The 57,671-nt window shown below is 72.3% G+C and carries 34 protein-coding genes and 1 pseudogene (2 of these 35 cut by a window edge); 13 read left to right on the top strand and 22 right to left on the bottom strand.

The genetic code is table 11. The features are described 5' to 3' along the window. Window positions 1–2,262, bottom strand: the 5' portion of a protein-coding gene (locus ACZ4YY_RS06665) for a DNRLRE domain-containing protein (protein ID WP_468284535.1). 942 nt of this gene lie to the left of the window's left edge; the window shows 2,262 of its 3,204 coding nt (coding positions 1–2,262); it begins with the start codon at window positions 2,260–2,262; its stop codon lies beyond the left edge, outside the window. Window positions 2,263–2,748: 486 nt separating this feature from the next. On the opposite strand from ACZ4YY_RS06665, the gene ACZ4YY_RS06660 reads away from it, so the two are divergent. After that, window positions 2,749–10,395 (top strand): ricin-type beta-trefoil lectin domain protein, encoded by a 7,647-nt coding sequence (locus ACZ4YY_RS06660; RefSeq protein WP_468284533.1) that lies wholly within the window; start codon window positions 2,749–2,751, stop codon window positions 10,393–10,395. Then, window positions 10,392–10,910, top strand: coding sequence for a HEAT repeat domain-containing protein (locus ACZ4YY_RS06655; RefSeq protein WP_468284531.1), 519 nt, complete (start codon window positions 10,392–10,394; stop codon window positions 10,908–10,910). The genes ACZ4YY_RS06660 and ACZ4YY_RS06655 overlap by 4 nt, the downstream gene beginning before the upstream one ends. Window positions 10,911–11,015: 105 nt before the next feature. Here ACZ4YY_RS06655 and ACZ4YY_RS06650 read toward each other — a convergent pair whose 3' ends face one another. After that, the gene (locus ACZ4YY_RS06650) at window positions 11,016–11,384 is read right to left on the bottom strand and encodes a hypothetical protein (RefSeq protein WP_468285303.1); all 369 of its coding nucleotides are present in this window, start codon (window positions 11,382–11,384) and stop codon (window positions 11,016–11,018) included. On the opposite strand from ACZ4YY_RS06650, the gene ACZ4YY_RS06645 reads away from it, so the two are divergent. Then, window positions 11,383–11,793: a hypothetical protein gene (locus tag ACZ4YY_RS06645; RefSeq protein WP_468284530.1), complete on the top strand. Its 411-nt coding sequence runs from the start codon at window positions 11,383–11,385 to the stop codon at window positions 11,791–11,793. The two genes, ACZ4YY_RS06650 and ACZ4YY_RS06645, sit on opposite strands and share 2 nt — an antisense overlap. On the opposite strand, the pseudogene ACZ4YY_RS06640 reads toward ACZ4YY_RS06645, so the two are convergent. Further along, a pseudogene (locus tag ACZ4YY_RS06640) lies at window positions 11,756–11,989 on the bottom strand (helix-turn-helix domain-containing protein); the annotation flags it as partial. The gene ACZ4YY_RS06645 and the pseudogene ACZ4YY_RS06640 overlap by 38 nt on opposite strands. A 177-nt stretch (window positions 11,990–12,166) precedes the next feature. Here ACZ4YY_RS06640 and ACZ4YY_RS06635 point away from each other — a divergent pair. Continuing rightward, window positions 12,167–14,392, top strand: coding sequence for an eCIS core domain-containing protein (locus ACZ4YY_RS06635; protein WP_468284528.1), 2,226 nt, complete (start codon window positions 12,167–12,169; stop codon window positions 14,390–14,392). Here ACZ4YY_RS06635 and ACZ4YY_RS06630 read toward each other — a convergent pair. The 9 genes from ACZ4YY_RS06630 to ACZ4YY_RS06590 form a co-directional block, all read right to left on the bottom strand. Next, on the bottom strand, window positions 14,375–16,282 hold the full coding sequence (locus tag ACZ4YY_RS06630; protein ID WP_468284526.1) for a protein kinase domain-containing protein: 1,908 nt from the start codon (window positions 16,280–16,282) through the stop codon (window positions 14,375–14,377). The genes ACZ4YY_RS06635 and ACZ4YY_RS06630 overlap by 18 nt on opposite strands. 133 nt (window positions 16,283–16,415) lie before the next feature. Further along, complete coding sequence (locus ACZ4YY_RS06625; RefSeq protein WP_468284524.1) at window positions 16,416–17,474, bottom strand: glycoside hydrolase family 5 protein; 1,059 nt, start codon at window positions 17,472–17,474, stop codon at window positions 16,416–16,418. A 448-nt stretch (window positions 17,475–17,922) separates the two neighbouring features. Next, on the bottom strand, window positions 17,923–19,029 hold the full coding sequence (locus ACZ4YY_RS06620) for a rod shape-determining protein (protein WP_468284523.1): 1,107 nt from the start codon (window positions 19,027–19,029) through the stop codon (window positions 17,923–17,925). A 163-nt stretch (window positions 19,030–19,192) separates the two neighbouring features. After that, a complete protein-coding gene (locus ACZ4YY_RS06615) occupies window positions 19,193–23,218 on the bottom strand; it encodes an SAV_2336 N-terminal domain-related protein (RefSeq protein WP_468284521.1) in 4,026 nt (1,341 codons plus the stop codon). After that, window positions 23,208–24,269 (bottom strand): AAA family ATPase, encoded by a 1,062-nt coding sequence (locus ACZ4YY_RS06610; RefSeq protein WP_468284519.1) that lies wholly within the window; start codon window positions 24,267–24,269, stop codon window positions 23,208–23,210. Before ACZ4YY_RS06610 ends, ACZ4YY_RS06615 begins: the two co-directional genes overlap by 11 nt. Window positions 24,270–24,350: 81 nt before the next feature. After that, window positions 24,351–26,069: a VMAP-C domain-containing protein gene (locus ACZ4YY_RS06605; protein ID WP_468284517.1), complete on the bottom strand. Its 1,719-nt coding sequence runs from the start codon at window positions 26,067–26,069 to the stop codon at window positions 24,351–24,353. Further along, window positions 26,066–26,410, bottom strand: coding sequence for a CU044_2847 family protein (locus ACZ4YY_RS06600; protein WP_468284515.1), 345 nt, complete (start codon window positions 26,408–26,410; stop codon window positions 26,066–26,068). The genes ACZ4YY_RS06605 and ACZ4YY_RS06600 overlap by 4 nt, the downstream gene beginning before the upstream one ends. Window positions 26,411–26,536: 126 nt before the next feature. Beyond that, the gene (locus ACZ4YY_RS06595) at window positions 26,537–27,880 is read right to left on the bottom strand and encodes a carboxyl transferase domain-containing protein (RefSeq protein ID WP_468284514.1); all 1,344 of its coding nucleotides are present in this window, start codon (window positions 27,878–27,880) and stop codon (window positions 26,537–26,539) included. After that, window positions 27,877–29,325: an acyl-CoA synthetase gene (locus ACZ4YY_RS06590; protein WP_468284512.1), complete on the bottom strand. Its 1,449-nt coding sequence runs from the start codon at window positions 29,323–29,325 to the stop codon at window positions 27,877–27,879. The genes ACZ4YY_RS06595 and ACZ4YY_RS06590 overlap by 4 nt, the downstream gene beginning before the upstream one ends. A 598-nt stretch (window positions 29,326–29,923) precedes the next feature. On the opposite strand from ACZ4YY_RS06590, the gene ACZ4YY_RS06585 reads away from it, so the two are divergent. Continuing rightward, on the top strand, window positions 29,924–30,796 hold the full coding sequence (locus ACZ4YY_RS06585) for an ATP-grasp domain-containing protein (protein ID WP_468284510.1): 873 nt from the start codon (window positions 29,924–29,926) through the stop codon (window positions 30,794–30,796). 35 nt (window positions 30,797–30,831) lie between these two features. Here ACZ4YY_RS06585 and ACZ4YY_RS06580 read toward each other — a convergent pair whose 3' ends face one another. Next, entirely contained in the window at window positions 30,832–31,434 is a 603-nt protein-coding gene (locus tag ACZ4YY_RS06580) for a hypothetical protein (protein WP_468284508.1), read from the bottom strand. A gap of 218 nt (window positions 31,435–31,652) precedes the next feature. Here ACZ4YY_RS06580 and ACZ4YY_RS06575 point away from each other — a divergent pair, with 218 nt between their 5' ends. Both ACZ4YY_RS06575 and ACZ4YY_RS06570 read left to right on the top strand, forming a co-directional pair. Further along, entirely contained in the window at window positions 31,653–32,426 is a 774-nt protein-coding gene (locus ACZ4YY_RS06575; RefSeq protein ID WP_468284507.1) for an IclR family transcriptional regulator, read from the top strand. After that, window positions 32,423–33,298 carry an SMP-30/gluconolactonase/LRE family protein gene (locus tag ACZ4YY_RS06570; RefSeq protein WP_468284505.1) on the top strand — a complete coding sequence of 292 codons (876 nt, stop codon included), beginning with the start codon at window positions 32,423–32,425 and terminating at the stop codon, window positions 33,296–33,298. The genes ACZ4YY_RS06575 and ACZ4YY_RS06570 overlap by 4 nt, the downstream gene beginning before the upstream one ends. A gap of 584 nt (window positions 33,299–33,882) precedes the next feature. On the opposite strand, the gene ACZ4YY_RS06565 is transcribed toward ACZ4YY_RS06570, so the two are convergent. From ACZ4YY_RS06565 to ACZ4YY_RS06540, 6 genes are all read right to left on the bottom strand, one after another. Beyond that, entirely contained in the window at window positions 33,883–35,292 is a 1,410-nt protein-coding gene (locus ACZ4YY_RS06565; RefSeq protein ID WP_468284503.1) for an FAD-dependent oxidoreductase, read from the bottom strand. Between the two features lie 31 nt (window positions 35,293–35,323). Continuing rightward, window positions 35,324–36,499, bottom strand: a complete 1,176-nt coding sequence (locus tag ACZ4YY_RS06560; protein WP_468284501.1) for an MAB_1171c family putative transporter — start codon at window positions 36,497–36,499, stop codon at window positions 35,324–35,326. Further along, entirely contained in the window at window positions 36,496–37,740 is a 1,245-nt protein-coding gene (locus tag ACZ4YY_RS06555; protein WP_468284499.1) for an MAB_1171c family putative transporter, read from the bottom strand. The genes ACZ4YY_RS06560 and ACZ4YY_RS06555 overlap by 4 nt, the downstream gene beginning before the upstream one ends. Further along, window positions 37,737–38,249, bottom strand: coding sequence for a toxin (locus ACZ4YY_RS06550; protein WP_468284497.1), 513 nt, complete (start codon window positions 38,247–38,249; stop codon window positions 37,737–37,739). Before ACZ4YY_RS06550 ends, ACZ4YY_RS06555 begins: the two co-directional genes overlap by 4 nt. A 414-nt stretch (window positions 38,250–38,663) precedes the next feature. Beyond that, entirely contained in the window at window positions 38,664–39,911 is a 1,248-nt protein-coding gene (locus ACZ4YY_RS06545; protein ID WP_468284496.1) for an MAB_1171c family putative transporter, read from the bottom strand. Then, window positions 39,908–40,522: a toxin-antitoxin system, toxin component family protein gene (locus ACZ4YY_RS06540; RefSeq protein ID WP_468284494.1), complete on the bottom strand. Its 615-nt coding sequence runs from the start codon at window positions 40,520–40,522 to the stop codon at window positions 39,908–39,910. The genes ACZ4YY_RS06545 and ACZ4YY_RS06540 overlap by 4 nt, the downstream gene beginning before the upstream one ends. Before the next feature lie 191 nt (window positions 40,523–40,713). On the opposite strand from ACZ4YY_RS06540, the gene ACZ4YY_RS06535 reads away from it, so the two are divergent. The 3 genes from ACZ4YY_RS06535 to ACZ4YY_RS06525 all read left to right on the top strand — a co-directional run bounded on the left by ACZ4YY_RS06535 (window position 40,714) and on the right by ACZ4YY_RS06525 (window position 43,836). Further along, entirely contained in the window at window positions 40,714–41,655 is a 942-nt protein-coding gene (locus ACZ4YY_RS06535) for an extracellular solute-binding protein (protein WP_468284492.1), read from the top strand. A 144-nt stretch (window positions 41,656–41,799) separates the two neighbouring features. Beyond that, window positions 41,800–43,320, top strand: a complete 1,521-nt coding sequence (gene arfA, locus ACZ4YY_RS06530; protein WP_468284490.1) for an arabinosylfuranosidase ArfA — start codon at window positions 41,800–41,802, stop codon at window positions 43,318–43,320. Between the two features lie 54 nt (window positions 43,321–43,374). Further along, a complete protein-coding gene (locus ACZ4YY_RS06525; protein ID WP_468284488.1) occupies window positions 43,375–43,836 on the top strand; it encodes an RrF2 family transcriptional regulator in 462 nt (153 codons plus the stop codon). Window positions 43,837–43,855: 19 nt separating this feature from the next. Here the strand turns inward: ACZ4YY_RS06525 and ACZ4YY_RS06520 are convergent, their stop codons facing one another. Then, window positions 43,856–44,533, bottom strand: coding sequence for a macro domain-containing protein (locus tag ACZ4YY_RS06520; protein ID WP_468284486.1), 678 nt, complete (start codon window positions 44,531–44,533; stop codon window positions 43,856–43,858). Window positions 44,534–44,654: 121 nt separating this feature from the next. Between ACZ4YY_RS06520 and ACZ4YY_RS06515 the strand changes: the two genes are divergently transcribed. Together ACZ4YY_RS06515 and ACZ4YY_RS06510 are read left to right on the top strand one after the other, a co-directional pair. Next, entirely contained in the window at window positions 44,655–46,274 is a 1,620-nt protein-coding gene (locus ACZ4YY_RS06515) for an ADP-ribosyltransferase domain-containing protein (RefSeq protein WP_468284485.1), read from the top strand. A 378-nt stretch (window positions 46,275–46,652) separates the two neighbouring features. Next, entirely contained in the window at window positions 46,653–47,303 is a 651-nt protein-coding gene (locus tag ACZ4YY_RS06510; RefSeq protein WP_468284483.1) for a DUF4360 domain-containing protein, read from the top strand. Between the two features lie 273 nt (window positions 47,304–47,576). Here ACZ4YY_RS06510 and ACZ4YY_RS06505 read toward each other — a convergent pair whose 3' ends face one another. Together ACZ4YY_RS06505 and ACZ4YY_RS06500 are read right to left on the bottom strand one after the other, a co-directional pair. Further along, on the bottom strand, window positions 47,577–47,981 hold the full coding sequence (locus tag ACZ4YY_RS06505) for a hypothetical protein (RefSeq protein ID WP_468284481.1): 405 nt from the start codon (window positions 47,979–47,981) through the stop codon (window positions 47,577–47,579). Window positions 47,982–48,001: 20 nt separating this feature from the next. Next, window positions 48,002–54,937: a polymorphic toxin-type HINT domain-containing protein gene (locus ACZ4YY_RS06500; protein WP_468284479.1), complete on the bottom strand. Its 6,936-nt coding sequence runs from the start codon at window positions 54,935–54,937 to the stop codon at window positions 48,002–48,004. Between the two features lie 296 nt (window positions 54,938–55,233). Between ACZ4YY_RS06500 and ACZ4YY_RS06495 the strand changes: the two genes are divergently transcribed. Next, a protein-coding gene (locus tag ACZ4YY_RS06495) for an FG-GAP repeat domain-containing protein (RefSeq protein WP_468284477.1) crosses the window boundary here: on the top strand, window positions 55,234–57,671 show its 5' portion. The gene runs 682 nt beyond the window's last position; 2,438 of the gene's 3,120 nt are visible here — the first part of the coding sequence; its start codon is at window positions 55,234–55,236; its stop codon lies beyond the right edge, outside the window.

Raw genomic sequence — 57,671 nt, 5'->3', positions numbered from 1 at the left:
GTAGTCGCCGCGGATGCTCGGGTTGCCGTTGGAGTCGTAGGCGTAGACGTTGATCGTGACGGGTCCGGCGTGCGGCGGGGTGACACCGGTGATGGTGACCTTGCCGTTGACCGGGGGCGGCGCGTCGACGTAGCCCTGGCCCTCGTAGCCGTACCGGAACTTCGACGCACCGGCGGCGGTGAAGGTGAAGTCACCGGGCTTGCCGAAGTTCACCTGCGCCCAGGTCTTGCCGTCCGAAGTGGCCTCGGTGAACACCGTGCTGGTGATGTCCGGCTGCGGCGGGGCGATCGGGTCGACGGTGATCTGGCACGGCTCGCTGCCGTTCGGGAAGAAGGACGAGGTGGAGCCCGCGGCCGGGTACGTGGAGTCCTCGGAGCGCACGTCCCACTTGTAGAGGGTGTTCGTGGTGATGCCGCTCAGCAGCGGGTCCGTCGCCTGGATGACCATCTGGCCGTATCCGGTGCTGTCCGCGGTGGCGACGTACTCCTTCTTGGTGGTGTCCGTCGACTTCCAGAAACGGAACCGCAGCTTGGGAACGGCGCCGTCCGGGTCGGAGCCCTTGGCCTTCAGCGTGATGGTCGTCCGGCCGATCAGCATGCTGTTCGTCGGACCGGCCACACAGGCACCACCCGGGGAGGAGGTACCGGATGTCGGCTGGTTCGGCGCGCGGTTGAACTCGCCTTCGATCCGGGCACCGGTCGCGGCGAACTTGCGCCAGGTCTGGGTGTCGGTCTCGGACGTGGCCCGCATGCCGAGGGTGATGCTCGACCAGCCCTTGTCCGCGGCCTCCTGGGCCGCCGACGTCACGGTGAACGACTCCCACGCGTCCGGGCAGGACGAGGACCAGCCGTGTGCGAAGGACTTCTTCTGCAGCACCCTCGACCAGCTCGGCTGCGCGTTCCACGTCGTACCCGAGGAGATGCCGCCCGTCAGCCAGAACTCCATCTGCCGCTCGGTGCAGGACCAGGAGTGGTTGTTCACGATCTTGAATGTGGCCCAGTCGAACTTGGCGCCCTCGTAGCTGGTGGAGAACCTCATCCGCCAGAAGGAGCGGGCCAGACCGCCGGTGTCGCTCTCGTAGCCCACGCGGGCGTCGGAGGTGCCGGAGGAGAAGTTCGTACCGTTCCAGAAGCTGGAGTTCGGGTACTTCTTGTACGCCACGGTCCAGGCGAGCCAGTCGCTGTTGAGCGGCGGGTCGATGAAGACCGGGAACTGCGTGTCCTTGTCGGTGAACAGGTCCGTGGCCGCGACGTCCAGGTTCAGCGTCGCGGAGCCGGTGCCGTCACCGTCGAGGACGACGGGGAGCTGGGCGGACTTCGCGCCGGGCTCGATGCCCGTCAGGCCCGACAGCTTCAGCACGTCGGCCGTGGTGGCCACGGAGGTGCGCTGCGGGCTGCCCGGGGGCAGTTCGGGGTCGCGGCCGGCCGAGTCCCAGGCGAACGGGGTCGGGATGCTGCCGGCCTCCTTGCCGTCCTTGCCGAGGACCTGGATCCGGTTGGCCTTCGTGTCCTGACGGAACACGGCCGTCTTCGAGCGCAGCCCGTACGAGACGGTCGCGAGGTCCTTGTTCCGGGCGGCCTGCTCGTCCTTGACGATGAGAAGCTGGCCGAAGCCGCCCTCGGCGCGCACGACCAGCAGCAGGTCGACACCCGGGAACACCTCGGGGTAGAGGGCGCGCGGGCCGTCGAGCACCGGCACGGGCAGGGTGCCCGGCCAGGTGTACGCGACGGTGTGGCCGTTCAGGTCGACCTCGGCGAGGACGGTCTCGCCGGCCAGCGGGGCGCGGACGAACGAACGGTCGGCGCGGTCCGCGGACCGGGTACCGTCGGCGAAACGCACCGGCACGACCGCGTTCACCGGACGGATGCTCAGCGAACCGGCACCCTTCGTCCGGCGCAGCGTGGTGTCGATCGGCGCCCACTTGCCCTGGGCGTTCTTCGCACGCTGCGGCTGGGCGTCGATCTGGGTGCGCATCTTGCCGTTCGGCAGTGCCCAGATGAGCTGGTTCTCGGTGGTCGCCGTGTCGACGAGCACCTTCTTCCCGGTCCGCCTGGCCTCGGCCGCGGCAGCGGCCTCGTCGTGCGGACCGGTCGACGCCTGACGGGCGTCGGTGGACGTGCCGCCCTTGGCGGTCGTGGGCCCGCTCGGCTGCCACCAGGGCAGGAGCGCGGCGATGAGTGCGGCCAGGACAAGGCCGAGAGTGAGGCTCAACCGTGCGCGCGTGCGCACGAATGGGCTGAGAAGACGATGCGGCGCTGGCACGGCGGTCTACTCCCGTAGGAACCAGAGGATTTCGGACAGCACAGACAGCCCCGTGGCTCAGACCACGGGGCATAGGTGCGCACACGATCACACGAAGGTCATGCGGCGTCCATTTTTGAAGGATTTATGAAGACGTTATGTGTCGCCGTGCCAGAATCTGACGCATCGTAAAGGCGTCGGCATTCAGGTGATTTGATGGAGTACTATGCTCCGTTTGCCCTCGACGCCTCATCCGCGGTAAAGGCCGGCAGTGCGGCAGTCTGCTTGCGATTGCACCGTGGTGAATCTCACATCGAGACCACTCTGTTCACTTTCAGCGATCTTGCGAGTGTGGCGAACATGACAGAGAGTGCGCACGCACGCGCCTGATCCAGACGCGTGCTCTTTGGTGTTTCCGCACCTCCGTTGTCTTGTTCGTCTGGGTGGGAGTCGACGCGTATGCGTGCTTCAGGTCCACTGTCATGGCTGGGGCGGCATCGCCTAGCCATGACAGAGTCACAACGACGGCGCCGTCGGCGAAGCCGCACGGCGATCGTCCTATTGCTGTCCTCGACGTTGACGGTGACCAGCCTGGGCTCGCAGGCCCTGGCGGTGCCCGGGCCCGGGATGTCCCGTGAGGAGACGACCTCTGAGGTCGACCTCCCCGACATTCCGCCGAGCACCACGCTCGCCGACAACGCGCAGGCTCCGAAGACGCTGAGCACGGCGCCGGAGAACCCGATCACGGCCTACGCACCGGTCGCCACGGACCCCTGGGCGGCGGATGCCGGCCAGGCGAACCCGTCGACGGCCACGCCGGGCACCACGGTCCAGGTCAAGAACACGACCACCCAGGCGCTCCTGCCGGTCGGTGTCGGTGTGCCCGTGGGTCAGGACCCGGCGACCATCGCCGGTGACTGGCAGGTCGCCGTCAAGGCGACGACCACGTCCGAGGACACCGGCGTGCCCGGCATGATCATGGAGATCGTGCCGCCGGTGACGGCGGACCCGACGGCGCAGGTGCTCGTCGACGTCGACACGACCGCCTTCGAGGACCGCTACGGTCAGCTTGCCGCCGAGCGCTTCGGCCTCGTCCTGCTGCCCAGCTGCGTCGTCGACTCCCCGGAGAGCGGCGACTGTGCTCCGGACACGGGCATCCAGACCATGTCGGTCCGGGCCGAGCCGGACGTCGAGGTCGAGCGGCTGCGCAGCACCGTCAAGGAGGTGCCGGCGGCCAAGACCAAGCTGAAGGCGACGTCCGGCAAGACCAAGAACGCCGCGACCCGCCAGATCCTCTCCGGCACGGTTCCGGTCGCGAACCTGCTGCCGAACGAGGACGCCCCGTCGACGGCCTCGGGCGCCTCCGTGCGCAAGGCCGCCTTCACGTCGAACGTGGGCGCCTCGGGCCGCCAGGTCGTCGGCGCGATGGACACCGGCTCCTCGGCGTCCGGTGACTTCACCGCCTCGCCGCTGCTGTCCTCCGGTTCCTGGGCGGCGGGTTCTTCGAACGGTGCCTTCACCTACTCGTACCAGGTGCAGGTCCCGGAGACCGCCGGCGGTCTGATGCCGAAGGTCGCGTTGTCGTACAACTCGCAGACGGTCGACGGCCGCACCTCGGCGTCGAACAACCAGGCCTCCTGGATCGGCGACGGCTGGGACTACAACCCGGGCTCGATCACCCGGTCGTACAACAACTGCCGCCAGGACTCCAAGCGGGCCGGGGCCAACAACACCGACCACAAGACCGCCGACCTGTGCTGGGGCTCGGAGAACGCCACCCTCTCACTGGGCGGCATGACCACCGAGCTGGTCTGGGACAAGGACAAGGGCCCGCTCGGCACCGACGGCAAGCCCGTCGGCCAGTGGTTCACCGCCAACGGTGACGGCTCGAAGATCGAGCGGCTCAAGGACCCGTCCAAGGACCCGCGTTCGGGCGTACTGAAGGACGCGGACGGCGAGTACTGGGTCGTCACGACCAAGGACGGCACCCGCTACCACTTCGGTCTGAACAAGCTCCCGGGCTGGTCGGACAACGGCGCCGCCACCGACGACCCGTACACCGACTCCGTCCTCTCGGTGCCGGTGTACGGCAACCACTCGGGCGAGCCCTGCTACGCGGGCGCGGGGACCACCAACTGGAAGAGCTCCTCCTGCCTCCAGGCCTGGCGGTGGAACCTCGACTACGTCGAGGACATCCACGGCAACGCCATGTCCCTCTTCTGGGAGCGCGAGGAGAACTACTACGCGAAGAACTTCTACTTCAAGGGCCCGGTCAAGTACCACCGCGGCGGCTACCTGTCGCACATCTACTACGGCCAGCGCAAGGAATCGATCTTCTCCGCGGCGGCCCCGGCCCGCGTCGGCTTCACCGTCGCCGAGCGCTGCTACCCCGAGGCCGGTCTGACCTGCTCGGAAGCGGAGTTCACGGACAAGGACCCGGGCAAGTACCGCATCTGGTACGACACCCCGGCCGACCTGAACTGCAAGGCCGTCACCTCGACGTACACCCGCAAGTGCTGGAACGCCGGCCCGACGTTCTGGACCCGCAAGCGCCTGGACAAGATCAGCACCTCGGCGCAGCGTCGTACCGACACCACCGCGCGCCAGGTCGTCGACGAGTACCAGCTCAAGCAGAGCTTCCCGGTCCTGAAGACCGGCGCCAACACCGCGCTCTGGCTGGAGTCGATCCAGCGCACCGGCTACGCCCGCAACGGTTCCACCGACGCCTCGGTGAAGCTGAACGCGGTGCGGTTCGAGTCGAACTCCGACGACATGCCCAACCGCGTCTACCGCGGCAGCGCCGCGACGGATCCGCGACCCGGCTTCTCGCGTCTGCGCATCGCGCGTGTCGTCAACGAGTACGGCGGCGAGACGGTCGTCACCTACAAGCGCCGCGAGACCGCGTGCCAGGACAGCACCGGCCTGCCGGGCAAGACCGAGACCGCCGCGCTGAAGTCCAACACCCGTCTCTGCTACCCGGTGTTCTGGCACCCGGACGCCGAGATCGAGGACATCGACTGGTTCAACAAGTACGTCGTCGACACGATCGAGGAGCTGCCGAACGTCGACGGCTCGTACTCGACGCTGACCGGGTACGACTACAAGAACGCCGGCTGGAAGCTGGCCGAGGCCGAGTTCACGAAGAAGTCCACCCGGACCTACTCGCAGTTCGCCGGCTTCGAGCAGACCACGGTCACCACGGGCGAGCGCAAGGCCACGGCCGACAGCGGTGAGGGCACCACGCCCGCCGAGGAGCTCCCCGGCGCCGACGCCCCGAAGACCAAGGCCGTCACCCGCTTCTACCGCGGCATGGGCGACACCGTCCCCATGAAGGACATCCACGGCAACACGATCACGTACAACGGCCAGCCCGTGTACGACCGTGAGGCCTTCGCCGGCCGCATCGCCGAGGAGCTGTCCTACTCCAACGCGACGGCCCTGGACACCAACTGGCTCACCCGCAGCATCACGATCCCGCAGGCGACGGAGCTCGCCAGCCGCGAACTCGGCGACGGGCTCACCCCGCTGAAGGCGTGGCGGGTCACGGAGCCCGAGGAGGTCGCGTACACGAAGTCCTCGGGAACGGGTGACGACACGCGGACGCTGCGGACGGTCAAGACCCACACGACCTACGAGTCGACGTACGGTCTGCCGACGCTGGTGGAGTCCCTTGGGGACGCCGATCCCACCAAGACCGGTGACGAGTCCTGCACCAAGCTGGAGTACCTGCACCGCACGGACAAAAACCTGATCGGTCTGTCCAAGCAGGTCCTGGTGTCCCCGACGACCTGCGCGAACGCTAACTGGACCAACCTGTCCACCCTCAGCGGGGCGCAGCGTACGGCCTACGACGGCCAGCCGTTCGACGCGAACCAGACGTCGCTCATCTCCACCACCCGCGCCCTGGCCACCGAGTCGTGGTCGCTGAACCGCACCGGCACCGCCTTCCAGACCAACGGCACCACCGGTTTCGACGAGATCGGCCGGGTGATCCGGCAGACCAACGCGGAGCAGCTGGCCAAGGTGCCTCCGAAGTCCTCCACGATCAGCTACGATCCCATCGGACCGGCCACGGGCCAGGTCTTCAAGATCACCACGACCAATGTGCTCGGCCACAGCCAGATCCAGGAGCTGGAGCCGGGCCGCGCCACCACGGTCAAGACCACGGACCCGAACGGGCACGTGAGCGAGGCGCTGTTCGATCCGCTGGGCCGTCTGGCCGAGGCCTGGGCCCCGGGCCGCACCCCGGGTTCGGGCGTCCCGGACTTCAGGGCCGAGTACGTCGTCCCGGCCGAGGAGCCGGACCCGAGCGACCCGAACGGCGGCAAGATCCGCAAGCCTCCGTACGTCACCACGTACACGCGTGGCTACGAGGACCGGGTCGAGAAGTCCGTCACGATCTACGACGGTCTAGGCCGCGAGCGGCAGTCGCAGGAGGAGGCGGACGGCGGCGGCCGTCTGATCACCGACACGCTGTACAACAACGCCGGTGAGATCTACCAGACCAACAACGCCTACCTGAACCAGGACGCCCCGACCGGCGAGCTGTTCACCCCGCTGGCGGACACCGCCGTCCCGAACATCACCCGGTACACGTACGACGGCCTCGGCCGCGTCCTCACCGAGATGCCGGTCCTCAAGGTCAAGCTCACGGGCACGACCGAGGCCATCTCGCAGGAGGTCCCGGAGAAGGCCGTCCGCTACGAGTACGGCTCGGACTGGTCGAAGGTCATCCAGCCGCAGGGCGACTCGACCTACCGCGTCTGGACCGACGCGCTGGGCCGCACCGTCCGGACGGACACGTTCAACCCCGCGGCGCCGGGCGGCTTCACGTCGACGCGCTACGAGTACGACACGCAGGGCCAGCCCGTGAAGGCGACCGCCTCGGCGGACCCGACGCACCCGTGGACCTGGACGTACGACAACCGCGGCAACCTGGAGACCACGACCGACCCGGACAAGGGCACGACCCGGATCGAGTACGACTCCTTCGACCGTCCGCTGACCACGACCAACGGCCGTGGCGTCAAGACCTGGAACGGCTACGACGAGCTGTCGCGGCCGATCCAGACGCGTGAGAACAGCTCCACCGGCAAAGTCCTGACCGACCTCACCTACGACACCGTTCCGGGCGGCAAGGGCATGCCCGCCACCGCCACCCGCTACACGGACACGCTGGCGTACACGCAGAAGGTCAACGGCTACACGAAGGACTACCAGCCGACCTCGACCACCCTGTCCCTGCCGCAGTCCATCGTCGACACGTGGGGCTTCGCCAAGGACTACACGTACGACTACGTGTACTCCGACAACGGCATGCTGAACGAGACCACCCTTCCCGCGGTGGGCAAGTTCGCCAGTGAGAAGCTGATCGTCCGCTACAACAAGGACGGCAAGCCGCTCTCGATCTCCGGAAAGGACTGGTACGGCTCCGAGACCGTCTACTCGCCCTACGGCGAGGTGCTCCGTTCCACCCTCGGCGCGATGCCGTACCGGGTGTGGACGCAGAACACGTACGACGAGAGCAGCGGTGAGCTCAAGGGACAGTCAGTCCACCGCGAGAAGGGCGGCCCCAACGACACGACCGCCGACAGGAGCCTCGTCGACGGCACCCTGGTCTCGGACCGGGCCTACACCTACGACCCGGCTGGCAACGTCACCTCGATCCAGGAGAAGTCCGTCGGGATCGACGAGCGGCAGTGCTTCATCTACGACCCGATGGGTCAGCTGAAGTCCGCCTGGACCAACAAGGAAGCGGCGACGCAGGGCTGCACCACGCCGAAGAACACCGACGGCACGCTCAACGCCGTCTCCGGCACCGACGGCTCCGGCTACTGGCAGGAGTACGAGTACGACCTGCTCGGCAACCGCACCAAGCTCACCGAGAAGGACCTCTCCGGCAACACCGCCAAGGACGCCGTCAGCACCTATGCCTACGGCAAGGCCGACGGCAGCCAGCCGCACACGCTGACCAAGGTGTCGAAGACCTACACGACCCCCGCGGGTCAGCAGGTCAAGGCCGAGGCCACGCGGCTGTACGAGCTGACCGGTGAGACCAAGTCGATCACCTCGGTCGAGAACGGTGACAAGCAGGAACTGAGCTGGACCTACGACGGTCAGGTGGACCGGATCACCGGCCAGGGCACCGGTGGCAAGAGCCCGTACGTGGGTCTCGGCCAGAAGTGCCTCGACCTGAAGTCGGGTCTCGCGTCGGCCGCCCAGCCGATCCAGCTGTACACCTGCAACGGCACGGTGGCGCAGAGCTGGCAGTTCGAGCCGGTTCCCGGCTCGTCGCAGACCCCGCAGACGGACCCGAACCTGGGCACCCTGAAGGTCTACGGCAACTGGTGCCTCCAGCCGGCCGCCAACACGGCGGGCTCCGCGGTCCAGCTGCAGAAGTGCAGCGGCAGCAGCGCCCAGCACCTGAAGCGCAACACCACCGGCCAGCTGATCCACCCGGCCTCCGGTGGCCTGTGCCTCGCGGTGCAGGGCGCGGCGAACGTGAACTCGACGCCGATCGTGCTCGCCACCTGTGACGCCGCGTCCACGGCCCAGCAGTGGCTGCCGCAGAACGACACCCGTCACATCTACGGCCCCGACGGCGGCCGCCTGCTGACCATCCAGGGCAAGCAGGCGACGCTGGACCTGGGCGAGGCGCAGGTCACCGTCCAGCAGGGCGGCGTCCTGGTCCGCACCGAGCGCACCTACTCGGCGCCCGACGGCGCGATCCTGCGTTACGCCAACGGCACGGGCTCCGAGACGCTCACCGCGCTCGCCACGGATCACCAGGGCAGCGTGTACGCGGAGGTCGCGCTTTACACCGGCATGCCGGTGCGGGTGCGCAAGCAGGACCCCTTCGGCAACCAGCGTGGTGCCGACAGGGCAGGGCAGAACATCCAGACCAACAAGGGGTTCCTGGGCCAGACGCGGAACGACGCCTCCGGCTTCCAGCCGCTGGGTGCCCGACTCTACGACCCGGTGGTCGGACGCTTCCTGTCCGTCGACCCGGAGCTCGACCTGAACGACCCCCTGCAGTTGAACGGGTACGCGTACGCGCAGAACAACCCGGTCACGTACTCCGACCCGAGCGGTCTCGCGATCACCCTGACCGCCTCGGAGCGGGGTGCGGCCCTCAAGGGTGCCGGGCTGTCCCCGGCGCAGGTCGCCCAGGCGCAGGCCATGATGGGCAAGTCGCTGTCCTCGGTGATCCTCTCCATCGCGTGGGCGACGCTGAAGGACTTCATCGGCATCAACGACGCCATGGCGTGCTTCGGCGGCGACATGTGGTCCTGCGGTGGCCTGATCCTCGACGCCATTCCCTGGGGCAAGATCGGAAAGATCCCGGCGGTCATCAAGGCGATCGACCGTACGATCTCCGCCATCCAGGCGTTCAAGGCGGCGAAGAAGGCCGCCGAGGTCGTCCTCAAGGCCGCCAAGGCCGCCGAGGCGGCAGCCTTGAAGGCCAAGAAGGCCGCCATCGAGAAGGCCAAGAAGGAGGCCGCGCAACGGGCCAAGAAGAAGGCCGCCGAAGCAGCCAAGAGAAAGGCCGACGCGGCAGCCGCAGCGAAGCGCAAGACGGGTAACAACAGCCACAAGCAGGCCCAGGCCAAGGCGGCGCCCAAGCCCTCCTCCATGCCACAGCGCAAGCCCAGCGCCGGCAACGGCAAGAGCTCCGGCGGCGGAGGCGGCGGCAAGTCCGGCGGTTCCTCCCGCAGCAACGGTGGCTCCAGCGGTAACGGCGGCTCCGGCAAGGCCGATGGTGGTGGTGACGACTCCGACGGGGAAACCTTCTACCGGACGATCAGCGAGGAGCACTACCAGACCCTGAAGGACGGTGGCGGTCTGTCGGGGACCGGCGAGACGTTCACCTCCCCGACGCAGGCGTTCTCGGAGGACTACGACGGTGTTCTCGTCAAGTTCACGGTGAAGCCGGGCACCACCGCGGCCCTCGCGGCGATCGGGGTGCGGGATGAGTCCGGGATGGTCCGGGCGGCGTACCCGAACATGCCCTCGATCAGGGGCGTGAAAAGATGGAACAGGAATCACGCCCATTTTAAGCAAGAGGGCGAGCAGATCAACATCGGCCTGGGCAGGGGTAAGGCGCTCAAGCTCTTCAACGAGAACATCACCGCATGGGAGGTGGTCAGGCGATGACCCCTGAGGAGCGCGATCTGGTCATGGGCCTGGTGCTCGTACCGGGTAAAGGCCGGACGCGCACGCTGGACGAGGTGCTCGCTCACTTCGGCGAGTCCGACGGTGGGGTCCTGGCGCTCCGGCTGCTCCGGGACGCCATGGAGCGCCGGGACGCCGACGACGTCGAGATGGCGTTGATCGTCAAGGCCGCCGCCGGCGCCTCGGGCGAGGAGTTCCTGGAGCCGTTGATCGAGCTGTCCCGTGCCGACTGGCACACTCGCCACGAGGATGTCGTGCGCATGCTGGGCAAGCTCCGCTCGCCCAGGGCGGTGCCGGCGCTGCGCGAGGCGGCTCACGGGGTTCCCGAGTACCTGGACTGGGACGAGAACCGGGCGCTCGCGGTGAAGGCGATCTGGGCTCTCGGCGCCATTACCGGCGCGGAGGCCCGGGAGGCCCTCGAGGGCTTGCGTGACGACGAGAACGAGATCATCCGTGAGAACGCGCTGAAGCAGCTCGCACGCCGCGGCGAGCTCTGACCGCGGAGCTGTAGCCCTTCATCAGGAACGCCCGGCCGAGGAAACTCGGCCGGGCGTTCCGCCGTTTCCGGAGGCTGTCGAGCGGCGGGGCATCACTCGCGCGCCTCACCACCCCCGCGCCTCCGCCTCCAGCCGCAGCGCCTCCTCCATCACCGCCCTCGCGATCGGCGCCGCGCTGCCGCCCCCCGAGAGGTCCGTGCGATTCGCCGCCGCGTCCTCCACGACCACGGCGACCGCGCGGCCGGTGGGGAACTGCAGTCGCCAGATCTTGCGGCCGGTGTAGGCGAGCGCGTTGCGGTTGGCGGCGAGACAGGTGGCGAAGAAGAGACGGCGAGCAGGATCTTGGCGAACTCGCCCGGCTGGAAGGAGGGTCCGCCGATCCGGATCCAGATCCTGGGAGCGTGTCGCCGCTGCCTGCGCACGGATCCTGGACCTCGACCCCGAGTGGATCGTCCCCGGCCACGGACCGCTCATGACCCCCGACGACCTGCGGGGCTACATGGCCTACCTCGACGACCTCGCGGCTGTGATCTTCGTGACGAACCATGTGTCGCCCTCCAGCGTGGCTTGGGACGTGACGGGATACGCCGGGCTCGCGCTGAGTGACCTGCTCGTCGACCGCTACCGGCAGGCTGGCCTCACCGACATCATCTACGCATCTCCCACGAAGCACGGCACGAACTGTTCAACGAGACCAACCGCACCGAAGTCGAGGGCGACCCACTGGCCTGGCTGGAGCGGGTACTCGCGCACATCGAAAACGAGCGGGTGCTGCCGTGAGCTTGACATTGCATCACAGGCTTCTTGCCCAGAGAGCGCAACCCTGTCGCGACAACTGAACGATCTGGCTGGAGCGCGAGAGACGGCCCGAGGTGGTCGATGATGCGGTCGGCTGCGGCCGACTTCGACACCCCGAACAGCGGGGCGAGTTGGCGCAGGGTGAGGCTGGTGCGCCAGTACGCGGCGACCAACAGGACCCGGTCCTCCAACGGCAGGCTCCAGGGCCGTCCCTTGCGGACCGGGTCCGAGCCTTCACGCGGCAACGCGATGATCACCTTGCTGAACTGACACGGACTCAGCCCGGAGAACGGGGCTGTCCCGGTCGGAGCCCTCGTGGAAAGTAGGGGGAACGCCGTGACACGAAGCGCTGAAGGGCTGCCCGTTCGGTCGGGTGGTGGTGCCCTCGGATACCTGGTCCCGGTGCCCGCTCATCGCGTAAGCAGGAAGGGTCGCGCTCCGACTGCGGAAGAGGACCTGTGCACACCCACGACCATGCCCGACAGCCCGACGCGGGGGCCGAACGGGCCAAGGCCCGCACGCCCGTCCGAGGCGGCACGCAGAGCAGCCGGTTGCTCGCCCTGCAGGGCACCGCCGGGAACGCGGCGGTCGTCCAACTGCTCCGCGAAGCCGGGCACCCCGAGGCGGAGCAGCCCCCGGTGCAGCGGTCCGCCGTGCACGAGGTCCTGCGCAGCGCCGGTCGGCCCCTCGACGACGCCACCCGCAGCGACATGGAGGCACGCCTCGGCGCGGACTTCTCCGACGTCCGGGTCCACGACGACAGCGCAGCGAGGGCCTCCGCGGCGGACGTGGGCGCCCGCGCCTACACCTCGGGCAGTCACATCGTCCTCGGCGACCACGGTACGGACCGGCACACCCTCGCCCATGAGCTGACCCATGTCATCCAGCAGCGCCAGGGGCCCGTCGCCGGTACCGACAACGGGGCGGGACTGCGGGTCTCCGACCCCTCGGACCGCTTCGAGCGGGAGGCGGAGGCCAACGCGGCACGGGTGCTCCAGGGCCCCGCGCCGCTCCAGCGACGGCCGGCGGACCGGGAGACGGAAGGGCCCGCCACCGCCCGGACGCCCACCGTCCAGCGGATGGAGAACGAGAACGCCGGCGGTGCGACGGAGGCCGGACAGGAGCCTCCCGTGGTGCTCGTCCAGCCCGGCTACGCCTCCGGGGACCAGTTCGCGATCGCCGCGATGCTGATGCACGACCCGACCCGGCACGTCTATCTCACCTTCGAGGGGACCAACCGCAGGCCGGCCGAGAGCATCGCCAAGTTCTACCGCGAGTCCGGCATCGCCGACGCGCGCATCCACCTGCTCTCCGTCGGCCAGGGGAACCCGAAGGCGGCGGTGCAGGCGCAGTACAAGCGGGACTTCCACAGCCTGGGCGCGGAGGGGCTGTCCAGCGGGGCGATCGGCAAGAAACTCCTCGCCGTGGGCGACGCGACGAAGTACGTCGGCGACGAGTTCAGCCCGGCCATGCGCGAGGAGGTCCGCACCGGCTGGGGGCTGAAGGCCGACGGAGAAGCCGGGCACGACAACGACGGGCAGGTCGAGGCCTGGCTGGCGGGAAAGGGGGTGACGGCGAAGGGCAGGAAGATCGCGGTCCTCTGGTCCCGGTTCAGCGGCAAGAAGGGCGAGGTCCACATCGAGCACGACTCCAGCTACGTCGGCATGGGCCAGATCATCGCCGGACTCAGCGGCGTGGACACGGTCCTGGTCGTGGGCGACGCCGCGCCGGCGCCGCAGGAGCAGACGGGCACGAAGTACGGGTCGATCGCGGACACGTACGGCGACCCGGAGCGGGTGCCGGCGTTCGGCGCCAAGGTGGTCGACCTCACCGAGTTCTGGAAGGACTCCTCGGTCCGGCAGTGGGGCGGCGACTCGCGTACCGGACAGTTCCTCCTCTTCGACTACCTGCACCGCGCCGGAACCACCCGCCACCTGGGCTTCCGCAGTGGCAACCTCGAGGCGATGGCCCTCATGGGGTTCACCGTCCGGTACATGGAGGAGCCCGACAGCGTCATCGGGGGCAGCCGCATGGAGGCCTGGCACGCGGTCGACGACACCGACCGGACCAAGGGCGGCGGCCTCGCGCCCGGCTACGAACGCCTCCGGGTCAGCGAGCCGCCGACCCGGTCGGGCAAGTACCAGAAGTCCCTGCCGCTCGACGAACAGAAGGACGCGCAGAAGCACGCCGCCTGGCACGGCGCGGACAAGGACGCGTACCGGAACCTGAAGAACACGGGCGGGGAGCCGGACGGAAGCTCGCTGCGCAAGGGCTTCGCCGACGAGGACCTGGAGAACATCGACGCCTACCTCGTCACCGGCAGGAGCGAGGAAGGGCTGGCGCCCGAGCTGATCGCCTCCGTGAAGAGCATCAACCACCGGTTCACCCAGGCGGAGGAGCGGCTCCTCCAGGCCGAGGACGAGGCGAAGAAGGCGCGGATCGCGCACGAGAAGGGGGCCGCGGACACCAAGAAGAAGGACAGCGTGAAGCAGTCCCTGCAACGGAAGGCGGAGGAGACGGCGGCGCGGGAGGAGACCGCCCGGACCGTGTTCCACCAGGTCAGGGCCGCCGTGGAGCAGGAGTTCGACGCGCTGTGCACGGAGCACGACAGGACCGACGTCCTGCGGGCGCGCAATCTCTTCGCCTCGAAGATCGCCCACCGGCTCTCACTGCACGTGGCGTAGGGCGGTCCACGTCTCCTTCCCCACGATGCCGTCCGCGTCGAGTCCCCGATCGTCCTGGAAGACGCGGACGGCGGACTCCGTGCCCGGGCCGAACGCGCCGTCCACGCCGCTGTCGCCGATGCCGTAGCCGCGTTTCGTGAGCATGCACTGCACCTGGAGGACGCGGTTGCCGCTGTCGCCGCGACGGGTGCGGCCGTTGCCGGAGTAGTGGGTGCAGTCCGAGACCCAGGGCGCGGTGGTGGGGGAGGGCGACACGGTGCCGGGAGCGGGGCCGGCCGTGGGGGTGCCGGCGCCGGCCGTGGGGGAGGCGACGGCGGCGGGCGGGCGGGACGGTCCGGCGTTCCCGGCGGTGCCCGTGTCCGCGGGGTTCCCGCCGTTCTCGGTGTCCGAGACCTCGCCGGCCGCGCCGTCCGGGTCGGTGGCGCTTCCGTCGGCGCCGCCCTCGACGGACGGGGCGCCGGGCGGCGGGGAGGCGGGGGCGCCACCGGGGACGGCGCCCGCGGTGGACGCGGTGCCCTCCCCGGCGGGTCGGGCGGAGGCGGGGGAGTCCTGGCGGGTGAGGACGACGGCGGCCGTGGCCGCCGTGCACACGGCGAGCGCCGCGGCCGCGGCCACAACCGGCTTCCTCCGGAGCCGGGCGCGGCGTAACCGCGCGGGCACCTCGGGACGGTGCGGCGGTTCCACCGTCCCTCCCGGGTGAGGCGCGGCGGCGGCCTCTTCCGGCACGCGCCCGACCCGCTCCGGGGCCTTGGACGGCTCCGGGCGGCGAGCCGCCTTCGACATGCGGGCGGGCCCCGACGCATGAGCGGGGGCCGACGCGTGGGTGGGGTCCGGTGCGGCGGCCGGGTCGGGGTGCGGGGTGCCGGTGGGCTCCGGGCCCGGACCCGTGCTCGGTGCGCGGGTCGGCCTCGGGGCGAGCGGGAGGTGGTACAGGGTCTCGTACGCCTGCTGCCGGGCCCGCACCCTGGTGCCCAGCGGCTCCGGCCAGTCGGGCGGGCCGGTGTGCGGCTCGGCCGCTTCGAGGAGGGCCTCGGGGGTGGGGCGTTGCGCGGGCTCCTTGGCCAGGCAGGCGGAGAGCAGGGCGCCGAGGTCGGGGTCCGCCGCGGCGATCGCGGCGATCACCTCCGCGTTGGGCTCCTCGAACGCCACCCGGTGCATCACGTCGACGCCCGTGCCGTCGCCGAACGGGGCCCGGCCCGTCGCCGCGTAGACCAGCGTCCCGGCCAGCGAGAACACGTCGGACGCCGTGTCGGAGTGGCCCGTGCGCAGGTGCTCCGGCGACATGTACGCCGGGGTGCCCACCCGGTTGCCGGTGCCGGTGATGGCGCTGGAGTCCACGGCCTTGGAGATGCCGAAGTCGATGACGTGCGCGCCCCGGGCGGACAGCAGCACGTTGGAGGGCTTCAGGTCCCGGTGCACGATTCCCGCGGCGGACAGCGCGACGAGCGCCCGCGCCAGCTCGGCCGCCAGCAGCCAGACCGCGGGCGGGTCGAGGACGCCGTCCTCCCGCACGGCCTCCGCGAGGTCGAGGCCGGGGAGGTACTCGGTGGCCATCCACAGCAGTTCGTCCCGGAAGCCGGTGCCGGCCAGCCCCGGGGTGTGCGGGGTGCGGAGCCGGGCGTGGACGGACGCCTCGCGGGCGAAACGATGCCGGAAGCGGGCGTCCTCCGCGTACTCCGGCCTGATCACCTTCACCGCGACCAGACCGGGGCTGCCGTCCACCGGGCGGGCGAGGTACACCCGGCCCATCCCGCCGCTGCCCAACAGCGCCAGCGGTACGTAGGGGCCGACCCGGTCGGGATCGGAGGGCCTCAGGGGGGCGGCGCCCGCCTGCCGGAGCGCCGCCGCGCCCGTCGTCGAGCCCGGTGGCACCGGCCGCTGCTCTGCCACAGATCCCCCGAAATGGTTTTCTACGTACGCCAGTTCGCCCTCAAGAGAAGAAGAGGCTAGCCCAGCCCCGGCGTACGGTCAGGGTTTCCCCTCACTTCCGCCGGGACCGGGCTGCCCCCGAGCCGGTCCGGGTTCAGGGACGGACCGGCTTGCCGCGCCCCCACGCCCAGGCGAGACGGTCGGCGCCGGACCGGTTGGTCGTCGCCAGCCAGGGACGGGACGGGTCGCCGACCAGCTTCTGCAGCGTGTAGGTGTCGTCGGTGCGCAGGCCGGGCCAGTACACCGCGCCCATCTTCAGTTCGCGGAAGGTGTCGGTGACGGCCTGGATGAAGTTGACGTAGTTGTTGTCGGGGGCCGGCTTGTTGTAGTCGAGGCCGGTGGTCATCGGGGCGCCGAACTCGTCCGCGACGGTGCGGTTCGCGCAGTCGCCGATGCGGACCTTCAGGTCGGCCACCCACTGGTCGTAGGTGGCGTACTCCTTCCAGAACCCGTAGTGGTGCAGGGAGAGGTAGGTGCCCTTCAGGCGCGGGTCGGCGCAGACGGTGGTGACGTGGTCGTTGTAGCCGGCGCCGCTGACGAACACGCGGTTGCGCGGCACCGACGGGTACGTGGCGAGCCACTTCGCGGCGATGTCGGCCCAGTCGGCGTCGGTGTAGCCGTGGGGCTCGTTCATCGGCTCGAAGTACACGTTGCCGTTGTTCCTGTAGGCCTTGACGACCGTGTCCCACATGGGCCAGTAGGTGGCCTCGTCGTCGATGAAGCCGTCCTTGCGCGGGCCCGTGCCCTCCCAGTAGGAGACGATCACCTTGAAGCCCCTGGCCGTCGCCGCGTCGATGACACCGCGGTACGACTTCCAGTAACTGCCGTTCACCGTGTACGGGTTGATCGGCAGGCGGACGGTGTTGGCGCCGAGGTTGGCGCGGAACGCCGTGATCACCCGGCTCGCCTTGGTGTAGGTCCGGGCGTAGGTGTCGGAGAGCGACAGACCCGACAGGACGACCGGGTCGTCGGCGAAGTTGTCCCGCGGGTCGGCCCAGTTGACGCCCTTGAACTGGGTGGGGTCCAGGTTCGGCGCGGCCTGGGCGGGGCTGCCGGCGAGGGTGGTGGTGCCCGCCCCGGCGATCAGGAGCGCCACGGCGGCGGCTCGGAGACGGTGGCTTCGGCGGCGGGTACCGGAGGGGGTTGTGCGCATGGCCTGGCCTTTCGGGGATCCTCATGTTTACGCAAACACCACCGACCTCCTGGTCCGATGTTTACGTAAACATCGCGGCGCCGGAATCGTGGCACCCGACTGGGTGATCGTCAAGGTTTCCGACGGGGGCGGCGCCCGCCGGCCGGGTGCGGGAAGGCCAGTGCGGCTCGCCGGGGTGCGTGGAGTGGCGGATAGCGCCGGAGGTGGGTTGCGGGCGGACCGCACCGGAGGTGGGTGCGGGGGGACCGCGCCGGAGGGGTGTTGCGGGCGGATTCCGCCGCGGGTGCGGGTGGTGTGGGGGAGGGCTGTGCCTGCGGGGGCGAGGTCGTGCCGCGGTCGGGTCGGGCCCGTCGCGTCGCCGTGTCGTGGTTCGGTCCGGGCCCGTCGCGTCGCCGTGTCGTGGTTCGGGTCGGGCCCGTCGTCCGCGTCGTGGTTCGGTCCCGGGCCGTCACGTCGCCGTGTCGCGGTCCGGTTCGCCGGTCGTGTCGTCGTACGTCGCGCGCGGCCCCGGTCGGTCCGTCGTGGCGATCGGTTGCAGGGTCAGGGGTTCGATCTTGCCCTCCAGCATCGCGCCCAGCCCCTGGGCGGCGCAGATGTCGGGGCGTTCGGCGATGTGGACCGGCATGCCGGTGGCCTCCCGGAGCATCTGGTCGAAGCCGGGGAGCAGGGCGGATCCGCCGACCATCATGATGCCGCGGTCGGCGAGGTCGGCCACCAGGTCCGGTGGGCAGTCCCGCAGCACCCGGCCGATGCCGTCGAGCACCGCGGTCAGCGGCGTCTCGATCGCGCCCCGCACGGCGGCGGTGTCGACCCGGACCGAACGGGCGAGGCCGGTGGCGACGTCCCGCCCGTGGATCTCGGTCGAGGCCGGTCCGTGCTGGGTGAGACCGTTGCCGGACAGGGCGAGCTGCAGCGGCCGTACGGACTGGCTGGGCAGCATCAACTCGTGTTCGTGGCGCAGGTGTTGCACGATGGCGTGGTCCACGGCCTCGCCGCCCACGGGGATGCGCTCGGCGGTGACGATCGAGCCCAGGGACAGCACGGCGACCTGCGTGGCGGCCGCCCCGCACACCATGATCATGGTGGCCTCGGGGCGTTCCACGGGCAGTCCGCAGCCGACGGCGGCGGCGATGAGCGTGTCCACCAGTTCCACCCGCCGCGCGCCGAGGCCCACCAGCGTCTCGATGGCGGCGCGCTGGGCGAGCGGGTCGGCGTCGTGCGGGGTGCAGGCGGCGGCGCGCAGGAAGGGCTTGCGGCGCAGCTGGCGGCGGATCTTGTCGCCGAGCAGATGCCGCAGCATGCGCTGTGCCATCTCGATGTCGACGACCGTGCCGCCCGAGACCGGGCGCACGACGCGGATGTAGTGCGGGGTGCGGCCGGTCATCTTCTCGGCGAACTCGCCGACCGCGATCAGCGCGCCGGTGCGGGTGTTCACGGCGGCGGCGGACGGCTGGTCGACGACGAGCCCGGCACCCTTCACATAGACCCGCGTCCTCGCCGCGCCCAGGTCGACGGCGAAGTGGCAGCGGCGCAGCTGCTCCAGGCTGGCGGTCATGGAGTCCTCCCGAGAGCGCGGACCGTGACGGCCGCCGGGCGGTGGCCTCCCTCGCATCGTGCGGGCACGGCGGGGCGGATGCCCGTTGGAGGGGGCCGGGCGGGGGAGCCCTCGAACGTGGGTTCTGGCCCCCGTCTCCTCGCGCAGTGCGCACCGGGGGAGGTCACAGGGTGCGCGCGGCCTCCAGCAGGGGCGTGAGCGAGCGGACGGTCACCTCGCAGCCCGCCCCCCTCAGCTCCTGCTCGACGGTCGGGTTCCGGGCGAGGCCGATGAAGGGCAGACCGATCTGCCGGGCGGCGGTCAGCTCCGCCACCGAGGAGCCGATGAGGACGCCGGGGGGCGTCGTGCCGTCGGGGGAGCGCAGGGCGCGCAGCAGGCTGTCCGGGTGCGGGGTGAGGAGCGTCAGGTCCGGGCCACGGCCGTGGACGCCGTCCAGCGGCAGCCGGTACGGCTCCCGGTAGCGCTGGACGGCCTGCTCGCACACGTCCGTCGCGACGGCCACCCGCCGCCCCGACGCGTGCAGCGCCCGCACCAGGGCCACCGCGTGGTGGGTGGTCGGCGCGTTCGGGACGGCCCGCAGTTCCAGCGCGTCCAGCCGGTCCCGCAGGAGCGGGCCCAGCGGGTCGCGGGCGAAGACGCGCAGCACGTCCAGCGGGTGCACGACCGACTCACGGGCGGCGGTGACGGCCAGCGGACGGCCCGTCAGCGCGTCCTCGGGGTCGCGGTGCTCGGCGGCGAGCGCCAGCAGCTCCAGCGCCGCCTCCCGCGCGGCCGCCGCCGTGAACAGGCGGGTCAGCGGACCGTCGAAGCCGAGCAGGACGGTCCCGGCGTCCGCGAGGAGGGCGGCCGGGGCCGGCGCGGGCCGGCGCACCTCGGGCGGCGCGGCGTGGTCCGGCGCCAGCGTCACCGCGCACGTCACCGCCAGCCCCGGCACCGGCCAGCGGCCCGTGCGCGCGTTGAGCGCGCGCTGTGCGCCGGCCGCCCGGCGCGCGGAGTGGCCGCGGGTGATCCGCGCCGCGGTCTCCCGCAGATGGCCGAGGAGGCGTTCGGCCACGCGGACCGTCCCGGACCGGACGAAGGCCACCGGGTCCTCGACCCGCCAGGACAGCTCGGCGGTGGCGGCGAAGTCGCCCCGGCCGGAGCTGGGCAGGGACATCCGGTGGGTGGCCCGCTGTGCGGTGAGGTCGACCTCGTAGTACGTCGTCGGCCCGGGCGGACGTCCGCCGTCCGGGTGGGCGGGGTCGAGGAGGGTCGGCGGACCGTCGGACCGCAGGTGCACCACGGCGGTGCGGCCGGGCGCGGGGATGCCGAGCGACCCGAGGTCCCGGGTGATGAACGGCCCGCGCACCAGGTCCCGCTGACCGTCCTCGGCGCGGGGTGCAGGCAGCGGGCAGAACCAGGCGAGGGGTGGGGCGTCCGGCCCGTCGGCGAACACCGGGTGGAAACGGTGCGGGCCGGAGGCGGCGGAGCTGTCGGCGAAGGTCGCGTAGAGGGCCGGCGGGACGAGGACGTGGACCGGGGCGGGGGCACCCGGGATCGTGGGTGGTTCGGCGACGGCGTCCCCGAACGTCACGCGCAGCCGCAGCGTCCGCGCGTGCTCGGCGAGCGGGCCGGGCAGCCAGCGCAGCACGGCGGCGAGGACGGGCAGGAGGTAGGCGTCGGGGGCGATGCGGACGCGGTAGCCGTCGGGGCGGACTTGGACCTCGTACTGGTGGGGGGCGAGATCACCGCGGGAGAGGACCTGGTGCACGGCGTACTCGAGGGAGATGCGCGCGGCGGGAAGGGCGGCGAGGTCGGTGTCGGTCTCGAAGCGGAGCACGGGGGCCGTGGCGGCGTCCGGGCGGGGGACGCGCGGGCGCCGGCCGGGGCGTTCACCGCCCGGCGGGCCGCCTGGGGCGAGGTTGCCGAGGGGCTGGAGCCGGGGCAGGCGCAGCAGCCGGTCCGCCCCGCGGCGTCGGGTGTCCGCGTCGTCCGACCTCAGCTCCGCCACGGCGGCGTCGAGTTCCTCGGCGAGGTGTTCCGGCAGGGACAGCCCCGGGAGCGCCGGCTGACGCACGGCCGCGTCACCTGTCCCCCACTGCATCGTGCGGACGAGGTCGCCCAGGTCCCGCAGGTCGTCCGCACGGGTCCCCCTGCCGTACCGCTCGACGTCGAGGCAGGTCAGCACCGGTCCGCGAGGGGAGATGATCACCTGTGACGCGTTCAGCCCGCCGACCGTCTGCCCTTGGTCGTGCAGGGCGGTCACGGCCGCTGCGAGACCGGGCAGGAGAGCCGTCAGCTCGGCCGGCGGCAGTCCGAGCGGCACATTCCGCAGGCGGCCCGGCAGACTCTGGCCGTCGACGAACTCGCGCACCAGGTAGGGGACGCCCTCGTCCTCCCCGAACGCCCTGACGGCGGCGATGCCGGGGTGCTCGACCGCGCTGAGCCGGTGCGCGATGCGGGCGAAGTTGAGGCGCAGCCACCGCGACGGCCGCGGATACAGGCGCACCAGGACGGTCGTGCCGTCGTCCCGGGTGTCCTGCGCCAGCCAGTCGTCGGGTGCCGGGCCGGTTCGTCTGAGGAGGCGGTACCGTCCGGCGATCACCTCGGCGCCCGGTTCTGGCACCCCGCCCAACCGCCGTACGGTCTCCCCCCGCACCGTCGCGAAGGCGTCCTGCCCGCCGCCCGTCTCGGCCCGGAACTCGCCCGCCGCGAGGCCTGCCCGCTCGTCGATCGACGCGCCCATGCGGTCCAGGAGTTCACGGGTGCGGCCGCGGGTGGTGCGGGGCAGGGTGCGCAGGAGCAGCTCGCGGACGCCGGGGCGGAAGGCGTAGGTGCCGGGCGGGCCGGGAGCGGTGGTGAGCATGCCGCTGAGGATGACCTCGGCGAGGTGCTGCGGGCGCGGGTCGCGGTCCACCGCGCGGTGCACGAGGCGCATCACCGGCACCGACGGGACGGCCAGGGCCAGGTGCCCGGCGAGCCGGAAGGCCTCCCGGGAGGCGGTGGCGCGGAAGCGCAGCACGAGGTCTTCGGCCGGGAGGACGGCCGGGGACGCGGTGGCCGGCGCCGGTTCGGGCGGGCGGGGCGCCAGCCAGGCCGCCGAGCCCGGAGCCCGCCCGCCGGCCGGGGCGGCCAGCAGCGCGGCCCAGTGCGCGAGCCACGGCGCGCCCGGCTCCAGCACGGGCAGGGCGACGGCGGCCGGGTGCGGGGGCCGCGCCTCGGGGTCGTAGGGAGTGAAGGTGAGGGAGGCGGAGGGGGCCGCCGCCGACCGCGCGGCCAGGACGCCGGGTTCGGCGGGCAGCGCGGTGGTCGGCCACAGGCGTTCCGGCAGCGGCTGGACGACGGCCAGGGACATCCGGGCCGCCCAGCGCCGCAGGGTGGCGTACCAGCGGTCGCCCGCCGGACCGGGGCGCCACTGCGGGCCCATGCAGTCGCTGACGACCAGGACGACGGTCCGGCCGTCCGCCGGGTCGGGTACGTGCCGGGCGTGGCCGTCGGGCCCGGCCGGGTGCAGGGTGACGGTGTGGAAGATGCCCGACTGGGCCGCGGCGGTGTGCAGTTCGCGGACGAGGGGTCGCCAGACCGGCATGGTCGGGCCGGTGTCGTGCACGAGGGTGAGACGCAGCCAGCGGTCGCGTGCCGGGCGCAGCACCGGCAGCCAGACCTCCGGGTGGGCGCCCAGCCGTGCGATGCGGTCGGCGGTGGCCCGCTCGTCCAGGAGCCGGGCCCGCGCCGAGGGCACGGTGCGCTTCAGCGGGCGCAGGGCGCGCTGGAGGGCCAGCGGGCGGGGGAGCATCGGGGGCGCCGGCGCGAGGAGGGGGGCGCCACCGCCGTCCCAGCCCGGACCGGCGTCCGGACCGTGGGGGGAGGGCAGCCGCAGCGGGACGCGCGCGGGGGGAGCGGGCGGTGGGCGCGGGGCCGGGGGTTCGGGCGGGTCGGGGCTCTCCGGGAGGAGCGGCGGACCCAGGGGCTCGGCCGGAGCCGTGGCGGGGGTCCGGGCCGGCTCCGACGTGGGCCGTCCCTGGCCCCGCTCTCCGCTCCCGGGCCCCGCCCCCTCCCCCCACCGGCCGGCCAGCCACAGCACCTCCGCCAGCTCGCGCGGGGTCGGCTCGGCTCCCGTGACCTGGGTGAGCAGCGCGGCCAGCCGGCCGACGGCCGTGGACCGTGCGGGGACGCCGTCGCCGTCGGGCGGGGTGCTCTCAGAGGCCATCGCCGTCCGCCGATGCGCTCAGGTACGGCATCAGCTCGTCCGCCAGGGCGTCACGGGACTCCGCGTCCAGACCGGCGACCCCGGTGAGGTAGAGGGCGTTCAGGAGCTGGTCGGTGGCGAGTTCGCCGTCGGCGGCGCGGGTCAGGAAGCGCTCGATGAGGTGGTCCGCCTCTCCGGGCGGGGTGTCGAGGTGGGCGCGGACGATCTCGCCGAGCTGCTCGCGGTCGGGGCGGCGCAGTTTCAGGCGGACGCAGCGGCGCAGGAACGCGGGCGGGAACTCGCGCTCGCCGTTGCTGGTGAGGACCACGAACGGGAAGGCCCGGCAGCGCACCCGGCCCCGGGCGACGGCGACCGGCGCGTCCGTGCCGTCCGCGAGGACCTCGACGGTGGCGGCGTCGCCCAGGTCGCGGGCCGCGCGCAGCAGTTCGGGGATCTCGTACTGGCCCTCCTCGAGGACGTTCAGCAGGTCGTTGGGCAGGTCGAGGTCGCTCTTGTCGAGCTCGTCGACCAGCAGGACGCGGGGACGCTCGTAGGGGAGCAGGGCCGTGCCGAGGGGACCGAGCCGGAGGTGGTCCCCGACACCGCCCGCGCCGTCACCCCCGACACCGTCGGCACCGCCCTCCGAGGCGTTCCCGCCCGCCCGCCACGCCGCCTGCCGTGCCGCGTACAGCCGGGACAGCGGGTCGTACTGGTACAGCCCGTCGGCGAGGGTGGTGCGGCTGGTGACGTTCCAGCGCAGCACCGGCCCCAGCCCCAGCTCACGCGCCACCGCGTAGGCGAGGGAGGACTTGCCAGTGCCGGGAGGGCCGGTGACCAGCAGCGGACGGCGCAGGACCAGCGCGGCGTTGACGAGCTGGACGCTCTCGGGGGTGGCCACGTACGTCCGGGCGCGGTGCACCCGGTCCGGCGAGACGGCCGCCTCGTCGTCGCCGTCCCGCGGCGGGGGCAGGACGGGCCCGCCGTCGAACGCCCGCCAGGGCGGCGGGGCGGGCAGCCGGTCGATGCCGTCGTGCGGCTCGTTGTTCCCGGTGTAGACGGACCAGTGCGGCATGGGGGGTTCCCGGTCTCCGTTCTGCGGACTCGGCGTCAGGGGGCGGACGAGGGCCCCGCCCGGGCGGCGCGGGGGGCGCGCTCAGCCCACGGGGGAGCGGACGTGCGCACCCGCCCCCGCGTGCGGGTCGGTGAAGACCCGCGGGTCGTCCCACAACAGCTGGATGTCGCGCGCCCAGTGGTCGTCCTCCGCCTCTGCCTCCTCCCGCAACGCCAGGACACGGCGCGGGAGTTCGGCGGGCGGGACGCCGGACACGCACGCGTCGAGCTCGTCGAGGAACGACTTGCCCGCACACCCGTCACCGCCCGCGCACGCCTCCTCGTGCGGCCCGCTGTCGCAGCCGCCGCGCGACCAGACGACCAGCGGGGCGGGCGCGGTGAGCGAGGTGTCGAAGTGGGGGCGGGTGCGGGGCGCGGCGGGCGCGGTGGCGAAACCGGCGAGGCAGGCGTCGGGCTTGCGCAACCGCACCCGCAGCCGGGCGGGGTCCTCGACACCGCCGCACTCGACACGCTGCACCCGCGCCCCCGGCAGCCCGTCCAGCCGCTTCCACACACGGGTCAGCAGATGGCGGGTGCTGGCCTTGCGGCGCGCCTGGTCGGTGACGACCACCGGGTACACACAGCCCAGCGGGGTGTGGTCGTCGGGTGCGCTCGCCCAGCGGTCGACGGGCAGGTCGATCCAGTCGCGGGGCAGCGCGAACGCGATCAACTCGTCGGAACCGGGCGTCAGACAGCCGAAGGCGGCCTCGATCCGGTCCTGCACATAGGCGTGCAGCCGGGCCCGCGGAACGGTGTCGGAGCCGACCGGGTGCCGCCGGCCGCCGCTGTACGCGGACACCTCCACCCGGACCTGCCCGTCGCCGGCGCCGCTGTGCTGGAGGTCCACGAGGATGGGCGCCCAGTCGGGCACGGCGGACGGCTCGGCGGGCGGCCGGAGCAGCGCCTCCACGTGCGCGGTGAAACGGGCGACGGCGGCGGGCGCGTCCTCGCCGTCGATCTCGCTCAGCACGAACAGGGCGGCCGAGCGCAGCGAGTCGAAGCCCTCGTCGGGCGGCTCCGGCCCGAACGGTCCGGCGGCGTCCCGCACGAGCTGTTCGAGCCGTACGGCGTCGCAGTCCACGCCGCCGCGGACGGCCCGTTCGACCAGTTCGCGCAGCCGGGCGCGGTCGGCGGTGCGGTGGTCGGAGGTGGGCACGAGCGTCAGGAGACCGGGCCAGTAGCGGGCCATGACCTCGGTGGGCATCATCCGCCCGTTGCGCACTCCGTCCGCACCGCCGTCCGCCGTGACCATGCCGACGACCTCGCCGGTGTCGACGAGGGTGACGGCGGCGCCGCTGAAGCCGGGCGCCAGCGAGCGCCCGTCGGGCTGCCAGGCCTCCAGCTGGATCCACTCCCCGCTGATCAACTGGGGCGCGGTGACGCGGCATTCGGCGAGCGTGCCCTCGTCGAAGCCGAACGGGAAGCCGTAGGCCACGAGTTTGCGGGGGCGTCCGCCGCGCGGCGGGTGCGCGGCGCCGACGGGCGCGAGCGCGGCCGGCGTGATCCCGACCTCCTCGGCCAGTTCCAGGACGGCGAGGTCGCCGAGGTCGGTGGCGCGGCCGCCCCAGCCGCCCTCGACGACGACCCGGGCCGGCACGGGAGCGGTGCCGGGGCGCTCGGTGAAGCTGACCGCCAACGTGCCGGCCGGGCTCTCGTGCACGACGTGCGCGCAGGTCAGGACGGTACGCGGGGTGACGAGGAAACCCGCTCCGACGACCTGTCCGGCGCACTCGATCCGGGCGTGCCACTCGGCGCTCTTCATGAGGCGGTGCCGGCCTCCCCACCGGGGGACGGCGACCACGTGAGCCGCACCACCAGGTGCCCCTCCGCCGTCCCCTTGGCGATCACGGCACCCGTCTCGGCGCCGAGCTTCACGCCGAACTCGATCTCCACGCCGTCGGGCCGCAGCGTGCCGTCCCGGAAGACGCGGAGCGCGGACTCCGCCGCCGAGCGCACACCGTCCAGGGCGCCCTCGAAGGTGCGGGCCGCCTGAACGGTGCCGTCGCCACGGGCCACCAGCCGGGACCCGGGCCGCTGCTCCTCGACGGCCTCGACGGACACCACGGCCCCGTCGACCGTCGTGAACTCCACCACTCCTGCCATGGCGCCCCCGTACCCCTCTGCGGCTCTGTGCGCCCCCATTGTTACGGACGGTGCTCGGGGTTGTCGTGTGATCTCCGCCGGCCGGCCGCCGGGCCGATCAAAACCCGCCACGGGCCGTGGGCGCCGTCAGGGACCGTCGTCCGTCCGGACCACCCCCAGCTCCGCCAAGTCCTGGGGACGGATGCGGAGTTGATCCGCCGTCGCCTCCACCTGAGCCGGGGGGCGCTTGAGGATCGCGGCGGCCGACTCCGGAGCGATGACGGAGAAGTAGCTGTCGGGGGTGGCCCAGGTGCGGCCCGGTGCGGCCAGGGCCAGCGCGCCGCCCGAGCCGCCCTCGCCGACGACCAGCGTGGTGAGGGGCGTCCGGGCGGTGGCGACCGCGCCGAACAGCTCCGCGATCGCCGCGCCCGCCCCCTGCCGTTCCGCCTCGGCGTCGTTGGCGGCGCCCGGGGTGTCCACCAGGGTCAGCACCGGGATGCCGAGCCGGTCCGCGAGCCGGATCAGCCGGGTCGCCGTGCGGTACCCGGCGGGCCGGGTCGCCGTCCCGGTCTGCGCGGCGAAGGCGACCGTACGGCCCCCGTGTTCGCCGAAGCCGCACAGCATGCCGTCCGGGTCGGCACCGCCGCAGCGGTCACCGACGACGGCCAGCCGGCGGGTGAAGTAGGCGTCCAGGTAGCGTGCGGCGCGCGGCCGTTCCGGGGAGCGGGCGCGTCGGACGGCGTCCCAGCCGGAGGCCGGCAGGTCCGTCGCCCCGAGTGGCGCGGGCACCGGCGCCGGCGCCCGCGACGGCCGGGTCAGCAGCCGCAGCCACAGCCCCAGCGTCGCCCGCAGCTCCCGCGGACGCACGACCGCGTCCGCCGAACCCGCCGCCACCTGCGCCTCCGCCGTGTACGCGGCCGGGTCGGCGTCCGGCGGCCGCACCCGCGACCCGGCGAAGCCGACCTGGGCGCCCGGCAGCGCGAGGACCACGTCGGCGCCCGCGCCAAGCGTGGCCCAGCCGCCGCCCGTCGTGGGGTCGCGCAGGACGGCGATCTGCGCCAGCCCCGCCTCCCGGGTGAGTGCCGACTGCCGTGCCACCCGCTGGAGCTGGGTGAGGGCGAGCATCCCCTCCTGCATCCGGCTGCCACCGGTGGCCACCAACGGCACCACGGGCAGCCGGTGGGCACGGGCGTACCCGTACGCCGCCTCCAGCCGGTCCCCGGTCCGCTCGCCCAGCGAACCCCCCAGGAAGCCGAACTCGAACGCGATCAGCACGGCCCGGGTGCCCTCGACGCGCGCGGTGCCGCAGACGACCGACTCGGCCTCCCCGGTCCGCTCGGCCGCACGGGCGCGCGAGGCGCCGTACCCCGGCCAGCCCAGCGGCCCGTCCGGCGCCGACTCCGGGTCCACGTGCGCGAGTTCGGTGAAGGTCGACGGGTCGCAGACGAGGGCGAGGACCTCCCGCGCCCCGCTGCGCACGGGCCCGCTCACGAGGTCAGCGCCCGCTTCATGATCTTCCCCATGTCGTTGCGGGGCAGCGCGTCGAGGTAACGCACCACACGGGGCCGCTTGTGCGGGGCGAGCCGCCGCGCCACGTGCTCGGCCAACGCGCCCCCGTCGGGAGGCGAGGCGGGATCGGCCGGCACCACCCACGCCACGATCCGCTCCCCGAGGTCGGCGTCCGCCTCCCCGGTGACGGCGGCCTCCCGCACCCCCGGATGCTCCAGCAGCGCGTTCTCGATCTCACCCGCGCCGATCTTGTAGCCGCCGCTCTTGATCAGGTCGGTCGCCCTGCGCCCCACGATCCGCACGTACCCGTCCGGGTCGCGCACCGCCATGTCGCCGGTGCGGAACCAGCCGTCGGCGGTGAAGGCCGCCGCCGTCGCCTCCGGCCGGTTCAGGTACTCGGTGAACAGGTTCGCCCCGCGCACCTGGATCTCGCCCACCGTCTCCCCGTCGTACGACGCCACCGGCGACCCGTCGTCCTCCACGAGCCGCAGCTCCACCCCGGGCAGCGGCACGCCCACCGTGCCCGCGCGGGCCTCCCCGTCGGCGCGGACGCTGGTGTTCATCAGCGTCTCCGTCATGCCGTACCGCTCGATCACCCGCCGTCCGGTCGCCGCCGTGATCCGCTCGTGGTCGTGCACCGGCAGCGCGGCCGACCCCGACACCAGCAGCCGTGCCCCGGCCAGCGCCTCGACCAGCTCGGGTTCGGCGGGCAGCGCCTCTGCGACGCGGTGGTACATCGTCGGCACCCCGAACAGCATGGTCGCCCCGGAGTTCAGCTCGCGCGCCACGCCCTCGGTGGAGAACCGGCCCAGGTGCCGTACGGCCCCGCCGCGCCGCAGCGGGCCCAGCACGCCCAGCACCAGTCCGTGCACATGGAACAGGGGCAGTGCGTGCACCAGGACGTCCTCGCCGGTCCACTGCCAGGCGTCGGCGAGCGCGTCCAGGGTCGCGGCGATCGCCCGGCGCGGCAGGACGGCCCCCTTGGGCGGGCCGGTCGTGCCGGAGGTGTACACGACCAGGGCGGGATCCTCGTCGGAGGCGTGCGGGCCGGGCTTCGGGCCGCCGGCGCGCGCTTCCACGTCGACGTCGACGCGCGGCAGCCCGCCCACGGCCGGCGGCAGTTCCTCGCCCGGCGCGGTGAGGACCAGGGCGGGCGCGCTGTCGGACAGGATGTGCCCGAGCTCCTTCTCGCCCGACTTCGGGTTGAGCGGCACGGCCGCCGCCCCGGCGCGCAGCACCCCGACGACGGCGACGGCGGTCTCCAGCGACGGCGTCGCCCACACGGCGACCCGGCGGGCCCCCGCCAGCCGTTCACCGACGGCGTCGGCCGCCGCCGCCAGTTCGGCGTAGGTCAGGGACCGGTCACCGAAGCGCAGGGCCGCCTGCTCACCCGGGTCGCCCGTCAGGGCAGGGAAGAGGGAGGTCACACGGGTCTCCTTGGATGCGGTGGCACGGACACGACCCTTCCTACCCCAGGGGGAGCGCGATCGGGCAGGCCGCCGGCCGATCGCCGTCACGCCGACGGCGAGTGCCGCCGGGTTGAAGGCGGTCGCCTCCACCAGGTCGCCCCCACACAGCTGACGTCGTCCGGCCCGCCCGCGTCGTTCGCGGCGGCGGCCAGGTCGCGCACGGCCGTCTCCGGATCCCGTCTGTCGGGCGCCTGCCGTATCGGCCAGGTCGCGCACGGCCGTTTCAGGATCCCGTCTGTCGGGCGCCTGCCGTATCGGCCAGGTCGCGCACCGCCGTCTCCGGCTCCCGTCCGTCGGACGGCAGCCGCCGAGTCCGCTCCTGCGGGACGCCCGCCGGCGCAGCGTCCGGGCAGAGCGGGGACCGGTCGCCCGGCCGGGGAGGCGCGGAGCCGGACCGGCGTCGGCGACGAGGCCGCCGGCGACGGCGACGCCCGGCGCGGAGCCACTTCCGTCGTCGACGCCGGGGCTTCACCGACCGTGAAGGCCCGTTGCCACGGCCGAGAGGCCGCCGGATAGGTTGCGCAGACCGCACAACCGTCCGAGGAGGTCACCCGTCGTGCCCCGCATCGCCCTCGTCACGTACGACCCCGGAGCCGAGCCGAACCACGACCGGGATCTGCCGGTGCTGGTGCAGGCCCTGCGGGAGGCGGGCGCGCAGGCCGTCGCCGTGGCCTGGGACGACCCCTCGGCCGACTGGGCCGCCTTCGACCTGGCCGTCGTCCGGTCCACCTGGGACTACAGCTGGCGGGCCGCGGAGTTCCTCGCCTGGGTGCGGAAGGCGGGGGCGGTCACGCGGCTCGCGAACCCCGTCGACGTCCTGCGCTGGAACACCGACAAGCGCTACCTCGGGGACCTCGCCGACGCCGGCGTGCCGGTCGTGCCGACCCGCTATGTCGCGCCCGGCGACCCCGCGAGCCTTCCCGACGACCACGAGTACGTCGTCAAGCCGACCACCGGCGCGGGCGCCCGCTTCGCCGCCCGCTACACGCCCGACGACCACGACACCGCCGTTCGGCATCTCGCGCGGATGCACGAGGAGGGGCTGACCGCGATGGTGCAGCCGTACGTCGCCGGCATCGACGTCAGCGGTGAGCGGGCGGTGCAGTTCTTCGGCGGCCGGCTCCTGCACGCCAGCCGCAAGCGCGCGGTCCTCGCCCCGGGCACGGCCTACGACGCCGACAAGGTCGCCCACCCCGACCTGGAGCGCTGGACGCCGACCCCGGCGGAACTCGACCTCGCCGAGCGTGCCCTGGCCGCCGTACCGGGAGCGCCCGATCTGCTGTACGCGCGCGTGGACCTGGTGGACGGGGAGGACGGCGAGCCGCGCCTGATGGAACTGGAACTGGTCGAACCGAACCTGTTCCTGTGGCTGCACCCCGGCTCGGTGACGGGCGTGGTCGAAGCGGTCGTGCGGGCTGCCGGGGGCTGACGTCGGGGTGGTCGTGCGGGCCGCGCGGGTGGGCATCAGCGGTCGGCGGTCGCCACCCGTTGCAGCAGGCCCCAGGTGAACTCGGCGGCCACCTCGTGCCGCACGCCGTCCGTGTCCGGAGCCGTGAAGGCGAGACCCCAGCGGGTGGGGGCGGTGCCCTGGAGGGGGCGGGCCGGGGCGAAGGCGCGGGCGGCCTCGTCGACCGTGCAGGACCAGGGGACGAGGTCCTCGACGGTCCGCAGTGCGGGGCCCTCGGCGCCCGGGGCGCGGACCAGCCACTCGTTCCAGACCGCGCCCCCGTCGCCGACCATGACCTCGAAGCGCAGGTCGGGCCAGAGGGGGAGCGGCCAGAGCCAGGCCTCGCAGTCCAGCTCGCCCACGCGGCGCGGGGTCCGCGCCTCGGGCTCGCCGAGGACCGAGCGATGCCGGGCGAGGGCACCCCGCCCGCGGGGTGCACGGACCATCGCCTGCCAGCGCCGGTTGGCCTCCCGCATGTCGGCGGGGGAGGCGCCCAGTGTGCGACGGGCCTCGTCGACCAGGTCCGGGTTGTGGTCGGCCATGCGACGCAGCAGGACCAGTTGGAAGTCGTAGGGGGTGAACGGGCCGGCGGGGCGCTTCTCGGACGGCATGCGCTCCATGGTCGCCCACCGCTGGGGCGGGGGCGCGGTCCGCCGGGACCGTCCGCGCGCATGACGCCCATGGTCCGCCTCCGCGCGCAGGACGCTCTTTGTCGCCTCCTTACACATCACGCCCATTGCCCGGCGCGTCGCTCTGTGTCAGCCTGTGTTCGTCATGCCGATCGCCTGTTGAAATATCGAACACAGGCACCTGAGACGATCAAGGGAGGGGGCCGGTCGTGGGACGACTCGTACCTGCCGTGACCCGGGCTCTCGACATTCTCGAGCTCTTCCTCGACGGGGACGGCACGCTCTCCGCCCCCGACATCGTGCGCAGGCTCCAGCTGCCGCGCACCACCGTGCACGAGCTGGTGACCACGCTCGCCGCCCGGTCCTACATCGTTGCCGTCCCCGGTCAGCCCGGACGCTACCGCCTCGGCGTACGGCCGTACCAGCTCGGCAGCCGCTACGCCGAGCATCTCGACCTGGCCGCCGAGGGCCAGCAGGTCGCCCGGACCGTCGCCGAGACCTGCGACGAGACGGTGCACGTGGCCATCCTGGAGGGCACGGACGTCATCTACATCGCCAAGGTCGACTCCACGCACGCGGTCCGCATGGTGTCCGCCGCCGGCCGCCGGCTGCCCGCCCACTGCACCTCCGTCGGCAAGATGCTGCTGGCTTCCCTGCCCGATGCGGAGCTGACCGCGCGGATCCCCGAAGACGCGGACCTCGTCCGGATGACCCCGAACAGCATCACCGAACCGTCCGCCCTGCGCCAGGCCCTGGCGGAGATCCGGGAGCGTGGCGTAGCGGTCGAGAACCGCGAGTCCAATCCGGACGTCAGTTGTGTGGCGGCCCCGGTCCGCGACCGCACGGGGCAGGTCGTCGCCGCCCTGTCCATCTCGGTACCCATGATCCGCTGGAGCGACGAGCGTCGCGCCGAGCTGGAGCAGCTCGCCGCGAAGGGCGCGGCCGAGCTGTCCGAGCTGCTGGGCTACCGGAGCGTGGCATGACGGCAGGCTTCACGACGACTACCTCGTACGAGGTGGCCGTCCGCGCCGAGGCGACGCTGGGGGAGGGGCCCACCTGGGACCCGGCCGGCGGCCGGCTCCTCTGGCTCGACATCCTGGGCTCCCGGCTGCACGGCTACGACCCCTCCACCGGACGGCGCACGGTCCGGGTCACCGACCAGCACGTGGGCGCCGCCAAGCCCCGGGCGGGCGGCGGGCTGGTGCTGAACCTGCGCGACGGGGTGGGGCTGCTGGACGCGGACGGCGAGGGGTTCCGCTGGCTCCACCACGAGCCCGTGCCCGGCCGCCGCGCCAACGACGCCGCCGTCGCACCCGACGGCTCCCTGTGGGCCGGCACCATGCGCTACGACGAGGCGCCGGGCGGCGGGACGCTCTCCCGCCTCACCGGGGAGGGCTCCGTCGAGGTCGTCCTGGACGACGTGGCGGTGAGCAACGGGACGGGCTGGAGCCCGGACGGCCGGCTCATGTACTACATCGACTCCCCGACACGCCGTGTCGACGTCTTCGACCACGCGCCGGAGTCGGGCGCGATCGCCGGGCGGCGTCCCTTCGTGGAGATCGAGGAGGGTGCGGGGTTCCCGGACGGTCTGACCGTCGACGCCGACGGGTGTGTGTGGGTGGCGCTGTGGGACGGCGGAGCGGTGCGGCGGTACACCCCCGAGGGGGTGCTGGACCGGGTGATCGAGCTTCCCACTCCCCGGGTCACGGCCTGCGCGTTCGGCGGGGCAGGGCTGCGGGACCTGTACGTCACGACGGCCCGGGTGGGCCTGGCGGCCCCGCATCCGGTGGCGGGCTCCCTGCTGGTGGTCCCCGACGCGGGCCAGGGCGTCCCCCAGCCGGCGTTCGCGGGCTGAGGGGGCGGGGGCCCGCGGCAACCGGGCCACACGGCCGTCTAGGAGAAGCTGCGACGGAAGGCCCGCTCGGCAGAAAGGGAGCCCGGCTCGCGGCGCCCGGCTCGCGGCGCCCGGCTCGTGGCGTCCGGCACGCGGCTCGCCGCGTCGCCGAGGGGCCGGGTGGCTCCGCTACGAGGAGCTTCCGGCGCCTTGCGATCGCACGCACCGGACGCCGCCGGCTGACCGGCCGTGGGCGGTCGTGCCGCTGAGGCGGCACGGGTGGGCGCAGCGGCACCCGGCGGCGCCGCGCCCCGCGCCCCACCCGCCTCAGCCGCGCCCCGGCCCACCCGTCGGCCGGCCCGTCGGGCGAGGGCCGCGCCCCCAACCCGCCCGTCGGGCGAGGCCCGCGGCCCCGGCCCGCGCCCCCGGCCCACCCCTTGAGCGAGGCCCGCTCCTCCGACCGGCCGCGGCCCGGGCCCACCCGTCGGCCCGCCCTGCGAGGGAAGAAGCCTCATCCGACCGGCCGCGCCCTCGGGCCCGCCCGTCGGGCGAAGACCGCTACCGACCGGACGCGGCCTCGGGCCCGCCCGTCGGGCGAAGGCCGCTCAGCCGACCCCCACCGTCCGGTCCAGGTCTCGCAGGACCTTCCGTTCCTCCGCCGTCAGCGGCGGGCCCGCAGCCGCGGGAAGGGGCGGTCCGCTCAGCGTGGCCAGAATCGCCGAGGGCCGCAGCAGACGCGTCGGCCCCGCCGTGAGACTCGTGACGTCCCAGACCGCCGACGCCGCCCCGTACGACGCCGTCGCCGTCCGGATCATCCGGCGCGTGTACCGGGTGACCAGCCGGTCCGCGAGCCCGGGCGCCCCGCCCCGGGTCTCGGGGAACCACACGTCCTGGCTGACCGCCATCGTCCAGGCCGCCTCGACCGACCGAGCGGCCCCCCGCTGCACCCGTCGGGCGAGCCCCTCCGCCCCGGGCCCGCCCGCGCGCAGCTCCCGGCTCAGCACCTGCGCGCCGAGCGCCGCCACCGACATCCCCTGCCCGTAGGCCGGGTTGAACGTGGCCAGCGCGTCCCCGAGGACGACGAACCGTTCCGGCCAGCGCCGGGTCCGCTCCAGGTACCGCCGGTGGTTGCTGGTGCTGCGGCTGACGTGGACGTCGGTGAGCGGCTCGGCGCCCGAGATCAGCCGGCCCACGATCGGGTCGGGCAGGTCGAGGGTGTACCGCAGGAAACCGTCCGGGTCGGACGGCGGCTCGCCGCCGCCGCGCGTGCCGGCGAGGCTCACCATCCAGCGGCCGTCCTCGATGGGCAGGACCATGCCGCTGCGGCCCGGCCGGGACTGGTAGGGGTTGGCCTGCACGATCGTCAGCGGGAAGTCCTCCGCGCCCGCGGGTGTGCGGTAGACGCGGGTGGCGTTGACCAGACCCGCGTCGATCGTCTTCTCGCGGACGTCCGACACCCCGAGCTCCGCGAGCCAGTGGACGACCCGTGAGCCGCGCCCGCCCGCGTCGACCACGAAGTCCGCGGCGAGTTCCTCCTCCCCGCCCTCGGCCGGTGCCACCCGTACCCCCTCGACCCGCCCCGCCCCGCCCGTCAGGCCGAGCACCCGGCCCTGGCGGACCTTCACCCCCGTGTGCGCCAGCACCGCGTCCCGCACCGCCCAGTCCAGCAGCGCCCGGCTGCAGGTCATCATGTGCGGGCCCGCGTGGCGGAAGCGCCGGAACCAGCCCTCGGGGGTGAGGGCGAGCATCCCCGAGCTGATCGATATCTCCCGGGCGCCGGCCGCGAGCAGATGCGCCCGCATGCCCACGCCGGGCACCAGGTCCTCCATCGCGGCGAGACCGCCGGCCATGAGGAGATGGGCGTGGCGCCCCTGGGGCAGCCCCCTGCGGTGCTCCGGCCCGTCGGGCAACTCGTCGCGCTCCAGGACGACCACTTCGTCCACGACGGTGGACAAGGCCGCCGCGGCCAGCATGCCGGCCAGACCGGCACCGATGACGACAGCTCTACGCGACATGGGGCTCCTCGTACTCGGCCATGGAAAGCCTTCAGCCATGAAAGGCCTTCACCGTACCTTCACGCTGCGTGTCCGGGGCGGGAGTTCGGGCCAAGGCCTGCGCCAACTCCACCAGCCCTCCGGTCCCGGACACCTGCGTGGCGTGCAGCCGGTACGTGCTCGGTGTCTCGAAAGGTGCCTCGCCCGCGGCGGCCCGCCGTGCCGCCGCGTCGAGCATGGCGGCCTCCGCCGCGACCCGTGCCCGGTGCGCGGGGCAGCCCTCGGCGAGCGCCGCCGCGAGCGCCCGCTCCCGGACCCGGTCGTCGAAGTACGGGGCGAGTGCGAGCAGCGCGTCGTGGATGGCGACCTCACGCCAGTGCAGCCGTTCCTCGGGCAGCCGCCACCAGGACAGGGGCGGCTTGGGCGCCACCGACGCGAACCGGACCCGCGACCACAGCGGGGCGAGCCTGCGGTGGTCGCGCAGTCCCCGCCCGTGCGCCACGGCCGCCGGCAGCAGCCTCGGCAGCACGAACCCGGCGGAACACATCAGCGCGCCGAGCGAGGCCAGCGGCGGGGCGACGGTCGTGGACAGGAAGTCCAGGTCGTGTCCCGCCCAACGGGCCACGACGGCCGTGTACTTGGTGAACTGGAAGCCGACCAGGTCCAGCAGCGCACCGGCGAGGATGAGCCGCAGACCGGTCCTGAGCAACCCGGTGACCTCCCGCGCCCACTTCAGGCACACCGTCGACATGGCCACCATCGCCGCGCTGTGCCCGAGCAGGTAGAGCACGATCATCTCGCGCATGTACGGCGTGTTCGCGTAGTACGTGTCGAGGTCGGTGAGCCGCTCGGTGTGGGCGTCGGCGAGCGCGAACAGCACCACGACGGCCACGATCAGCGGCCCGTACGCGGCGATGCTGCGCAGCACCAGCCGCCGTACCCGCTCGCGCGGCCCGCCCCGCCAGTGCGCCAGCAGGATCAGCAGCGAGCAGCTGTACGCGGTGAGCATGCCGTACGTCAGCGGCGCGCCGAAGTTGGGTACGCCGGTGAGCTCGTTGACGGCGGCCAGCGTCACCGGCGCCGAGCAGCAGAAGACGAGCGCGCCGAGCGTGATGGCCGCGCAGGTGGAGACGGTCAGCGGGTTGCGCAGGGCGGTGCGCGGCCGGCGCAGCAGCACGGCGGCGGACAGCGCGAGGACGGCGCCGGCCAGGTACACGACGAGACTCATGCGCGCGGACTCCGTTCGGCCGTCACCGCGTCGGCGGCGGGCAGGTCGACCGGCGCCGCGTCCGCCCCCACCGGCACGGAGAGCGCCCGCCCCGCGCGGACCGCGGCGTCGCGGACGCGCGGCGAGCGGGCGAGGGCGTCGGCGACGCGGACGAGGGCCTCCGGGTCGGCCGTCCGGTCCGGGAGCCGGCCGCCCCCGGCCGGCGGCGCGCCGTCCTCGGCGGCCTCCCGCCGGACGGCCGCCACGACGACCGCCGCCCACGCCGTGCCGGCGGCCCGCCGCGCATCCCCCGTCTCCGCCAGCTCGGCGCGCAGCACGGCGTCGAACAGCTCCGGGTCGACGTAGGCGTCGAGGTGGGTGAGCGCGTTGTGGATGGTGGTGCGGCGCCACACCAGCAGCGTCGCGGGCGAGGCCCAGCGCGGGCGGGGCAGCCGCAGCCGGCGGCGGGTGAGGACGTCGTCCAGCTCGCGCTCCAGCGGCGCCAGCCGGACGTAGGCGCGCCAGGTGTGCCGGTACTCGGTCAGCCGGGGACCGGCGAGCGGGATCAGGATGCCGACGACCGTCGTCAGCGCGCCCAGTCCGGCCGCCGCCGGGGCGACGTCCGTCACCAGCACCGGCCAGTCGCGGCCGCACCAGCGGGCGGTCATGGCGACGAGCTTGGCCACGCCGTAGGCGACCCCGCACAGGGTGCCCAGGCCCAGGGTGGTCAGTCCGGCCCGCAGCCAGCCGTCCACCCGGCGGGCCCAGCGCAGGGCCGACACCGTGGAGACGCCCGTGGCGGCGAGGTACCCGGCCAGGTAGAGGAGGATCATCTCGCGGGCGAACGGCGTGCTCGCGTAGTAGGTGTCGAAGTCGGTGCGGCGCTCCACCGGTGTCTCGCCCAGCACGAACATCGTCGCGATGCCGAGGACGACGCAGGCGTACGCGAGGCCCCACCGCCGTGCCGTGCGGGAGACCCGCTCCCCGCCCCGCCAGTGGACGATCAGCACCTGCGAGGCCGCGCCGTACACGGTGATCGCCACGTACGTCAGGGGCGCGGCGAGGTTGGGCACGCCGCTGAGGTGGTTGACCGCGCCGACCGTGGGCGGGGCGCCGAGGAGGAAGCAGAGGCCGGCCAGGCCCAGCACCGCGCACAGGGCGAGCAGGTAGGGGTCGCGGCGGTGCCGCAGCAGGTCGGGGGCCTTGACCACCAGGCCGAGTCCGAGGACGCCGGCGCTGACGTAGTGGGGCAGACCGCTCATCTGCGGATCCCGCGGTAGTTGAGCGCGGCGCCGATGCGTCCGGCGAGGTCCTGGGTGTCGTCGCCCCGGTCCGCGTACACGGAGCCGGCGGAGGCCTCCAGCCAGGTGCGCAGCCGACGGCCCATCAGCATGCCGAAGCGGTCGGCCTCCTGCTCGTCGGTAAGGGTGAAGTCGGTGCGGGCGGCGACGGCCCGGCCGTCGGGCGGTGGGCCGGCGTGCGCCTGCCGCTGGTGCATGTGCCACACCTCGTGGCAGAAGATCACGATCTGGTGCCACACGGCGGCCCGCTGGTCGATCACGACGTCGTCGTGCGTGTCGCGCTCCAGCCAGAGCCCGCTGGCGGTGTGCGGCGGGAACACCGCCCGGTGGACCACGATCTCGCGGCCCCGCCACCGGGCGGCCGCCTCGACGACCGCGTCGAACAGGACCTCGGGATCCGCGGGGACCGGCACCCGGATGGGGGCGATGAGAGTGTCGGCGAGGCGACGCATCTCCCTGTTCGTACGCACGGTTCTCCCCGTGGCTGCGCGGGTGTTCGATCCGTGCAATATGCCAAGACCTCCGTCGCCTCAGCTACCTTTCGCCCGCCGCACCGGAGGGGGCCGCCGGGTGGGAATCGGGTGTAACGGGCGAACGGGCGGTGCGACCGGAGAGGAGGTGGCCGAAAAGCCCCGGCCCCGCGCCGACCCGTGCGACGCCGCCCCCCGCACGCCGCCCACCGACGCCGCACGCTCCCCACCCGGGGACGCCCCCGGTGCGCAGATGGTGAAGAACGCCTGCGAAATCCAGCCTTTGTCGGCTCCGCCGGCCGACCGCCCCCGGGCCCGGTGCGCGCGGGCCGCCGCTCCCCTCAGCGGTCCTCGTACGAGGAGCACCTGATCAGGCCGCGCGGTCGGCCCGGGCGGGCATCGTGCGAGGACCCCTCAGGACGAGGCGCGCACCTCTCCGCCCGCGCAGGCGCGGGCCAGGTTCCGTACGGCCCGCAGGTCGTCGCCGCGGCGCAGGGCCCGGGAGACGGCGCCGATGTCGCGCAGGAGGTCGGTGGTGTCGGGGGCGGTGTCGCCGTCGCGGTCCCGGTCGCGGGCTCTGGCGTCGACGGCGTCCAGGACGGTCACCGCGGCGGCCAGGGCCTTGGCCCGGTCCGGGGAGTGGCCGAGGGCGACGGCGGCGTCGTGCGAGCGCCGGCGCAGGTCCTCGTCGACGAAGCGGGCCAGGGACAGCAGGGCGTCGCGGATGAACGTCTCCCGGCGGATGAGCCGCAGTTCGGGCGTGCTGCGCAGGACGAAGGAGACTCCGCCGCCGTGCCCGGTCCTCACCAACAGGTACAGCGGGCGCAGTTCGCGGTGGGCGAGCCGCACCCGCCAGCGGTCGTGCAGGTACTGGCCGGCGTGCGGAAGGATGAAACCGACCGCGATGAGGACGGCGGACAGACAGGCCAGCGGCGGCGCCACGGCGGTGCTCAGCCAGTCCAGGTCACGGTCCGCCCAGCGGGCGCCGACGGCGGTGAGCTTGGCCGCGTCGAAGACGAGCTGGAGCGCGTAGCCGGCGCCGAGGAACTTCAGGCCCCAGCGCAGCCAGGCGTCGAGCCCGTCGGTGCGCACCCAGTTCCACACCAGCCCGTTGGTGACGAGGGCGGCGGTGGTGTGCGCGAGGAGGTACAGCAGGATCAGCTCGCGCATGTACGGCGTGTTGGCGTAGTAGGTGTCGATGTCCCGCAGCCGCTCCTCGGGCACCTCGGCGAGCGCGAACAGCACCCACAGCGCGACGATCACGCAGGCGTAGACGCCGATGACCCAGCGCATCGCCGAACGGGTGCGCGCAGAGCGGTCGGACAGTCCGTGGCGCCAGGTGATGATCAGCAGCAGACAGGACCCGCAGAACGCGGTGAGCAGCGAGTACACCCAGGGCGCGGAGATGTTGGGCACACCGGTGACCCGATTGACCCAGGCGATCGTGGACGGCGCCACGAACACGAACACCGCGCAGGCGAGCAGCAGCAGCCCGCCGACCGCGCGCAGCAGCGGGTCGGTCCAGAGCCGGATGATGCTGGGCAGTTTGATCGCGAGGGCGGCCGCCAGGATCCCGGCCGGGATCCACCAGAACGTCGGGTAGAACTCGTGGACGAACTCGGTGGGGGTGAGCGCCAGGTGGGAGGCGGCGGCCGTCCTCATCGGCGCCCCGAGCGGCCGCGGCCGCGGTAGCCCAGGGACCGCTGGAGCGGGTCGAGGGGCCGTCCGGTGTCGTCGGAGCCGGCCAGCAGCGGCCGCAGCGCGGCGGCGAGCCGGTGGCCGAAGTCGTCGGCCTCCGCCTCGTCCCGCTCCCGGGAGCCGTCCCGGGCCGCGACGGTCAGGGCGATGTCGTCCCAGCCGGGCCGCCCGGCCAGGGCGTGCGCGGCGGCCGTGCCGACGCCGTGATGGTGGTGGCGGTGGCCGGCGTGCAGGTGCCACAGCTCATGGCCGAGGATGACCAGCTGCTGGAGCTCCTCGGCCCGCTCCTCGACGATGACCAGGTCGAAGTCGTGGAACTCCACCCACAGTCCGGTCACCTCGAACGCGTCGGGGAAGCGCTCGAAGCGCAGTTCGACGGGACGCCCGCCGCGCAGCGCGGACATCTCCTCGCACAGCGCCCGGGCCACCTCCCGCACCCCGGCCGGTCGCCGGGACCGGGCCCGCAGCGCGGCGCGGAGATCACCGGTCAGGTCGCGCATGGCCGGCCCGCTCCTCGGGCGCCGCAGCGCCGAGACGAGCCGGGTCGCCCTGCCGCGCGCACCCGCGAAATCCATCGGCTCCCCCTTCTCACCGCCCTGTGGCGGCGGGTCCGAGCCTACGCGGCGAGGACAGTCCGCGGCAGAACCATTCGGCGAAGGATTGGCGGAACCATTGCCGTGACCATTGACGCGGAAAGCGCTTCGATTTTACGGTCCCGTTCGAAGTTGCGAGCGAAATTCGAAATATCGAACAGTTAGGGCGGGCAATGGGACGACCTGGCCTGAACCGCAGGCACTTCATGGCCGCCGCCGGACTGACCGTCGCGGGCAGCTTGGGCTTCGCGGCCCTCGGCACCGGCGTCGACGCACTCGCCTCCACCGCGCGCACCCGGGTCCGCTACTGGAACCTCTTCCAGGGCGGCGACGGCGCCAACCAGGTGGCGATGGTGGACGCCTTCCGCAAGGAGTACCCCGACATCGCCGTCAAGGACTCCACCCTCACCTGGGGCGGCCCCTACTGCACCAAACTCGCCATGGCCGCGGCCGGCAACCGCGCCCCCGACCTCGCCGTCATGCACCAGGGCCGCGTAGCCGGCTTCGCCCCGGGCCGCCTCCTCGACCCCTGGGACGTGGACCTCCTCGCCCGGTACGGCGTCCGCGAGGCCGACTTCAACCCGGTGCTGTGGCAACGCGGCATCGTGGACGGCGCGTTGTACGCGCTGCCCCTGGACATCCACGTCCAGCTGAACTTCTACCGCACCGACGTCTGCGCCAGGGCCGGCCTCCTCGACGCCGACGGCCGCCTGCCCGCCGCCACCTCCCCCGACGAGTGGTTCGAGATCCTCGCGACGGCCAGGAAACAGCTGGGGAAGGGCGTGCAGACCCTCGGCCTGCACGCCAACGACCAGAACCTCGCCTGGTGGTTCACGATCGTCCTGCCCCTGTCCAAGCCGTCCCTCTCAGCGGTCGGGATCTTCACCTTCATCGCCTCCTGGAACAACTTCCTGTGGCCCTACATGGTGACCAACGACCCCGACCTGATGACCATGCCCAACGGCATCGCCACCGTGCAGAACGCCTTCGGCATCGTCTGGCCCCAGCTCATGGCCGGCGGCCTCGTCGCGGGCCTGCCGCTGATCGTCGTGTTCGTCTTCTTCCAGAGCCAGATCGTGCGGGGCGTGGCCCACACGGGCCTGGCCGGGCAGTAGCACGCACCCCGCACCGAACGGCGAACGGCCGGCCGCCCCCCAGGGACCACCCGCACCACCCGCACCACTCACGACCGGGACCACCCGCACCACCCACGAACGCCCGCACCCGGCAACACACCGAAACCACCCCGAAGGGACCCCATGTCCAAGAAGGCCCGCTTCACCCTCGACCCCGCCTTCACCGTAGGCCAGGTCAACCCCCGCCTCTTCGGCTCCTTCGTCGAACACCTCGGCCGCTGCGTCTACACCGGCATCCACGAACCCGGCCACCCCACCGCCGACGCCGAAGGCCTGCGCACCGACGTCCTCGACCTCGTCCGCGAACTCGGCGTCACCGTCGTCCGCTACCCGGGCGGCAACTTCGTCTCCGGCTACAAGTGGGAGGACTCGGTCGGCCCCGCCGAGGACCGCCCCCGCCGCCTCGACCTCGCCTGGCGCTCCACGGAGACCAACCGCTTCGGCCTGTCCGAGTACATCGCCTTCCTGAAGAAGATCGGCCCCCGGGTCGAGCCCATGATGGCCCTCAACCTCGGCACACGCGGCGTGGCCGAGGCCCTCGAACTCCAGGAGTACGCCAACCACCCCTCCGGCACCGCGCTCTCCGACCGGCGCATCGCCCACGGCGACAAGGAACCCTTCGGCATCCGGCTCTGGTGCCTGGGCAACGAGATGGACGGCCCCTGGCAGACCGGCCACAAGACGGCCGAGGAGTACGGCCGGATCGCCGCCGAGACGGCCCGCGCCATGCGCCAGATCGACCCGACCGTCGAACTGGTCGCCTGCGGCAGCTCGAGCCAGTCGATGCCGACGTTCGCCGAGTGGGAGGCGAAGGTCCTGGCGGAGACCTACGACCTCGTCGACCACATCTCCCTGCACGCCTATTACGAGCCGCACGACGGCGACATCGACTCCTTCCTGGCCTCCGCCGTCGACATGGAGTCCTTCATCGAGAACGTCGTCGCCACCTGCGACCACGTCGGCGCGCGGCTGAAGTCCAAGAAGAGGATCAACCTCTCCTTCGACGAGTGGAACGTCTGGTACCTGTCGAAGTGGGAGGAGCACTCCCGCACCGCCGACCCCCGCGACTGGCCGGAGGCCCCCCGCCTGCTGGAGGACAACTACAGCGTCCTCGACGCGGTCGTCTTCGGCTCGCTCCTCATCGCGCTGCTCCGGCACGCCGACCGGGTGACCGTGGCCTGCCTCGCCCAGCTCGTCAACGTGATCGCGCCGATCATGACCGAGCCCGGCGGCCCGGCCTGGCGGCAGACGACGTTCTTCCCCTTCGCCCAGGCCTCCCGCCACGGCCGGGGCGAGGTCCTCGACGTCCGGGTCGACTCACCGACGTACGAGACGAAGAAGTACGGCGAGGCGGACCTCCTCCACGCCACGGCGGTCCGCGCCGAGGACGGCACCGTCACCGTCTTCGCGGTCAACCGCGGCCGCACCGAGCCACTGCCGCTGGAGGTGACCCTGGGCGGCCTCGGCCTCACCCGCCTGGTCGAGCACAGCGTGCTGGCCGACGCCGACCCGGACGCCCGCAACACCCTCGCCGACCCCGAGCGGGTCGCACCGCACGCCGGAGAGGGCACGACGGTCACCGCCGACGGCCGGCTGACGGCGACCCTGGAGCCGCTGTCCTGGAACGTGATCCGACTCGCCTGAGCGACTCCGACTCCGGTGCGCCGTCTTCCGGCGGCGCACCGGACAATGGTCGCCATGAGGATCTCGGCACGGGCCGACTACGCCGTACGGGCGGTACTGGAGCTCGCCGTACGGCAGGGCGGCGACGACCCGGTGAAGGCGGAGACGATCGCCGCCGCGCAGGCCATCCCCCACAAGTTCCTGGAGGGGATCCTCGGCGACCTGCGGCGCGGCGGGATCGTCGCCAGCCGGCGCGGCGGAGGCGGCGGCTACCGCCTGGCCCGTGACGCGGCGAGCGTCACCGTCGCGGACGTCATCCGCGCGGTGGACGGCCCGATCGTCTCGGTCCGCGGCGAACGCCCCACCGGTCTCACCTACACCGGCTCCGCCCGGCCGCTGCTCCCCCTGTGGATCGCCCTGCGCGCCAACGTCCGCCGGATCCTCGAGGGCGTCACCATCGCCGACATCGCCGCCGACGCCCTCCCGGAACCGGTGAGGGACCTGGCGGAGGAACCGTCGGCCTGGGAGAACCCTTGAACCGGACGGGCGGACGCGGTCAGCGGCGGGAAGCGGAACGCTTCGGCGGGGCTATGCGGACCCGCTTCTCCTGGGGCGCGCTCTCGATGTCGTCGAGCTGCGCGACGATCGTGCGGCGCAGGTCGTCGTAGTCCTCGAAGCTGTGGTCGGTGAACAGCGTGTAGCCCGTCCACATCAGGTTGGCGCACACCCGTGCCGGCACCCGGCCGGTCCGGGCGCCCATGCCGACCAGCGCCACCGACGCGATGCTGCCCGGCGCCGCGTCGTTCTGCCGGTGGATCGCCTGGAACGCGGCGGCGCACGCCAGCGCCACGTTCAGCGTCTCGCTCACGTTCTGCGAGGACTGCTCCATCGTCGGCGTCGAGATCAGGAACCGCGGGTTGACCGCCCCGGACGGGACGCACACCGCGCTGCCCACCGGAAGCCGCCCCTCGAACCGGTCACGGATCGCCCGCTGCACGCGCAGCTGTATGCCCGCTCCGAGGTGCCGCTTGATGACCGCGTCCACCCCGCCGTTCATCAGTCCCCGCGCGTTGGTCGGGCTGACCCAGGCGTCGACCTCCGCGTCGAGGATCGAGCCCTTGCGGATCTCGATCCCGGGAGTGTCGGCGAACGCCGCCCGCCAGGCCTCCACCACACCGGTGTCGACGTCGGTCAACACGACCTTCAGCGGCGCCTGCTCGCGGTTCACGGTCATCGTGCACTCCCCGTTGAGAATCGGTCCTTCCACCACCCACGACGCTACCTCCCGCCACTGACAACGCAGTTGGGCGAGCGGTCCGGCCGGGTTGTCGGACCCCGCTGCTAGCCTCCCGGCCATGATCGACGCCAACGCTCCCGCCCAGCCGGACCCGAACGACCCGCTGGCCCTCGCCGAACTGTTCGAGGGCGGCGGCGAACCGTGGCTTCCACTGCTGAAGCCGGTCATCGAGGCACAGCCGAACGCGGCCGCGTTCATCGGTCCGGGCCGCGGGCAGGACGTCGTGCCCGTCCGCGAACTCACCTTCCAGGCGCTCAAGCCCCACCCGCCGCACAAGTGGAAGGTCGTCGTCTTCGGGCAGAACCCCTACCCGCGGCCGGAGAGCGCCACCGGCATCGCCATGTTCGACAACACCTTCCACGACTGGAAGGACGCCCAGTTCGGCAGGGTCGTCAGCATCCGCTGCATCATCAAGGCGGCGGCGATGTGGAAGTACGGCATCCCGAAGAAGACGCCCATCGCCGACATACGCGCGCTGCTGAGGAAGCAGGAGACCGTCCAGCCGCCGGAATGGTTCCAGGCGATGCTCACCCAGGGTGTCCTGCTGCTCAACGCGGCCCTCACCGCGAGCAGCGACGGACCGAGGGGATCCGACCCGCACACCGCGTTCTGGCGTCCGGTCGCCGAGCGGCTCGTCGAGGAGATCCTCAAGGCCAAGCAGGACGCGGAGGACGAGGAGGACCGCGGTGTCGTCTTCGCCTGGTGGGGGGCGCACGCCCGCAACCTGAAGAAGGTCGTCCTCCAGCTCCAGAAGAAGTACCCCGGGGTCGAAGTCCGGCACATCGACCACCCGAACCCGGCCGCGCAGGGCGACATCTTCTGTGACGGCGACCATTTCGCCATGGTGAACGACGCGCTGGCCTCGCTGGGCGCCGACGAGATCGACTGGCTGCCGAGCAAGGGCTGGGACCGGCGCGCGGCCCAGGACGGCGGCACCGGTGGCGACGTCGCGGAGCGGATGGGCGCGTTCATCGCGTCGACCATGGAACTGCACCAGCTGTATCTGGAGCGGCTCGCCGGCGTCAAGGACGAGGGCCTCGTCCTTGACGCGATCACCGGCGTGTTCGACACCCCCCTCATGGCCTTCCGCGACGCCGTCTCCCCGGTGGCCGCCCTGCTGTCCGGCCTCGACCGGCACGTCCAGCGGTCGCACGACTTCGGAAAGCTGCGGGCTGACGAAGCGGTCGCCGGCCTGTCCGCCGACGCGATCGCCGCCCTGTACCTCTACACCTGCGAGTCCGCGTTCTACCGGGAGATCAACGCCGTCCTGCGCTCCCCGGACCGCTCGAAGGTCGCCCCGTACCTGCCCTATCTGCGACTGCTGTTCTCGGCGGTGTCGGCGCTCCCCGTCCGCACCGAACCGCTGTGGCGCGGCGTGCCGCTGGACCTGCGGGCGCAGTACCCGGTCGGACGGACCGTCACCTGGTGGGGGGTGTCCTCGTGCACGTCCCAGCTCGGCGTGGCCCGGGGGTTCCTCGGCAGCCGCGGCAAGCGGACCCTCTTCGAGGTGCAGCCCGCGCGGGCCGTCGGCATCCGCAGCTTCTCCGCGTTCACCGGTGAGGAGGAGTACATCCTCCTGCCGGGCACACAGCTGAAGGTGACGGACGTGAAGACCGAACGCGGCGGCCTGTGCACGGTGAAGCTCGCCGAGTCGGAGGAGCAGCCGCTGGTGTCCTGACCGGCCCGAGTGGGAGCGAACCGAACCGGACCGGACCAGACCGGACCGGGCGGAGCCGGGCCGGGTCTGGTGAAACCGGGCTGGTCCGGGCGGTGCCGGTCCGTGACCTGACCTGACCTGACCTGGCCTGACCTGAGCTGATCTGAAATGACCTGACCGGACCGGAACCGACGGGGCCCGTGAAGCGGATCCCGAGCGGACGGGGTGTGAACGGGCCGGGGTGAATGGCCGGAGTTCCCCCTGGGCGCGTCCCAGGCGGCTCCCTACGATGCGATCGCCCCGGTTCTTCACAGCAGCTTCATTGATTCTTCACACGGGGCCGCTGTGAGGGGGCGGGCGCATCCACCCCCCACCGATCCCACCGAAGGGGAGAGACCCATGACAGCTGGGCTGCTCCTGGGCGGCGCCGTCGCCGCTCTCGTCACTGCCGCACTGCCCGCGCACGACCCGTCCACCGGGTTCGTCGACCCGCCCCCGGACAAGATCGTCATCAAGGTCGCCACGGTCAACGGCTCCGGCTGCCCCCGGGGCACCGCGGCGGTCGCCGTCTCGGAGGACAACACCGCCTTCACCGTGACCTACAGCGACTACCTCGCGCAGGTCGGCGGCAACTCCGACCCCACGGCGTTCCGCAAGAACTGTCAGCTCAGCCTGGTCGTCCACGTCCCGCAGGGCTTCACCTACGCCATCGCCAGCGCGGACTACCGGGGCTTCGCCTCGCTCCAGCCGGGGGCGACCGCGGTGCAGCGCGCCTCGTACTACTTCCAGGGCTCGTCGAGCACGGTGTTCAAGAACCACAACTTCTCCGGCGCCTACAACGACAACTGGCAGGCCACCGACACCACGGACTGGGCCCAGCTCGTCTACGCGCCCTGCGGAGTCCAGCGCAACTTCAACATCAACACCGAGCTGCGGGTGAACGCCGGCACGTCCTCGCCGAGCAAGGTCAGCTTCATGACGATGGACTCGACCGACGGCGACATCAGCACCGTCTACCACATGGCGTGGAAGGAGTGCCCCGGCAAGTGAGCGCAGGGCCGCCCGCACCGGCGGGCGGGCCCTCCCTCGGGACGCGTCAGCCTCGCTCCACCCTCGGCGTCAGCGTTCCCGCGGACCCGGCCGAGGGCGGGGTGCCCAGCTGGGTCAGGGTGAGCAGGCCGGACGCGGCGCACGGTGAAGGAGCTGTCCGTTCGGCACAATGGCGGGCCGTCACGCAGCGTGCAGGGCGGCTTCGCGCGCACCGGGAACGGCGAAGCTCCCGGCCGACTGGCTGTCGGCCGGGAGCTTCGTTCCTCTCGGGCGCTATGCGATCCGGTGCAGGACGCCGCCGGGATAGCGGTCGACCTCACCGACCCTGGAGAACAGGGACGGTGCGTCGATGGGACATTCAGCCATGGCCCATGACGGGGTGCCCGACAGGATGAGCCCCTGTCCGTTCGCGGACTCCAGCAGAAACGTGTAGTCCGGGTCCTCTTCGATGCCGTACTTCGCGGCCACCGCCTTCACCTCGTCGGCGGAGGAGGGCTTCCGGATGGTGAGCCCCCTCATCGTCGAACGGAGGAACATGACGTCGACATGGCCGGCGGACACCTCGATACGCGGGCCGGGCTCCAGGCCGAGACGCACATCACTGCGCAGGAGCAGGGTCCGGTGCGTGACCGAGTAGTCCCAGACCTTGAAGAGCCGGTCCGGCTGGCTGAATTCCATGTCCTGTCCTTTCACCGGCCTCACCCGAACGGGTTCACGACCCCCTTGATCTCCCGGCCTCCGGAATACCACCTGATCGAACTCCACTGGCGGTTGCCCAGTCTGACAGCCCGTTCCACCGTGCTCATCTCCCACGCGGTGCCGTTGGTCGGGCCGGGCAGTTCCTGACCCGGACCGATCCCGAACTTCCGTCCGCGGAGCACGGCCGTGTGGAACGCGTTGGCGATGTGGCGGGGGTCGTCGTTCGCCCCCGGCATCCCGTCGAGCGTGATGGAGAGGGTCACGTTCTCGTCCCTCGCGGCGTTCATCACGCCCTCCATCCACTTCGGGATGCCTGCGTCACTGACTCCGGCGTACGCCCTCCCGTTGTAGGTGTGGGCCTGGGAGTCGCCGCCCTCGCGGAGCTGCTGGGCGAGAGGGTCGGAGTGTTCCTGGATCCCCAGAACGACGCTGTCACAGTTGTGAGCGAGGACCGGTGCCGCACCGACCAGCACGTAGTACGTGTGGACGTCGGTGACGGTCAGGTTGTGAACCGTCGCCTTCCGCGCCGTCCAGGCCTCGACCGCACCGATCTGGATCCAGGTGCCCGAGGACGTCTGGAGCCACTGACCCGGCTTCAGCTCACCGGCGTCGACCCACTCCCGCAGGGACGGCACCCAGAAGGGGTGACCGGCCGTCGCGGTGACGGTCGTCGCCTGCGCCTTGGCGGAGGAGCCGTCATGGACCGTCAGCGTGATCCGCACCAGGTCCTTGCTGCCCTTGCCGATGATCGTCGCCGTCGCCGTCTGGACGGAGGTCTTCCCCGTCCTCGGGTCGGTGGCGAGGACCTTGTCGCCGGCCTTGACCTTCTCGATCGGCTTGGTCGAGCCGTCGGCCATCAGTACCCGGGTGCCCGGAACGAAGCTGTTGGCCTCGCACGCCTGGTTCTTGGCCTCGTCCTTGGCCGACTCCTTGGCCTCGTTCCGCGCCTCCTTCGCGATCTTCTTCGCGGCCCGTGCCACCTGCGACGGCTTGGGCCTCGACTTGGGCTGGGAACGCGGCTTGGCACGCGGCTTGGGACGGGCCGCCGCCTTGCGTGCCGCGGCACGGCGTGCCGCCGCCTTCCTCGCCGCCGCCTTGGCCGCTCGGGCCCTCGCCTGGGCTGCCGCCCTCCTGGCCGCCGCCCGTTTGGCCGCCGCACGGGCCGCTGCCCGTTTGGCCGCCGCTCGTTTGGCCGCCGCGGCCTTGCGGGCCGCCTCACGGCGGGCCTTCGCCGCAGCGCGCTTCGCCGCCTCGATCGCCCGCTTGCGGGCCAGGGCCGCCGCCCGACGGGCCGCCGCCTGAGCCGCCTTGCGCGCCGCGATGATCGCCGCCCGACGGGCCGCCGCGCGGATCGCCGCCTGGATGGCGATACGGGCCGCGATACCGATCAGCACCGGGAAGAACGCCCCGGACGGGTCGGAGAAGGTGGCGGGCGCGTTGTTGCTGTAGGCGTACGGGTTCATCGTGGCCGGGTTGCCGTAGTCGACCATCGGGTCGACCGTGAGGAACCGGCCTGTCACCGGGTCGTAGTCACGGACTCCCAGCCGGGTCAGCCCCGTGTCCTTGTCGACCGTGCCGCCGACGAAGCCGCTCTGTCCGGGCCACGTCGTGGGCTGCTGCCCCCGAGCCTCGCCGAACGGCAGCGCCTTGCGGCGGGTGACGCCCATGGCCGGGTCCATCATGTCCACGACCGTGTGGGACGTGCCGTGGTGGTCGGCCAGCATGATCTGCCGGACCCCGCCCGTCGCACGGACCGTCGTCGATCCGTCCGGATGCGGGTAGAACCGTTCCGCCCTGGCGGTGGTGTTGTCCGCGCTGACGGTCAGCTCCGCCTCGGCGAGGTAGAGCGTGCGGCTGCCGTCCGCGCCGGTGCGGATCAGGCGTCCGCCGTCCGCGCCGTAGAGGTACGACGTGGTCTGCGTGCCGCCGCCCTCGACCGGCTGGGTCACCTTGCGCAGCTGGCCCTCGACGTCGTACTCGAGCGTCTGCTGCGTACCGCCGTGCTGGCGTCCGACGGTGTTGCCGGCCGCGTCGTAGCGGAAGGTGTTGAGGCGCTCGCCCTGCGGGCCGACCGATCTGATCTCGGCCAGCGCGTTCGGGCCGCCGACGCCCTCCTTCCCGTACAGATAGGTGCGGGTGACGTCCTTCGCGGTGTCGCCCGTCGGGTCGTGCTCCACGAGCTTCTTGCGGTTGCCCGCGGTGTCGTACTCGAACGACTGCCAGTACGCGTCCGGACCGCCGACGGTGTCCTTGGAAGGAGCCGCCGTACAGTCGTCCGCCGTCTTCGACGTCCAGGCAGAGGTCATCTGCCGCAGCTGGTCGTAGACGAAGCACTGGGTGTCGGTCCTGCCCGCGTCGGGTGCCGCGCTGCCGGGCACGTCGGTCACCTTGGTGACGTTGCCGGCCTCGTCGTACCCGTACCGCGTCTCGCTGATGCGGACGGGAGAGACGTCCCGGTCGAAGGTGGCCGTCTGGAGGCGGCGGGTGAACTCGTCGTAGACGTACGAGCCGTACACCTTCTTGCCGGCCGGACCCGCGTCCGTGCGCAGGATCTCGCCGAACGCCGAGTACTCGACGTCCGCGAGGTACGTGGACGCGCCGCCGATGGCGATCGGCAGGCCGTCGGAGTTGTAGCGGAAGACGACCCGCTCGGTCACCAGACCGCCCACGCCCGGCACCTGCACCCAGGCGAGGTGACCGGTCGGGGTGTACTCGTACTCGTACTCGTACGTGCCCGCCAGGCCGATCTCCTCTTCGGGGATCACCGTCTTCGTCTTCTTCACCCGGTAGGCGTCGTCGTAGGCGGTGACCTCCTCCCGGTACTCACGCCCGTTCTCGTAGCGGATCTCCGCCGTGGGCAGGCCCTTGCCGAGGGTGTCGTACGTCCACTCCACACGCTTGGGCCCGTCCTCACTGCCCTCACGCACGGAGGTCGGACGGCCGGCCGCGTCATAGGTGGTGTACAGCGCCCGCTTGAACGGGTCGACGGTCGCGATCACGTTGTCCGAGGCGTCGTACCGGATCTCGGTCCGTCCGCCGTCGGGCTCGACGACCGCCGTCTGACGGCCCCGCTTGTCGTACTCGAACGTCGTGGCGGCGCCGCCGGGGGCGGTCACCTTCCACAGGTTGTCGAGGTCGTCGTACTCGTAGACGGTGTCCCGCCACTTCGTACGCTCGGCGTTGGTGTATTCGCGCAGCCGCTCCACGTGGCCGTCGGCGTCCTCGAAGGTCGCCGTGACCGTGTCGCCCTTCGGCGGGATCGTCGTGGAGACGTCACCGTCGCGGACGGTCGTCGTGCGCAGCTTCTCCGTGCCGAGGTAGTACGTGACCTCCGCGGTGGGCTGGCCCAAGCCGTCGAAGGTGATGCGGTTCTGGGACGGGACCTCGTTGTCGACGGCCTCCCAGAGCTTCGGCTCGGGCTCCAGCTTGTTGTAGTAGCCGTCGTTCTCCTTCCACTTGCGGCCCGCGCTGTCGTAGTAGGAGTCGTTGATGATCCGGCCCGCGCCGATCGCCTCGTCCTGCGTCTGCCGCTCGCGCAGCAGGCCGTCGAGGATCTCGTACGAGACGGCGTACTCGCCGTTGTCCTTCAGCGTCCGCGAGGTGACGACCGTCGGGTCGTCACGGCTGACGGCGTAGTCGTACGTGGCGGTCGGGCTGTCCTTCGCCGGGTCGCGGTCGATCTCCCAGACCTTCAGGAGCCGGCCCAGCGGGTCGTACTCCATGGTGGCCGACTTGCCGTTGGCGTCGGTCTCCTTCTTGGGCAGACCGCGGGTCTCCTCGAACTCCGTGGTCTCGGTGTGGCCCAGCGGGTCCGTGGAGACCTGCCTGGTCGGGCGCGCCACCGTCTTCGGGGTGAACTCGACGGACGTCTTGCGGTTGTCCGCGTCCCACGTCGCGACCTCACGGCCGTGGATGTCGTACTGGGTCTTGTCGATGGTGACGTAGCCGTCGCCCGTGCCGTTCAGCTCCTGTACCTCGGTGGGCAGACCCTTGGTGGGGGCCGCGCCGAAGGCCAGGTTGTCGTAGAGCGTGCGGGTGTCCTCGACGACCTCGCCGCCCGTGGTGCCGCAGGCGCCGAGCGTCGTCCTGTCGCGGGACTCCGACTCGATCAGGTACGCGGAGACGTTGCGGGCGTAACTCACCGTGGAGCAACGGACCTTGCCGCCCGGCGTCTTCTCCTCGACCTGGTACGGCAGACCGTAGCTGTCGTACTTGGTGGTCTCGGTGGAGGTGCGCCAGGTGGCGCCCTTGACGTGGTCGCGGGTGGTGACGGTCTCCGGGCGGGCCATCCACGCCTCGAGCGCGGTGGTGCCGGCACGCTTGCGCGTGGCCGTCTTCACCGCCCAGGGGGTGGTGACGGTCGCCGAGTCGATCGCGCCGCCGTCGGACGCGTAGGTGATCTGCTCCAGCAGCTGCCCCTGGTACTGGGGCAGGTCCGGGTGGCTCGCGCCGTCACTGGTCTCCACGGCCGACGACCGGGTGCCCGAGGGCATCTTGTCGCCGTGCAGGCCGCGGAAGTAGCGGTGCTCGGTGAGCTGCTTGACGTCGTCACCGGCGCCCTGGCGGGTGCGCACGCGCTCGTAGCCGCGGAACTGCGACCACGTGCGGTGCTTGTTCTCGGTGAACTCGCTGTCGTCGTACGCCCACGCGGCGCCGCCGATGAACTCGTAGGAGGTCACCTTGGCGGGGCTGTCGGCGACCAGGTCCTCTTCGCTGACCTGGGTGACGACGTACTTGTGGAACCAGTCCTTGACCGGTGCCGTGGCCCCCTTGGGAGTCCAGAACTGCGGGAAGCAGCGCATGGTGTTGGACTCGGGGGACGCCGGCATCCGCTTCGGCTCCAGGGCCTGGCAGTCGCGCGGCGAGTAGGTGATGCCTATCCGGCCGCCGGTCTCGGTGTCGATGGCGTGGATCCGGTACCGGGAGAAGGGCGGCAGGCCCTCCACCTTGTCGACCCGGTTGTCCATCTGGAGGCCGGCGAAGGAGACCTTCGGCATGGCCGCCGTGCCGTTGGCGCCGTGGCCGGTGCGGGTGATCGACTCCAGCCACAGGGCCGGCGAGGTGCCGTCACCGGTGGGCGGGTAGGTCTGCTCCAGTGCCCAGGAGTCGACCGGCTTCAGGGCCGTGCCGACGAGCACACTGGTGCTGATCCTCGTCAGGCGCTTGGTCGACCAGAACGTCGGCGAGAACTTGTCGGTGCACTTGGCCCCGGAGGCGCACTCCTGGTCCAGGGGCGTGTCCGGCCAGTTCTTCGCGTTGGCCGCGGTCCGCTTGGTCTCGGCGCAGTCGAACGCCGTGGTGATCAGGCAGCGTTCGGCCAGCGTGAAGTCCACCCGGCCGGCCGGCAGCACGCCGAACAGCTTGTCGGAGCGCAGGCCGTAGTCGATGCGCTGCAGCTCCGCGGCCCGCGTGTAGGCGATCTGCTGGTCGGCCTTCATGTTCTGGCCGTAGAAGTTGGTCCGCTTGGTCCACCACAGGGTCATGGCGTCGCCCAGCGGGTCGACCACGTAGTCCAGGTTCCAGCGGTAGGCCTGGGCGCAGTCGGAGTCCATGAACGCGCTCGCGTGGCACGGCTCCTCGGGGTGGTTGCCGAACACCGGCACGGTGAGCGCCGAGTTGGTGACCGTGCCGTCGGGGGCGCCGGGCAGCTTGTTCAGGCCGAAGTGGTACTGGGTGCCGTCGGTGGTGGTCAGGACCCAGTACTCGCCGGTCTTGGTGCCGTTGGCCGCGCCGGACTTGTGCTCGAGGCGCGAGCCGTCGTCGTCGGCGGGACGCCACTCGTCGGTGCCGTCCTTCTTGACGAGTTCGGTGGTGTTGCCGCCCAGCGACATCACCACGTGGTCGGAGCCCCAGCACAGGTCACCGCTGTCACCGGTGTTGTTGGGCTTGACCTCCTCTCCCTTGGAGTTCTTGATCGGGGCCTTGTCGTCCGAGCAGGAACGGTACTTCCGCTCGATGTAGCCGGGCTCGTAGTCCCAGCCCTCGGCGATCCAGGAGGACTGCGCGTTGGTGGAGGCCGTGCGGCCGTCCACCGCCTGCGAGGAGTAGGACAGCTCGACCTCGGGCTGCGGGCCGCCGGGGACCTCGGGCGCCTCGATCGGGTACGTCCAGGAGAACCCTCCGGAGGACGAGCCGGCCATCCAGGAACCGGACGGCGACAACGAGGTGGCCTCGTGGCTGCCACCGGGACCCGAGGCGGCGGCCGCCGCGGCGAACACGGTGGGCGCGGCGGCCAGGTCGGCGGTGCCGGAGACCGTCTTCGCGGCCGGGTCGTTGGCCCCGGGCAGCGGGGTGCGCGTACGGCAGGACTCCAGCTCGGGCGTGGTCAGCGCACAGGCCGGAAGGCGGTAGAGCCGGAGCCGGGAGCCCCAGTCACCGCCGTAGGTGTCCTTGATCGACGCGTAGTCCAACTCCAGTTCGACCGAACCGGAGGCGGCGGGAGCGAGTCCGCTCTTCGCGGGGGCCGCGGTGAACAGCACGCCCTGGACGCCGGCCCTGCGGGCGGCGGCCTCGTCCTTGACCTGGACCTGGACGGCCGTACCGGCCTCGGCGACGGCCTGCTTCGGGGCCGGGCCGCTGCTGCGCAGGCCCCTGCGGGCGCTCGCGGCGGGTGTCTGACGGGCCTTCACCACGCCGGTCTTCACGGTGGTGGAGCCCTGGGAGCCCTTCAGGCCCGGGGTGGCGCCGGTGGTCAGCGGCGCACGCTGGGGCAGTTTGTCACGGCTGTCGGTCACCAGCGTCGTGAACGTGTCGGCCGCGATCGAGCCCGCGGCGGGCTTGAAGCTGCCCGTGGCCTGGTCAGGAGCCTCGGGGCGCTTCTTGGTGAATTCCCTTCCGGGAACCGAGCGATCGGGTTTCACATCGGAGATCCGGGTGCTTCCGTCGGCGGCGCTCGCGTCGTCGGGTATCAGTCCGACGAAGAGAACGAGCCCCACGAAGAGGGAAACGGATCTGTGCCAGTGCCCCAAATACCTTAACTGTCTTATTAGTTGGTCCACTAACGGACCTCCCCCTCACTCTGAGTGACCGAGTGTTGAACGGTCAGACAGTAAGCGCTCGCGATCACCCGGGCAAGTAAAGGCAGGGCAATGCGACAATCCCCACTTCTGCTACCGGTGAGCAAAGAATTCCCTGTGTGACGTGTACTGTTCGGCGTCGCGGCCCTGCGTCCAAGGGTTCGCAGCGACCCCGGAAGGGGCTCGCACGGCATCGACTCCGGGGGGATTCGCCCATGCCAGACACATCCCGAAGACAGCGCCGGACCAGGCGCTCGGCGCGGGCCGCGCTCGTCGCGGTGCTCGCCGGCGGGACTCTGGGGCTGACACCGATCACACCGCTCACCGCGACGGCGGCGGACACCGACTCGACCACGGTGACCGCAGGCGCCGAGGAGCGGGCACTGAAGCAGGCCGCACAGACCGGCGAGCCCGTGGAGGTGGTGTCGGCCCGCACCGAGACCAGCGAGACACACGCCTTACCGAACGGCAACCTCCGTCACACCCAGCACACCCAGCCCGTGCGCGTGAAGCGCGAGGGCGTCTGGACCCCGGTGGACACCACGCTCACCGAGACGGCCGGCCGGATATCGCCCAAGGCGGCGCCCGGCCGCGTCACCTTCTCCGCCGGCGGCGACAACCGCCTGGTGACCCTCGCCGACCAGGGCGGCGAACTGGCCCTGACCTGGCCGACAGCCCTGCCCGAGCCGGTCCTCGAGGGCTCGACCGCGACCTACCCCGAGGTCTTCCCCGGGGTCGACCTCGCTGTGAGGGCGGGGCTCGACGGTTTCAGCCAGGCGCTGATCGTGAAGACGCCCGAGGCGGCCGACCGGCCCGAGCTGAACCGGATCGGCTTCGGGGTCCACGCCGAGGGCCTCGACCTGACCAAGGATGCCGAGAACGGCACGCTCCGGGCGGTCAACGCGGCCGGCCGGACCGTGTTCGCCTCCTCCACGGCCCGCATGTGGGACTCCTCCGCCGAGCCGGAGCAGGCTCCGGCGGCCAGGACCGCCCCGCGCGGCACGCGCGCGGTGCGCTCGGCCCCGGTCTCCGACCCCTCCCCGCTGACGCCCGGCACCAAGAGCTCCGAGGTGGGCGTCCAGGTCACCGACGAGCAGATCGTCCTGACGCCGGACCAGAAGCTGCTGGACGCGCCGGACACCGAGTTCCCCGTCTACATCGACCCGCGCATGACCGGCACCCGCGAGGCTTGGACGATCGCCTACAGGCCGCATCCGAGCAGCAGCTACTGGAACGGCACCGGCTGGGACGGCGGCAAGACGAGCGAGGCGCGCGTCGGCTACGAGTCCAAAACGGGAGGCCTGGCCCGGTCCTACTTCCGCGTCGGTTCCAAGTTCCTCGCCGGCGTGAAGGTGATCGACGCGCAGTTCCAGATCACCGAGACCCACGCGTGGTCCTGCACGCCGAAGCCGGTCGAGCTGTGGCTGACCGGTGCGATCTCCTCGGCGACCACCTGGAACAAGCAGCCGGCCCTGAAGACCCTCCAGGACAGCCGCAACTACGCCCACGGCAACGAGGAAGTGGGCTGCGCCGCCAGCGCGGCGGTCGAGTTCACCGCCAAGGACGCGGCCGTCAAGGCGGCGGCCGGCAAGTGGTCCAACATCACCTTCGGTCTCAAGGCGCCGGACAAGGCGGAGGAGAGCAAGGACGAGTACAGCTGGAAGAAGTTCAAGCCGGACGCCAAGCTGATCGTCGAGTTCAACCGTCTGCCGAAGGCCCCGTGGGCCCTGGACACCGTTCCCAGCACCAAGGTGAGCGCCACCGAGTGCGGCAACGGCTCGTCCTACGTCACCGTCGGCAACACCGACGTCACGCTGACCGCGCAGGTCTGGGACCAGGACGGCGGCAAGGTCAACGTCCAGTTCCACCTGTGGGCGACCGGCAAGCACGACACCGCGCCCGGCATCATCTTCGACAAGAGGGTGCAGGTCACGGTCAAGGCCGGCGACTCCAAGGGCGCACAGGCGCGGGTGGTCGTGGGCAAGGACCTGCTGACCCGGCACATCGGTGCCAGCAACGGGCAGTTCTCCTGGAAGGCGCAGGCCGAGGACACCGCTGACGCGGCCTTCGCCTCCGACTGGACACCGACCAAGGGCGCCCCGGGCTGCCGCTTCGGCTTCGACCCGAAGGCCCCGACCGTGATGCCGGCCGTCGACTCCAAGGACGACCTGTTCCCCGAGACGACGGCCGACATGGAGCCGGTCGAGGGCGCGCTGGCCCGCACCAAGGGCGTGTTCCAGTTCGGCGCCAACGGCGAGACGGGCGCGACCGAGTACCTGTACGGACTGGACCGCACCCCGCCGAGCAGCTCGGCCAAGCCCACGACCAAGGGCGGCCCGGCCACCGCGGAGGTCACCCCGCTCACCCCGGGACCGCACACGCTGTACGTGCGGATCGTGGACACGGGCGGCAACCCCGGCCCGATCTACCCGTACCGCTTCTACGTCAAGAGCCCGGGGGTGACGGACAAGCCCGGTGACGTCAACGGCGACGGCCTGCCCGACATGTTCGCGGTCGACGGCACCAACAACCTTCGGCTGTACGGCGGCACGGGCGACGGCAAGGTCGCGACGATGATCCCGCTGTCCTCCGGAGGCGCCTGGAACGGGGTGCTGATGACGCACCGGGGCGACTGGACGGACGACTTCTACGA

It is taken from the genome of Streptomyces sp. NPDC030143 (assembly GCF_055573695.1).
This window is presented reverse-complemented; position numbering and strand designations above follow the sequence as displayed.

Excerpts from the sequence above, each read along its gene's own strand:
- ACZ4YY_RS06660 (WP_468284533.1), top strand. The coding sequence starts at position 2,749 with ATGACAGAGTCACAACGACGGCGCCGTCGGCGAAGCCGCACGGCGATC.
- ACZ4YY_RS06655 (WP_468284531.1), top strand. The coding sequence starts at position 10,392 with ATGACCCCTGAGGAGCGCGATCTGGTCATGGGCCTGGTGCTCGTACCG.
- ACZ4YY_RS06645 (WP_468284530.1), top strand. The coding sequence starts at position 11,383 with ATGACCCCCGACGACCTGCGGGGCTACATGGCCTACCTCGACGACCTC.
- ACZ4YY_RS06650 (WP_468285303.1), bottom strand. The coding sequence starts at position 11,384 with ATGAGCGGTCCGTGGCCGGGGACGATCCACTCGGGGTCGAGGTCCAGG.
- ACZ4YY_RS06625 (WP_468284524.1), bottom strand. The coding sequence starts at position 17,474 with ATGCGCACAACCCCCTCCGGTACCCGCCGCCGAAGCCACCGTCTCCGA.
- ACZ4YY_RS06620 (WP_468284523.1), bottom strand. The coding sequence starts at position 19,029 with ATGACCGCCAGCCTGGAGCAGCTGCGCCGCTGCCACTTCGCCGTCGAC.
- ACZ4YY_RS06615 (WP_468284521.1), bottom strand. The coding sequence starts at position 23,218 with ATGGCCTCTGAGAGCACCCCGCCCGACGGCGACGGCGTCCCCGCACGG.
- ACZ4YY_RS06610 (WP_468284519.1), bottom strand. The coding sequence starts at position 24,269 with ATGCCGCACTGGTCCGTCTACACCGGGAACAACGAGCCGCACGACGGC.
- ACZ4YY_RS06605 (WP_468284517.1), bottom strand. The coding sequence starts at position 26,069 with ATGAAGAGCGCCGAGTGGCACGCCCGGATCGAGTGCGCCGGACAGGTC.
- ACZ4YY_RS06600 (WP_468284515.1), bottom strand. The coding sequence starts at position 26,410 with ATGGCAGGAGTGGTGGAGTTCACGACGGTCGACGGGGCCGTGGTGTCC.
- ACZ4YY_RS06580 (WP_468284508.1), bottom strand. The coding sequence starts at position 31,434 with ATGGAGCGCATGCCGTCCGAGAAGCGCCCCGCCGGCCCGTTCACCCCC.
- ACZ4YY_RS06570 (WP_468284505.1), top strand. The coding sequence starts at position 32,423 with ATGACGGCAGGCTTCACGACGACTACCTCGTACGAGGTGGCCGTCCGC.
- ACZ4YY_RS06565 (WP_468284503.1), bottom strand. The coding sequence starts at position 35,292 with ATGTCGCGTAGAGCTGTCGTCATCGGTGCCGGTCTGGCCGGCATGCTG.
- ACZ4YY_RS06560 (WP_468284501.1), bottom strand. The coding sequence starts at position 36,499 with ATGAGTCTCGTCGTGTACCTGGCCGGCGCCGTCCTCGCGCTGTCCGCC.
- ACZ4YY_RS06555 (WP_468284499.1), bottom strand. The coding sequence starts at position 37,740 with ATGAGCGGTCTGCCCCACTACGTCAGCGCCGGCGTCCTCGGACTCGGC.
- ACZ4YY_RS06545 (WP_468284496.1), bottom strand. The coding sequence starts at position 39,911 with ATGAGGACGGCCGCCGCCTCCCACCTGGCGCTCACCCCCACCGAGTTC.
- ACZ4YY_RS06540 (WP_468284494.1), bottom strand. The coding sequence starts at position 40,522 with ATGGATTTCGCGGGTGCGCGCGGCAGGGCGACCCGGCTCGTCTCGGCG.
- ACZ4YY_RS06535 (WP_468284492.1), top strand. The coding sequence starts at position 40,714 with ATGGGACGACCTGGCCTGAACCGCAGGCACTTCATGGCCGCCGCCGGA.
- arfA (WP_468284490.1), top strand. The coding sequence starts at position 41,800 with ATGTCCAAGAAGGCCCGCTTCACCCTCGACCCCGCCTTCACCGTAGGC.
- ACZ4YY_RS06525 (WP_468284488.1), top strand. The coding sequence starts at position 43,375 with ATGAGGATCTCGGCACGGGCCGACTACGCCGTACGGGCGGTACTGGAG.
- ACZ4YY_RS06520 (WP_468284486.1), bottom strand. The coding sequence starts at position 44,533 with ATGACCGTGAACCGCGAGCAGGCGCCGCTGAAGGTCGTGTTGACCGAC.
- ACZ4YY_RS06515 (WP_468284485.1), top strand. The coding sequence starts at position 44,655 with ATGATCGACGCCAACGCTCCCGCCCAGCCGGACCCGAACGACCCGCTG.
- ACZ4YY_RS06510 (WP_468284483.1), top strand. The coding sequence starts at position 46,653 with ATGACAGCTGGGCTGCTCCTGGGCGGCGCCGTCGCCGCTCTCGTCACT.
- ACZ4YY_RS06505 (WP_468284481.1), bottom strand. The coding sequence starts at position 47,981 with ATGGAATTCAGCCAGCCGGACCGGCTCTTCAAGGTCTGGGACTACTCG.